51 protein-coding genes and 1 pseudogene (2 of these 52 running past the window's edge) are annotated in these 56,285 nt (G+C 66.0%); 15 read left to right on the top strand and 37 right to left on the bottom strand.

Features of this window, described 5'->3' with window-relative positions; all coding sequences use genetic code 11:
* The 3 genes in view from AC1DOQ_RS06645 to AC1DOQ_RS06635 are tightly spaced (at most 16 nt apart) and all read right to left on the bottom strand, a layout consistent with a single transcriptional unit that may run on beyond the window.
* Positions 1-1,111 carry the 5' portion of a 3-oxoadipyl-CoA thiolase gene (locus AC1DOQ_RS06645; protein ID WP_477361435.1) on the bottom strand. It extends 92 nt beyond the left edge of the window, so the window shows 1,111 of its 1,203 coding nt (coding positions 1-1,111); its start codon is at positions 1,109-1,111; its stop codon lies off the left edge, out of view.
* A gap of 16 nt (positions 1,112-1,127) precedes the next feature.
* Positions 1,128-2,648: a 3-hydroxyacyl-CoA dehydrogenase gene (locus AC1DOQ_RS06640; RefSeq protein ID WP_477361433.1), complete on the bottom strand. Its 1,521-nt coding sequence runs from the start codon at positions 2,646-2,648 to the stop codon at positions 1,128-1,130.
* A 2-nt stretch (positions 2,649-2,650) separates the two neighbouring features.
* Positions 2,651-3,421 carry an enoyl-CoA hydratase gene (locus tag AC1DOQ_RS06635; RefSeq protein WP_477361431.1) on the bottom strand — a complete coding sequence of 257 codons (771 nt, stop codon included), beginning with the start codon at positions 3,419-3,421 and terminating at the stop codon, positions 2,651-2,653.
* A gap of 255 nt (positions 3,422-3,676) precedes the next feature.
* Here AC1DOQ_RS06635 and AC1DOQ_RS06630 point away from each other — a divergent pair, with 255 nt between their 5' ends.
* The 4 genes from AC1DOQ_RS06630 to AC1DOQ_RS06615 are packed head-to-tail and all read left to right on the top strand — an operon-like array spanning position 3,677 to position 7,645.
* Positions 3,677-4,498 (top strand): IclR family transcriptional regulator, encoded by an 822-nt coding sequence (locus AC1DOQ_RS06630; protein WP_477361429.1) that lies wholly within the window; start codon positions 3,677-3,679, stop codon positions 4,496-4,498.
* A gap of 20 nt (positions 4,499-4,518) precedes the next feature.
* On the top strand, positions 4,519-5,673 hold the full coding sequence (locus AC1DOQ_RS06625) for an acyl-CoA dehydrogenase family protein (protein ID WP_477361427.1): 1,155 nt from the start codon (positions 4,519-4,521) through the stop codon (positions 5,671-5,673).
* 32 nt (positions 5,674-5,705) lie between these two features.
* Positions 5,706-6,971, top strand: coding sequence for an MFS transporter (locus tag AC1DOQ_RS06620; RefSeq protein WP_477361425.1), 1,266 nt, complete (start codon positions 5,706-5,708; stop codon positions 6,969-6,971).
* A gap of 20 nt (positions 6,972-6,991) precedes the next feature.
* Positions 6,992-7,645 (top strand): flavin reductase family protein, encoded by a 654-nt coding sequence (locus AC1DOQ_RS06615; RefSeq protein WP_477361423.1) that lies wholly within the window; start codon positions 6,992-6,994, stop codon positions 7,643-7,645.
* A gap of 7 nt (positions 7,646-7,652) precedes the next feature.
* Here the strand turns inward: AC1DOQ_RS06615 and AC1DOQ_RS06610 are convergent, their stop codons facing one another.
* Both AC1DOQ_RS06610 and trxC read right to left on the bottom strand, forming a co-directional pair.
* Positions 7,653-8,015 carry a DUF4870 family protein gene (locus AC1DOQ_RS06610; RefSeq protein ID WP_477361421.1) on the bottom strand — a complete coding sequence of 121 codons (363 nt, stop codon included), beginning with the start codon at positions 8,013-8,015 and terminating at the stop codon, positions 7,653-7,655.
* Positions 8,016-8,073: 58 nt separating this feature from the next.
* Complete coding sequence (gene trxC / locus AC1DOQ_RS06605; protein WP_477361420.1) at positions 8,074-8,517, bottom strand: thioredoxin TrxC; 444 nt, start codon at positions 8,515-8,517, stop codon at positions 8,074-8,076.
* Between the two features lie 91 nt (positions 8,518-8,608).
* Between trxC and AC1DOQ_RS06600 the strand changes: the two genes are divergently transcribed.
* From AC1DOQ_RS06600 to AC1DOQ_RS06590, 3 genes are read left to right on the top strand one after another with little or no spacing between them, the layout of a single operon-like run.
* Positions 8,609-9,376, top strand: coding sequence for a DUF72 domain-containing protein (locus tag AC1DOQ_RS06600; RefSeq protein ID WP_477361418.1), 768 nt, complete (start codon positions 8,609-8,611; stop codon positions 9,374-9,376).
* A gap of 20 nt (positions 9,377-9,396) precedes the next feature.
* Positions 9,397-10,134, top strand: a complete 738-nt coding sequence (locus AC1DOQ_RS06595; RefSeq protein WP_477361416.1) for a Mut7-C RNAse domain-containing protein — start codon at positions 9,397-9,399, stop codon at positions 10,132-10,134.
* Between the two features lie 55 nt (positions 10,135-10,189).
* Positions 10,190-10,594 (top strand): hypothetical protein, encoded by a 405-nt coding sequence (locus AC1DOQ_RS06590; RefSeq protein WP_477361414.1) that lies wholly within the window; start codon positions 10,190-10,192, stop codon positions 10,592-10,594.
* Here the strand turns inward: AC1DOQ_RS06590 and AC1DOQ_RS06585 are convergent.
* Positions 10,571-11,116, bottom strand: a pseudogene (locus AC1DOQ_RS06585) (ATP-binding cassette domain-containing protein); the annotation flags it as partial. The gene AC1DOQ_RS06590 and the pseudogene AC1DOQ_RS06585 overlap by 24 nt on opposite strands.
* Positions 11,117-11,216: 100 nt before the next feature.
* Positions 11,217-12,368, bottom strand: coding sequence for a hypothetical protein (locus AC1DOQ_RS06580; protein WP_477361412.1), 1,152 nt, complete (start codon positions 12,366-12,368; stop codon positions 11,217-11,219).
* 135 nt (positions 12,369-12,503) lie between these two features.
* Here AC1DOQ_RS06580 and AC1DOQ_RS06575 point away from each other — a divergent pair, with 135 nt between their 5' ends.
* On the top strand, positions 12,504-13,703 hold the full coding sequence (locus AC1DOQ_RS06575) for a glycerate kinase (protein WP_477361410.1): 1,200 nt from the start codon (positions 12,504-12,506) through the stop codon (positions 13,701-13,703).
* Here the strand turns inward: AC1DOQ_RS06575 and AC1DOQ_RS06570 are convergent.
* The 9 genes from AC1DOQ_RS06570 to AC1DOQ_RS06530 all read right to left on the bottom strand — a co-directional run bounded on the left by AC1DOQ_RS06570 (position 13,625) and on the right by AC1DOQ_RS06530 (position 22,640).
* Complete coding sequence (locus tag AC1DOQ_RS06570) at positions 13,625-14,581, bottom strand: D-alanine--D-alanine ligase (RefSeq protein WP_477361408.1); 957 nt, start codon at positions 14,579-14,581, stop codon at positions 13,625-13,627. The two genes, AC1DOQ_RS06575 and AC1DOQ_RS06570, sit on opposite strands and share 79 nt — an antisense overlap.
* Positions 14,578-15,162 carry a rhombosortase gene (gene rrtA, locus AC1DOQ_RS06565; protein WP_477361406.1) on the bottom strand — a complete coding sequence of 195 codons (585 nt, stop codon included), beginning with the start codon at positions 15,160-15,162 and terminating at the stop codon, positions 14,578-14,580. The genes AC1DOQ_RS06570 and rrtA overlap by 4 nt, the downstream gene beginning before the upstream one ends.
* Positions 15,155-15,985: a rhombotarget lipoprotein gene (gene rhlP / locus AC1DOQ_RS06560; protein ID WP_477361404.1), complete on the bottom strand. Its 831-nt coding sequence runs from the start codon at positions 15,983-15,985 to the stop codon at positions 15,155-15,157. Before rhlP ends, rrtA begins: the two co-directional genes overlap by 8 nt.
* A 127-nt stretch (positions 15,986-16,112) precedes the next feature.
* Positions 16,113-16,841, bottom strand: coding sequence for an ABC transporter ATP-binding protein (locus AC1DOQ_RS06555; protein WP_477361402.1), 729 nt, complete (start codon positions 16,839-16,841; stop codon positions 16,113-16,115).
* 14 nt (positions 16,842-16,855) lie between these two features.
* Positions 16,856-18,820, bottom strand: coding sequence for a branched-chain amino acid ABC transporter ATP-binding protein/permease (locus tag AC1DOQ_RS06550; protein WP_477361400.1), 1,965 nt, complete (start codon positions 18,818-18,820; stop codon positions 16,856-16,858).
* Positions 18,821-18,823: 3 nt separating this feature from the next.
* Positions 18,824-19,714: a branched-chain amino acid ABC transporter permease gene (locus AC1DOQ_RS06545; protein WP_477361398.1), complete on the bottom strand. Its 891-nt coding sequence runs from the start codon at positions 19,712-19,714 to the stop codon at positions 18,824-18,826.
* An 81-nt stretch (positions 19,715-19,795) separates the two neighbouring features.
* Positions 19,796-20,950 (bottom strand): ABC transporter substrate-binding protein, encoded by a 1,155-nt coding sequence (locus AC1DOQ_RS06540; RefSeq protein ID WP_477361396.1) that lies wholly within the window; start codon positions 20,948-20,950, stop codon positions 19,796-19,798.
* Positions 20,951-21,192: 242 nt separating this feature from the next.
* Positions 21,193-21,600, bottom strand: a complete 408-nt coding sequence (locus tag AC1DOQ_RS06535) for a hypothetical protein (RefSeq protein WP_477361394.1) — start codon at positions 21,598-21,600, stop codon at positions 21,193-21,195.
* Between the two features lie 101 nt (positions 21,601-21,701).
* A complete protein-coding gene (locus AC1DOQ_RS06530; protein WP_477361392.1) occupies positions 21,702-22,640 on the bottom strand; it encodes a DMT family transporter in 939 nt (312 codons plus the stop codon).
* Positions 22,641-22,802: 162 nt separating this feature from the next.
* Between AC1DOQ_RS06530 and AC1DOQ_RS06525 the strand changes: the two genes are divergently transcribed.
* Entirely contained in the window at positions 22,803-23,282 is a 480-nt protein-coding gene (locus AC1DOQ_RS06525; protein WP_477361390.1) for an Lrp/AsnC family transcriptional regulator, read from the top strand.
* Here AC1DOQ_RS06525 and AC1DOQ_RS06520 read toward each other — a convergent pair.
* From AC1DOQ_RS06520 to AC1DOQ_RS06485, 8 genes are all read right to left on the bottom strand, one after another.
* Positions 23,272-24,594, bottom strand: a complete 1,323-nt coding sequence (locus AC1DOQ_RS06520) for an SGNH/GDSL hydrolase family protein (protein ID WP_477361388.1) — start codon at positions 24,592-24,594, stop codon at positions 23,272-23,274. The two genes, AC1DOQ_RS06525 and AC1DOQ_RS06520, sit on opposite strands and share 11 nt — an antisense overlap.
* Before the next feature lie 102 nt (positions 24,595-24,696).
* The gene (gene serB, locus AC1DOQ_RS06515) at positions 24,697-25,545 is read right to left on the bottom strand and encodes a phosphoserine phosphatase SerB (protein ID WP_477361386.1); all 849 of its coding nucleotides are present in this window, start codon (positions 25,543-25,545) and stop codon (positions 24,697-24,699) included.
* Positions 25,546-25,558: 13 nt separating this feature from the next.
* Complete coding sequence (mfd, locus tag AC1DOQ_RS06510) at positions 25,559-29,005, bottom strand: transcription-repair coupling factor (RefSeq protein WP_477361384.1); 3,447 nt, start codon at positions 29,003-29,005, stop codon at positions 25,559-25,561.
* A 7-nt stretch (positions 29,006-29,012) separates the two neighbouring features.
* Positions 29,013-30,008, bottom strand: coding sequence for an HDOD domain-containing protein (locus tag AC1DOQ_RS06505; protein ID WP_477361382.1), 996 nt, complete (start codon positions 30,006-30,008; stop codon positions 29,013-29,015).
* A gap of 74 nt (positions 30,009-30,082) precedes the next feature.
* Positions 30,083-30,343: a hypothetical protein gene (locus tag AC1DOQ_RS06500; RefSeq protein WP_477361380.1), complete on the bottom strand. Its 261-nt coding sequence runs from the start codon at positions 30,341-30,343 to the stop codon at positions 30,083-30,085.
* A gap of 59 nt (positions 30,344-30,402) precedes the next feature.
* A complete protein-coding gene (locus AC1DOQ_RS06495; RefSeq protein WP_477361378.1) occupies positions 30,403-30,696 on the bottom strand; it encodes a hypothetical protein in 294 nt (97 codons plus the stop codon).
* A gap of 8 nt (positions 30,697-30,704) precedes the next feature.
* The gene (locus AC1DOQ_RS06490; protein WP_477361376.1) at positions 30,705-31,070 is read right to left on the bottom strand and encodes a hypothetical protein; all 366 of its coding nucleotides are present in this window, start codon (positions 31,068-31,070) and stop codon (positions 30,705-30,707) included.
* A gap of 204 nt (positions 31,071-31,274) precedes the next feature.
* Positions 31,275-33,653, bottom strand: coding sequence for a penicillin-binding protein 1A (locus tag AC1DOQ_RS06485; RefSeq protein WP_477361374.1), 2,379 nt, complete (start codon positions 33,651-33,653; stop codon positions 31,275-31,277).
* Positions 33,654-33,833: 180 nt separating this feature from the next.
* Between AC1DOQ_RS06485 and AC1DOQ_RS06480 the strand changes: the two genes are divergently transcribed.
* Entirely contained in the window at positions 33,834-36,107 is a 2,274-nt protein-coding gene (locus AC1DOQ_RS06480) for an OPT family oligopeptide transporter (RefSeq protein WP_477361372.1), read from the top strand.
* A gap of 60 nt (positions 36,108-36,167) precedes the next feature.
* On the opposite strand, the gene AC1DOQ_RS06475 is transcribed toward AC1DOQ_RS06480, so the two are convergent.
* Positions 36,168-37,094 carry an NAD-dependent epimerase/dehydratase family protein gene (locus tag AC1DOQ_RS06475; RefSeq protein ID WP_477361371.1) on the bottom strand — a complete coding sequence of 309 codons (927 nt, stop codon included), beginning with the start codon at positions 37,092-37,094 and terminating at the stop codon, positions 36,168-36,170.
* A 137-nt stretch (positions 37,095-37,231) separates the two neighbouring features.
* Here AC1DOQ_RS06475 and AC1DOQ_RS06470 point away from each other — a divergent pair, with 137 nt between their 5' ends.
* Complete coding sequence (locus tag AC1DOQ_RS06470; protein WP_477361369.1) at positions 37,232-38,161, top strand: LysR substrate-binding domain-containing protein; 930 nt, start codon at positions 37,232-37,234, stop codon at positions 38,159-38,161.
* A 191-nt stretch (positions 38,162-38,352) separates the two neighbouring features.
* Here AC1DOQ_RS06470 and AC1DOQ_RS06465 read toward each other — a convergent pair whose 3' ends face one another.
* Positions 38,353-38,559 (bottom strand): hypothetical protein, encoded by a 207-nt coding sequence (locus AC1DOQ_RS06465; RefSeq protein ID WP_477361367.1) that lies wholly within the window; start codon positions 38,557-38,559, stop codon positions 38,353-38,355.
* Between the two features lie 82 nt (positions 38,560-38,641).
* Here AC1DOQ_RS06465 and AC1DOQ_RS06460 point away from each other — a divergent pair, with 82 nt between their 5' ends.
* Complete coding sequence (locus AC1DOQ_RS06460; protein ID WP_477361365.1) at positions 38,642-41,122, top strand: TonB-dependent receptor domain-containing protein; 2,481 nt, start codon at positions 38,642-38,644, stop codon at positions 41,120-41,122.
* A 53-nt stretch (positions 41,123-41,175) separates the two neighbouring features.
* Here the strand turns inward: AC1DOQ_RS06460 and AC1DOQ_RS06455 are convergent, their stop codons facing one another.
* From AC1DOQ_RS06455 to AC1DOQ_RS06425, 7 genes are all read right to left on the bottom strand, one after another.
* Positions 41,176-41,898, bottom strand: coding sequence for a hypothetical protein (locus tag AC1DOQ_RS06455; protein ID WP_477361363.1), 723 nt, complete (start codon positions 41,896-41,898; stop codon positions 41,176-41,178).
* A 75-nt stretch (positions 41,899-41,973) separates the two neighbouring features.
* Positions 41,974-43,230 carry a glycoside hydrolase family 1 protein gene (locus AC1DOQ_RS06450; protein WP_477361361.1) on the bottom strand — a complete coding sequence of 419 codons (1,257 nt, stop codon included), beginning with the start codon at positions 43,228-43,230 and terminating at the stop codon, positions 41,974-41,976.
* Positions 43,231-43,329: 99 nt separating this feature from the next.
* Positions 43,330-43,836, bottom strand: coding sequence for a hypothetical protein (locus AC1DOQ_RS06445; protein ID WP_477361359.1), 507 nt, complete (start codon positions 43,834-43,836; stop codon positions 43,330-43,332).
* A 25-nt stretch (positions 43,837-43,861) separates the two neighbouring features.
* On the bottom strand, positions 43,862-44,212 hold the full coding sequence (locus tag AC1DOQ_RS06440) for a translation initiation factor Sui1 (protein WP_477361357.1): 351 nt from the start codon (positions 44,210-44,212) through the stop codon (positions 43,862-43,864).
* A gap of 286 nt (positions 44,213-44,498) precedes the next feature.
* Complete coding sequence (locus tag AC1DOQ_RS06435; RefSeq protein ID WP_477361355.1) at positions 44,499-44,729, bottom strand: hypothetical protein; 231 nt, start codon at positions 44,727-44,729, stop codon at positions 44,499-44,501.
* 112 nt (positions 44,730-44,841) lie between these two features.
* Positions 44,842-45,411: a hypothetical protein gene (locus AC1DOQ_RS06430; RefSeq protein WP_477361353.1), complete on the bottom strand. Its 570-nt coding sequence runs from the start codon at positions 45,409-45,411 to the stop codon at positions 44,842-44,844.
* A gap of 398 nt (positions 45,412-45,809) precedes the next feature.
* A complete protein-coding gene (locus tag AC1DOQ_RS06425) occupies positions 45,810-47,312 on the bottom strand; it encodes a peptide MFS transporter (RefSeq protein ID WP_477361351.1) in 1,503 nt (500 codons plus the stop codon).
* 242 nt (positions 47,313-47,554) lie between these two features.
* Between AC1DOQ_RS06425 and ppnN the strand changes: the two genes are divergently transcribed.
* Complete coding sequence (ppnN, locus tag AC1DOQ_RS06420) at positions 47,555-48,925, top strand: nucleotide 5'-monophosphate nucleosidase PpnN (RefSeq protein ID WP_477361349.1); 1,371 nt, start codon at positions 47,555-47,557, stop codon at positions 48,923-48,925.
* 146 nt (positions 48,926-49,071) lie between these two features.
* Here the strand turns inward: ppnN and lysS are convergent, their stop codons facing one another.
* The 3 genes from lysS to prfB form a co-directional block, all read right to left on the bottom strand.
* Complete coding sequence (gene lysS / locus AC1DOQ_RS06415) at positions 49,072-50,625, bottom strand: lysine--tRNA ligase (protein WP_477361347.1); 1,554 nt, start codon at positions 50,623-50,625, stop codon at positions 49,072-49,074.
* Positions 50,626-50,660: 35 nt separating this feature from the next.
* Positions 50,661-51,323 (bottom strand): HAD family hydrolase, encoded by a 663-nt coding sequence (locus AC1DOQ_RS06410; RefSeq protein WP_477361345.1) that lies wholly within the window; start codon positions 51,321-51,323, stop codon positions 50,661-50,663.
* Positions 51,323-52,427 (bottom strand): peptide chain release factor 2 gene (gene prfB / locus AC1DOQ_RS06405; protein WP_442122016.1). Its coding sequence is split into 2 segments (ribosomal slippage): positions 51,323-52,345 and positions 52,347-52,427, totalling 1,104 coding nucleotides; the frame shifts between segments, so codons are not numbered across the junction. The genes AC1DOQ_RS06410 and prfB overlap by 1 nt, the downstream gene beginning before the upstream one ends.
* 121 nt (positions 52,428-52,548) lie before the next feature.
* Between prfB and AC1DOQ_RS06400 the strand changes: the two genes are divergently transcribed.
* Positions 52,549-54,564 carry a bifunctional 2',3'-cyclic-nucleotide 2'-phosphodiesterase/3'-nucleotidase gene (locus tag AC1DOQ_RS06400; protein WP_477361343.1) on the top strand — a complete coding sequence of 672 codons (2,016 nt, stop codon included), beginning with the start codon at positions 52,549-52,551 and terminating at the stop codon, positions 54,562-54,564.
* Between the two features lie 168 nt (positions 54,565-54,732).
* On the opposite strand, the gene AC1DOQ_RS06395 is transcribed toward AC1DOQ_RS06400, so the two are convergent.
* On the bottom strand, positions 54,733-55,476 hold the full coding sequence (locus tag AC1DOQ_RS06395) for a GAF domain-containing protein (RefSeq protein WP_477361341.1): 744 nt from the start codon (positions 55,474-55,476) through the stop codon (positions 54,733-54,735).
* Between the two features lie 198 nt (positions 55,477-55,674).
* On the opposite strand from AC1DOQ_RS06395, the gene AC1DOQ_RS06390 reads away from it, so the two are divergent.
* On the top strand, positions 55,675-56,285 hold the beginning of the coding sequence (locus tag AC1DOQ_RS06390) for a methyl-accepting chemotaxis protein (protein ID WP_477361340.1). 1,009 nt of this gene lie beyond the right edge of the window; the window shows 611 of its 1,620 coding nt (coding positions 1-611); it begins with the start codon at positions 55,675-55,677; its stop codon lies beyond the right edge, outside the window.

Here is a 56,285-nt window from a genome sequence, read left to right as displayed (position 1 = left end):
GGGCCGCGCTCAGGACCAGGCGGGCACCGGAGGCGCCGAGCGGGTGGCCGATGGCGATCGCGCCGCCGTTCGGATTCACGCGCGGGTCGTCGAAGGATACATCAAGCATCTTCAGGCAGCCGAGCACCTGGGCGGCGAAGGCTTCGTTGATCTCGATGACGTCCATGTCGGCCAGGGTCAGGCCGGCGCGCTCCAGTGCCTTCGGGATGGCGTAGGCCGGGCCCAGGCCCATCACGCGCGGCTCGACGCCGGCGGCGGCGCCGGCCAGGATGCGTGCCACCGGCTTGACGCCGGCCTTGTCGCCGGCCGTGCGGTTGCCGATGAGGAGGGCGGCGGCGCCGTCGTTCAGGCTGGAGGCATTGCCGGCGGTGACCACGCCGCCTTCCTGCAGCACTTTCAGCTTCGCCAGGGACTCCATGGTCGATTCCGGACGCGGCTGCTCGTCGTCGGCGACGATGCGCGGCGGCGTCTTCTTCCCGGTCGGGACCTCCACCGGCATGATCTCGCCGGCGAAGAAGCCGTCCGCCAGCGCGGCGGCATAGCGGGACTGGGAGAGGGCGGCGAAGCGGTCGCTGTCCTCGCGGCTCAGGCCGAGGTCTTCGGCCACGTTGTCCGCGGTTTCCGGCATGGTGTCGCCGCCGAATTCCCTGGTGATGCGCGGGTTCGGGAAGCGCGCGCCGAGGGCCGAGTCAAAGACCTTGAATTCGCGTCCGAAGGCGGACTCGCTCTTGGCCACCACGAAGGGCGCGCGGCTCATGCTTTCGACGCCGCCGGCCACATACAGCTCGCCTTCGCCGCTGGTGATGGCGCGCGCGGCGTCGAGCACGGCCGCCAGGCCGCTGGAGCACAGGCGGTTGACGGTCTGGCCGGGCACCGTGTGCGGCAGGCCGGACAGCAGCACCGCATGGCGCGCAATGTTGCGGCTGTCCTCGCCGGCCTGGCCGGCGCAGCCGAGGATCACGTCCTCGATGCTGGCCGGGTCGAAGGGCGACTCGTCGACCAGTTTGCGGATGACGGAAGCGACCAGGTCGTCGGGACGGACCGGGGCCAGGGCGCCGGCGAGGCGGCCGAACGGGGTGCGCAGGCCGGAGTAGATGTAAGCGTCGAGCATGATAGTCCTTGATTGATCAGTTTTCCGGGGTCAGCAGCGAAACGCCCAGCAGGGCGCGGCGTTTCAGCCACGGACTCGGGCGATAGCGGGGATCGCGGTAGAAGTCGAACAGGCCGTCCAGGATGCGCAGCACGGTGGCGGCGCCGAGCGCATCGCCGAGCGCCAGCGGTCCTTTCGGGTAGCCGAGGCCCAGGGTCACCGCCTTGTCGATGTCTTCCGGACTGGCGATGCCTTGCTGGGCGATGTCGGCGCCGATGTTGACGATGGTGGCGAGCACGCGCTGGCATACCATGCCGGCGCTGTCGCGGATTCTTGATACCGGCGTGCCGTCGGCGGCGAACAGCGCGTGGGCGGCGTCGCCGAAGGCGGCATCGGTCAGCGGCGTGGTCATCAGGGTGCGGCGGCCATCGATGAACAGCGGGTCGAGCGCCACGGTGCGGGCCGGATCCAGGCGCGCGGCCACGGCCAGGCTGGTCGCGTCCTGGCCCACCGGCAGTACGAGGCACAGCGAATCCCCGGTCGGCCGCTCGCCGCGGTCGCGCGTCGCGCCCAGCGCGTCCAGCAGGCGGTCGACCGCCGGCCAGGCGTCCGCATCGGCGGCACCCAGCCACACCGGGACATCGCTGCGCGGCGGCACCGCAACGGCCGAAGCGTCCTGCTTCAGGCCGTCCTGGTAGACATAGAAGCCGCGGCCGCTCTTGCGGCCCAGCAGGCCGGCTGCCAGGCGCTGGCGCGCGATCGGCGAGGGACGGAAGCGCGGCTCCTGGTAGTACTGGCCGTAGATCGATTCCATCACCGGCTGCGAGACGTCCAGGCCGGTCAGGTCCAGCAGCTCGAAGGGCCCCATGCGGAAGCCCGCGGCCTCGCGCAGGATGCGGTCCAGTTCCGGATGCGGGGCGATGTTCTCGCCGAGGATACGCAGCGATTCGGTAAGGTAGCCGCGGCCCGCATGGTTGACGATGAAGCCGGGCGTGTCGCTGGCGCGCACCGGCGTATGGCCCATGCGGCGGGCGATGGCGGTCAGGCGCTCGGGCACGCCGGCATCGGTCAGCGGACCGGCGATCACCTCGACGATCTTCATCAGCGGCACGGGGCTGAAGAAGTGGAATCCGGCGACGCGGCCCGGCGCCTTGCACACGGCGGCGATGGACGTCACCGACAGCGAGGAGGTATTGGTGGCGAGGATGCAGCCGGCGGAGACCACGGCTTCGAGCTGGCGGAACAGCTCCTGCTTGGCGTCCAGCTTTTCGACGATGGCTTCGACCACGGCGGTGCAGGATGCCAGGCCGTCGAGCGATGCGGCCACCGACAGGCGGGCGCCGGCGTCCAGCGCGTCCTGGGCGGAGATCTTGCCCTTGTCGGCCAGCTTCCGCAGGGTGGCCGCGATGGCGTCGCGCGCTTCCTCGGCCGCACCCGGGCGGGTGTCGTGCAGGATGACGGGCATCCCGCCCTGGGCGGAAATCTGGGCGATGCCGCGGCCCATCAGGCCGCAGCCGACGATGCCGATCGCCTCGGGGCTGTGTTCAATCGTGCTCATTCTTATTGTCCGGTATAGGAGGGTTTGCGTTTCTCGAAGAAGGCGCGCATGCCTTCCTTCTGGTCCTGGCTGGCGAACAGCAGGTGGAAGGCCTTCCGCTCCAGCATCAGCGCGGCCTCCAGCGAGGCGTCCTGGCCGGCCAGCAGCACTTCCTTGATCTGGCTGGCGGCCAGCGGCGGCATCGCGGCAATGGTGCGCGCCAGTTCCAGCGCGCGTTCCTGCACCTTCGCATCCTCGACCACCTCGCTGGCCAGGCCCGCCGCCAAGGCTTCGCGGCCCGACATCGCTGCGCCGGTCAGCAGCATCTTCATCGCCTGGAACTTGCCGATGGCGCGGGTCAGGCGCTGGGTGCCGCCGGCACCCGGCATGATGCCGACCCTGATTTCCGGCTGGGCGAAGGAAGCGTTCTCGCCCGCCACGATGATGTCGGCATGCATGGCCAGCTCGCAGCCGCCACCCCAGGCATAGCCGTTGACGGCGGCGATCACCGGCTTCGGGCAGCCGGCGATGGCCTGCCACAGGCGCTGCACCTGGCGCAGGTGCATGTCGATCGCCGTGGCCTCGGCGATGTCGCGCAGGTCGGCGCCCGCCGCGAACACCTGGTCGCCGCCCGTCAGGACGATGCAGCGGATGGCCGGGTCCTGGCCGAGGGCGCCGAAGTGTTCGGCCAGCTGCTTGCGCACGCTCTGGTTGAGCGCGTTGCGGACGTCGGGACGGTGGATGCGCAGGCAGGCGATGCCCGGTTCGGGGTGGGAAAGGATGAGGTCGTTCATCGTGGTCTCGCTGGTTACCGCCGGTTCGCACAGCGGACCAGCGGTTCGAAAAATGAAGATGCGGCCCAGAATATGAAAAAATTCCCGGCTTGTAAAGCCTGAATCCACGCCTCGTATCAGAAAAATTGATCGCGGCTATACACGGTTCGCATAGCGGACCAACGGTTTGAAAATGCTTGACATCACGAGAATTGATATGACAGGATGAATTAAGACCCGGCAGCAGAAGCCGGCAAAACGAGAGGGAGACGGGGCATGAACATGGTGGATGACGGCAACGACATCGAGCAGTTCGACGACAAGGAAGAGGGCAAGGACCGGCAGTTCGTCACGGCCCTGGCCCGCGGCCTGGAACTGCTGCGCTGCTTCGGCGCCAAGGAGCGCGAGCTGGGCCTGACCGAGCTGGCGCGCCGCACGGCGATCCCGAAACCCACCGTGGCGCGCCTGGCCGGCACCCTCGCCAAGCTCGGCTACCTGGAACACATGGAAGCCGAGGGCCGCTACCGCCTCGGCGCCGGCGTGCTGGCGCTCGGCTACGGCATGCTGGCGCGGCTCGACGTGCGCGACGTCGCCCGCCCCATGATGCGCGAACTGGCCGAACGATCGCAGGCGTCGGTATCGATCGGCGTGCGCGACCGCCTGTCGATGGTGTACGTCGAGTCGATCCGCAGCAGCGCCTCGATCACCCTGCAGCGCGGCGTCGGCACCCGGCTGGCGCTGGCCACCACCGCCCTCGGGCGCGGCTACCTGGTCGGCCTGCCGGAGGCGGAGCGCGCCGCGCTGCTGGAACAGGTGCGTGCGAGCGTCGGCGACGACTGGGCGCGCCAGCAGGCCGGCGTCGAACAGGCGCTGCGCGACTATGCGGAGTACGGCTTCTGCATGTCGCTGGGCGAGTGGGACAAGGATGTCTACGGCGTCGGCGTGCCGTTCCGGGCCCCGGACGGCACCATGATGGCCTTCAACTGCGGCAAGCCCGCTTTCAAGTGCAGCCGCGAATACCTGCAGCACGAGCTCGGACCATCCCTGGTCGAACTGGTGCGCAAGGTCGGCGGCTCGATGGGACGAACCACGAACTGATTTGGAAAGTTGGAAAGAAGATGATACGCGACCAGGAAACCATGACTGTGCTGCTCGACACCCTATCCCGCTTCGTGCGGGAGCGGCTGGTGCCGGCGGAAAATGAAGTAGCGGAGACCGACCAGATCCCGCCCGACGTCGTCGACGACATGCGCGAGCTGGGCCTGTTCGGCCTTTGCATTCCCGAGGAATACGGCGGCCTTGGCCTGACGATGGAAGAGGAGGTGCTGGCCGCCTTCGAGATCGCGAAGACCTCGCCGGCCTTCCGCTCGCTGGTCGGCACCAACAACGGCATCGGCTCCCAGGGCCTGATCGTCGACGGCACCGAACAGCAGAAGCGCGACTACCTGCCGCGCCTGGCCTCGGGCGAACTGATCGCCTCGTTCGCGCTGACCGAACCGGGTTCCGGCTCGGACGCCGCCTCGCTGCGCACGACGGCGGTCCGCGACGGCGATTCCTACGTCATCAACGGCACCAAGCGCTTCATCACGAACGCGCCGGAAGCCGGCATCTTCACGGTGATGGCGCGCACCAACCCGGAGGTCAAGGGCGCGGGCGGCATCTCGGCCTTCATCGTCGAGAAGGGCACGCCGGGCGTCTTCATCGGCAAGACGGACAAGAAGATGGGCCAGAAGGGCGCGCACACCGCCGACGTCATCTTCGAGAACTGCCGCGTCCCGGCCGCCAACCTGATCGGCGGTAAAGAAGGCGTGGGCTTCAAGACCGCCATGAAGGTGCTCGACAAAGGCCGCCTGCACATCGCCGCGATCTGCGTCGGCGTGGCCGAGCGCATGCTGGACGATGCCCTGCGCTATGCGGTCGAACGCCAGCAGTTCGGCAAGGCGATCGCCGACTTCCAGCTGATCCAGGCCATGCTGGCCGACAGCAAGGCCGAGATCTACGCGGCCCGTTCGATGGTGCTGGATGCCGCGCGCCGCCGCGACAACAAGGAAGACATTTCGACCGAAGCCGCCTGCTGCAAGATGTTCGCGTCCGAGATGTGCGGCCGCGTCGCCGACCGCGCGGTGCAGATCCACGGCGGTGCCGGCTACGTGTCGGAATACGCGATCGAGCGCTTCTACCGCGACGTACGCCTGTTCCGCATCTACGAGGGCACGACCCAGATCCAGCAACTGGTCATCGCGCGCAACATGATCCGCGCCGTGCAGGCATAAGCAAGCAAGACAGCAAGACAATTGGAGGAGACATGGAAGTAGCAGCAAACCGCGCGGTCATTGCCGCGGCAAACAAAAACACATGGAAGATCGTCTTTGTCTTCGCCTTCCTGGCGCTGATGATCGACGGCGCCGACCTGATGTTCCTGTCCTATAGCCTGGGCAGCCTGACCAAGGAGTTCGGCCTGACCAAGGTGCAGGCGGGCACGCTCGGCACGGTCACGCTGGTGGGCATGGCCCTCGGCGGCATCTTCGGCGGCTGGGCCGCCGACCGCTTCGGCCGGGTGCGCACGGTCGTCTGGACGATCATGCTGTTTTCGGTGGGTACCGCGGTGCTCGGCGCCACCCACAACTTCGAACAGTTCGCCCTGTTCCGCTTCATCGCCTCGGTCGGGCTGGGCGCGGTCTACGTGGTGTCGAACACCCTGATGGCCGAGTACGTGCCCACCGAACGCCGTACCACGGTGCTGGGCAGCCTGCAGGCCGGCTGGTCGGTCGGTTACGTGGTGGCGACCCTGCTGGCCAGCTGGATCCTGCCGACCTATGGCTGGCGCTGGCTGTTCTACATCGCCATCATCCCGGTGGTGCTGGCCGTGCTGATGCAGCGCGTGGTGCCGGAACCGGCCGCCTGGATCGCCTCGCGCCAGAAGCTGGCCGCGGACAAGGCAGCCGGCACGCGCACCGGCGGCAAGCCGGCCGGCGCGATGAAGCTGATCTTCTCGAATCCGGCCCACCGCCGCATGTTCATCCTGTGGTCGCTGGCCGCCGGCTTCCTGCAGTTCGGCTACTACGGCGTCAACAACTGGATGCCGACCTACCTGGAAAAAGAACTGCACATGAACTTCAAGGCGATGACCGGCTATATGGTCGGCACCTACGTCGCCATGATCCTCGGGAAGATCGTCGCCGGCTGGCTGGCCGACCGCTTCGGCCGCCGCGCCATCTTCGCCTTCGGCGCCCTCGGCACCGCGGTGTTCCTGCCGCTGATCGTGCTCTACAACACGCCGGACAATATCGTCTACCTGCTGACCATCTTCGGCTTCCTGTACGGGATTCCGTATGGCGTGAACGCGACCTACATGACCGAGAGCTTCGAGACCACGATCCGCGGTTCGGCCGTCGGCGGCGCCTACAACGTCGGCCGCGTCGGCGCGGCGATCGCACCGGCCTGCATCGGCTACCTGGCCACCAACGGCTCGATCGGCCTCGGCTTCCTGGTGATGGGCGCGGCCTACTTCCTGTGCGGGATCGTGCCGGCGCTGTTCATCAAGGAAAAGCTGTACGACCCGCAGCAGTAATCAATCATCGACAGGCCATCATGACCATTTCGCTTTCCGCCGCCGACTTCCAGCCGACCGAGATGTACTTCCTGCTGCGCGACTCCGTCGTGCCGCGCCCGATCGCCTGGGTGTCGACGGTGTCGGCCGAGGGCGTGCCGAACATCGCGCCCTTCAGCTTCTTCAACGTGGTGTCGCCGTCGCCGCCGATGCTGGGCTTCAGCTGCGGACCGCGCGGCGACAACCACGCCGGCGAATGGGTGCCGAAGGACACCTACGCCAACATCGTGGCCACCCGCGAGTTCGTGGTCAACATCGTGCCGGAACAGCTGATGGACGAGATGGTCAAGACGGCCGCCGACCTGGCGCCCGGCGACAGCGAATTCCGCTACGCCGGCCTGGCCGAGGCGCCCAGCAGCATCGTGAAGGCGCCGCGCGTGGCCGGCGCCCCGGTCGCCTACGAATGCAAGCTGCACGATATCCTCGACATGGGCGCCAACAAGTGGATCATGGGGAGCGTGCAGCATGTGCATATCGACGAGGCGGTGTACACCGGCCGCAAGGGCGAACAGGATCACCGCATCGACCTGCTGGAGCAGACCGGCACGCGGCCGGTGGGACGCCTTGGCCGCGCCTACTACGTGCGGCTGCGGGAACTGGAGGCCCGCCTGCGCAGGGACGGGCCGAACAACTGAACCGGGATTACATCGGCATCGGCCGGTTGTTGTTCAGGTCGAGGAAGCCGCGGATGATGCGGTAGGCCATCCAGAGCCAGGCACCGGCGCCGACCAGCCAGGCCAGCGGAATCCCGATGATGGTGATCGCCAGCACGAAGGCCGCGATCATCGCCGCCACGTACCACCAGAACGAGCGGATCATCCAGGTGTGGTGGGAATAGACGATGGTGCCGGCGGTGTCCGGACGCCTGACGTAGTTGACGATCAGGACGATGATGTTCAGCAGCCCGAGCGAAAAGAAGAAGGTCGCGGCATGGGCGAGATACAGGATGCGGGCGAACTGTTTCGCATCCTCGACACCGCGTTCGTAGACGAGTTCCTGGGACATGGCGTCCTCCTTTGATGAGTTGGTGACGTCGTGAAGCCGACGATAGCGGATCGCGCGCTCAGGCGGCGCGCGCCCGGGATTGTACCCAAGAAATAATACTGCCGGCATCCATCGCCCCGGCCTGGCGCGCGATCTCCTGGCCGCCCTGGAACAGCGCAATGGTAGGAATGCTGCGGATGCCATAGCGGCCCGCCAGGTCCTGCGAGGCCTCGGTATCCACCTTCAGCAGGCGTACCCGCGGCTCCAGGCGGCCGGCGGCCTGGGCATAGGCAGGCGCCATCATGCGGCAGGGTCCGCACCAGGCGGCCCAGAAATCGACCAGCACCGGAATGTCGTTGCGGCCGATGTGGCGGGTGAAGCGTTCGCTGCTCACGTCCAGCGGTTTGCCTTCGAACAGCGCTTTCGTGCATTTCCCGCAGACGGGTTGGTCGGCGAGGCGCTCGCTGGCGACGCGGTTGATGGCGTCGCAATGCGGACAGACGATATGCAAGGGATCGGTCATGGGGTTTCTCCTGCGAAGTCGATGGGCGATTGTTCATATTGTAATGCCGGCCGTGCGACGCGTGCCCGCACTCCCGGCATAGAATCTGCCCATGAGCGAAACCCCAGCACCCACTAGCGCCGGCGGCGCGCGCCTGATCGGCTGCGCCGGCTGGAGCCTGCACAAGGACGTGGCGCCCGACTTTCCCGAAGAAGGCAGCCACCTCGAGCGTTACGCGGCCGTCTTCCCCGCGGTCGAGATCAACTCCTCCTTCTACCGGCCGCACCAGCCGCAAACCTACGCCCGCTGGGCCGACAGCGTGCCGCCCGGTTTCCGCTTCGCCGTCAAGCTGCCGAAGTCGATCAGCCATGAAGCCCGCCTGCGCGACGCCGACGAGCTGCTCGACCGCTTTGCCGGCGAGGTCAATCACCTGGGCGCGAAGCTCGGCTGCATCCTGGTCCAGTTGCCGCCGAAGGGCGTGTTCGACGAAGAGGCGGCGCGCGACTTCCTGCCGCGCCTGCGCGCAAGGGTCGGCTGCATGCTGGCGCTGGAGGCGCGCCATCCGACCTGGTTTTCCGACGCCGCCACCGCCGTCCTGCGCGAACACGGCGTGACCCGCGTGATGGCCGATCCGCCGGCCGGCCAGCCCGGACCGCACGTGCCGACCACGGAGGCCAGCTATATCCGCCTGCACGGTACGCCAAGGGTCTACTACTCCAGCTATCCGCCGGAATTCCTGGGCGAAGTCGAGCGTCGCATCGCGCTGCTGACGGCCGGCGGCGCCGACTGCTGGTGCATATTCGATAACACGGCGGCTTTCGCGGCGGTGCCGAACGCCCTCGAGGTGCTGCGCGCGCTGCAGCCGGCCATGAGCGAGTGAACGAGTGAGCAGGTGAACCGATGGTCTGCGCCACCTTCCGCTTCTACGGCGAGTTGAACGACTTCCTGCCGCGCGAGCGCAAGGGGCGCGACATCACGGCCCCATGCGCGCGCATGGCCACCACCAAGCACATGATCGAAGCCCTCGGCGTGCCGCACACCGAGGTCGAGCTGGTGCTGGTGAACGGCGAGAACGCCGGCCTCGACCTGCTGCTGGAAGAGGGCGACCGGGTCGCCGTCTACCCGCACTTCACGCGCTTCGACGTCAGCGACCTGAGGCCGGCGCCATTGCTGCCGCCGGGACGGATCCGCTTCGTGGCCGACGCCCACCTCGGCGGCCTCGCCCGCCTCTTGCGAATGGCCGGGTTCGACACCATCTACGACAACGGCTTGGGCGGCGACCAGGTCGAGGCGCTGGCGGCGGACCAGGAACGCGTGGTGCTGACGCGCGATCGCGAACTGCTCAAGCGCCGCGGCATCGACCATGGCTGCTATGTGCGCGCCCAGCGGCCCGAAGCCCAGCTGCGCGACCTGTTCGAGCACCTCGGGCTGGCCGAGCGCGCGCGTCCGTTCACGCGCTGCCTGCATGACAACGCGCCGCTGCGCAGCGTCGCCAAGGCCGAGGTGCTGGACCGCCTGCCGCCCCAGGTCGCGGCGACCCAGGACGAATTCAATACCTGCGACCTGTGCGGGCGGGTCTACTGGAAAGGCTCGCACTGGCAGCGCATGCGCGCCGTACTGGCGCGCGCCRCACAATGAATGAGCCCGACCCTGAGGTACACTATGACGATCCTTTGCCAGCCAGCGTGAGAGCATGTTGCAACAGGTAAGCTTCCCACTCCGTACTGAATGTCCGCCAGGCGCCTGCGTCTGCGAGCGCGAGCGCCTGCTCGTCGAGCCCGGCGCCGACTTGCGCCCCCTGCGCCTGACGCGCATGGAAGAGCAGAAGCTGATCGACCGGATCGAGAACATCTCGAGCTACGATGAGCTCCAGCGCCTGCGGGAGAAGATTCGTGCCAACCTCGGCGTCGAGCTCAAGATCGTGCCCGGCCCGAACGAGGTGCGCACCCTGCGCGGCATCGTCATCCTGCTGGAAGACCGGCCGGGCCTGTGCAAGAAGGTCAGGCAGTCGATCCCGGCGGCGATCCGCAAGGTGCTCGACCGCCATCCCGAAATCACCTGGGCCATCCTCGACTCACACGACCTGTTCGGCATGTAGGGCCAGCGCCTCGAATTCGACGAGCTTCGCGCCCAGCGCGCGGGCGAAGTCCTGGTCGTGGGTCGAGACCAGCACCACCGCATCCCGGCCCTTTGCCGCCAGCAGCTCGATCAGCAGGGCGCGCGCACTCGCATCCAGTCCGTTCGACGGCTCGTCGAACAGCAGCACCGCCGGCTCGCCGATCCAGGCGGCGGCGATCATCAGCTTCTTCTGCGTGCCGAGCGACATGTCGCCGCAGCGCGTGTCCAGGTGGCGCGCCAGGCCGAAGCGCTCGACGATGTCCAGCACCGCCGCCGATACCTCGCAAGCCTTGGCCCAGGCGACGAAGGCCAGCAGTTCGCGGCCCGTCATGAAGGGATAGACGGGGCACTCGTCCGGCGCATAGGCGAGGCGGGCCTTGGCGGCGGCCGGGTCGGCCTGCAGGTCGATGCCGGCGATCCAGACCGTGCCGCCGTCCGGCTCTTCGATCCCGGCCAGCACCCGCAGCAAGGTCGACTTGCCGATGCCGTTCGGCCCGCGCAGCGCATGCACGCCGGGGGAAAAGCTGTGGCGCAGGCCCCGCAGGACCTGCCGGGCGCCGTAGGACTTGCTGATCCCTTCGAAACGCAGCATGTTTTCTCTCCTAGGTCAGGCAGGCGATCGTCGCTGCGCACCAGCAACCGGTGAGCAGGGTGGCAAGGACCACGGCATGGCGCTCGCTGAACACGGCCGGCGCGCGCAGGGCGCACAGCAGCAGGGCGTACGAGGCCGCACCCGCCAGTGCGCGCAGGGCCGGTACGCCGGCGGCGATCGCCAGCGCCGCCAGGGCGCCCAGGAAAGGCAGGGCGCAGGCCAGGACGGCGGCAAGATCGAAGCGCCGGTGCCAGTGCCGCGCCAGCGGCAATGCGCCGGTAAAGCCGATGCCGGCGCGGTGGCCCATCTGCAGGCCGCGGAACAGGCCGCCGAAGGTCAGCGCGACCAGGGCCTGGGCGATCAGGACCGTGGCGAAGCTGCGGCCGTCGCCGTCGAACAGCAGCACCAGGCCGAGCGCGGCGCCGGCAATCGCGGCCGCGACCAGCGCCTTGGTCAGGGTCTCGTCGCGGCGTTCGCGAACCAGGATCGTGAGCGGGACTTGCAGTGCCGGCGCATGGCGACCGGCCAGCATGCGCAGCAGCGAGGCCGGCCAGGCCAGCATGGGAATGTGGATCCGGGCGGGCCGGCGGCGCGGCCGGCGCCATGGTCCGAAAACGAGGGCGGAGGCGGTCACGGCGCCGACCAGTAGCGCGGCCAGGGGCAGCAGCGGCCTGCCCTGGCTGGCGGCCAGCACCAGCGCGCCCGCAGTCACGCCGGCCCATGCGCCAAGCCGTCGTTCGAGCACGGCCAGTTGCGCCGCCAGCGCCAGCAGGACCACGTCGATGAGCAGGAGCTGGCGCCCCGCCGCGGCCCCATGGGCCGCCACGACGATGAGGGCGGCGCCGGCGATCACCAGCAGCGGCGTATCGGCCAGCACCAGCACGGCGAGGTCGACCCGGCGCCGCTGGCGCGGAGAGAAGGGCAGGGAAGCCGCGTAGGCCATGAAGGCGCCGCCCACGATCCGCCTGCGCTGCATGCCCGCCCAGGCCGCGCAGGCCAGCAGCAGGACCATCAGGTAGGCGAAGCGCCAGGGGATGCCATGTCCCGGCGCGAGCAGGCCGAGCAGGGGACGCGCGAACATCGCCAGATTGTCCATCGGCGTGGTGCCGGCCGCCGAGGCCACGCCGACGATCAGCGCCAGGGCCTGCCAGCGCCGCAGCAACAGGCGTGCCGTACTGATGGCGTACCAGCGCAGGCGTAGACGGAGCAGGCGAGCGGCAATGATGGCGGTGTCCCAAAAGTTTGTCGATCGATTATGGCCTATACTCGAAGGAAACGCCATCAGCCAGGAGACCCCGTGAAGATCGTCATTGCCCCGGATTCGTTCAAGGAAAGCCTGTCCGCGCTGCAGGTGGCCGAGGCCATCGAGGCCGGCCTGCGCGAGGTCTTCGCGGACGCCGACATCGTCAAGCTGCCGGTGGCCGACGGCGGTGAGGGCACGGTACAGGCGATGATCGACGCCACCGGCGGCCGCCGGGTCGAGCTCAAGGCCACCGGGCCGCTGGGCGAGCAGGTCGATGCCTTCTATGGCCTGGCTTCCTCGGCGGACGGCGGCGCGCCGCTGGCCGTGATCGAGATGGCCGCCGCCAGCGGGCTCGAACTGGTGCCGCCGGAACGCCGCGATGCCCTGCGCGCCACCAGCCGCGGCACCGGGGAACTGATCCTGCACGCGCTGGATGCCGGCGTGCGCCGCTTCGTGCTCGGCGTCGGCGGCAGTGCGACCAACGACGGCGGGGCCGGCATGCTGCAGGCGCTCGGCGTGCGCCTGTTGGACGCCGGCGGCGCGGAGGTCGGTCCGGGCGGCGCCGGGCTGGCGCGGCTGGCCCGCATCGACGCTTCAAGGCTGGACCCGCGCGTGAAGGACGGCGAATTCCAGATCGCCTGCGACGTCAGCAATCCGCTGACCGGGCCGAACGGCGCTTCCGCCATCTTCGGGCCGCAGAAGGGCGCGACGCCGGAGATGGTTGCGCAACTCGATGCCAGCCTGGCGAACTACGGCCGCCTCATCGTGCGCGACCTCGGCCAGGACGTGGCCGGCATGCCGGGCGCCGGCGCCGGCGGCGGCATCGGCGCGGCGATGGTGGTGTTCCTGGGCGGCCGCCTGCGCCCCGGCATCGAGATCATCGCCGAGGCGGTCGGGCTGGAGCAGGCGGTGCGCGATGCCGATCTCGTGATCACGGGGGAAGGGCGGATCGACGGCCAGAGCGTCAGCGGCAAGACGCCGGTCGGGGTGGCGCGGGTGGCGAAGCGCTTCGGCAAGCCGGTGATCGCGATCGGCGGCGGGCTGGCGCGGGATGCCTCGGCCGTGTATGTGCACGGTATCGACGCGGTGTTCGCGGCGGTGTGCCGGCCGTGCACCGTGCAGGAGGCGCTGGCCGAGGCGCGCGAGAACCTGCGTTCGGCCGCGCGCAATGTGGCTCAGGCGCTGCGGCTGGGGGCCGGACTTCCGCCCTTGAGCCTTGCGGTCCCCAGGATGGCGACGCACATATCCGCATAATCCATCCCGGCTGCGCGGCCGGCCATCGGCACCAGCGAATGACCGGTCATGCCGGGCGCGGTGTTCGCCTCGATCAGGAAGGGGCGCATGTCTTCCGTGCGCAGCATCAGGTCGATGCGCGCCCAGCCTTCGCAGCCGATGGCGTGGTAGGCGTCGAGCGCGATGCGCTGGATGTCCGCGGCCAGGGCGGCGTCGAGCGGCGCCGGGCAATGGTAGCGGGCGGCGTCGGTGAAGTACTTGTCCTGGTAGTTGTAGCAGCCGCCCGGCGCCACGATTTCGAGGATGGGCAGCGCACGCGCTTCCTTGCCGCGGCCAAGGATCGCCACGGTGAGTTCGCGCCCGTCGACGAACTGCTCGACCAGTACCTCGTCGTCGTAGCGCGCCGCGGCGTCGACGGCCGCACGCAGCTCGGCGACGGTTTGCGCTTTGCCGATGCCGATGGTCGAGCCTTCGTGCGGCGGCTTGGCGATCAGCGGCAGGCCGAGTTCCGCCACCAGGGTGTCGAGGTCGCCGCCGGGGGTGACGCTGGCGTATCCCGGTGTCGGCAGGCCGTGCTGGAGCCAGATCTTCTTGGTCGTGATCTTGTCCATCGCGATACTGCTGGCCATGACGCCGCTGCCCGTATAGGGAATGCCCAGCAGCTCCAGCGCGCCCTGGATGACGCCGTCCTCGCCATGGCGGCCGTGCAGGGCGATGAACACGCGGTCGTAGCCTTGTGCCTCCAGTTCGGCCAGGCCCCGGGTGGCGGGATCGAAGGGATGGGCGTCGACGCCGCGGCCGCGCAAGGCTTCCAGGATGCCGGTACCGGACAGGATCGATATCTTGCGTTCGGCCGAGCTTCCGCCCATCAGTACGCCGACTTTGCCGAATGAATTCATGATGTCACCTCTCGGTTTGTGTTTTGTTGGTATAAAGCGGCCGCGCATCCGCCCAGCAGCGCGCCCAGCACGTGGGCCTGCCAGGCCACGGCCACGCCCGCAGGCAGGTCGGTGAATGCAGCCATGTTCGCGGAGGCTTCCCACAGCGTCTTGCTGGCCAGCGCGAGCGCGGCGCAGACGAGCACCGGTCGGCCGCCCGGATAGCGGTCCCAGGCCAGCACCCCGCCCAGCACCGCGCTGAGCACGCCCAGGCCGGAAGCGCCGCGGTACTCGTGCATCGCCGGCGCCAGCACCAATAGGCCGAGCGACAGCAGCAAGGCGCCGCCGCCCAGCACCAGCGCAAAGCGCCGCGCGCCGATCAGCGGCTCGGCCAGCATGCCCAATGCAAGCAGGGCCAGCACATCGGCGCCCGCATGCGAGGCCGAGAAATGCACGAGGTGGCCGCTCCACAGGCGCCACAGCTCGCCGTGCAGGATGGCGGCGCGCTCCCAGGCGAGCCAGGACGCCGCCGGCTCGCCCGCGCAGGCCAGCAGCAGGCAGACGGCGGCAAGCGCCAGCGAGACGGGTGCGGTCCTAAGCACGGCGGCGCACGACCTGGAAAGCCGCGCCGGCGAGCAGCAGGGCCGCCGTCCAGCCGAATCCGCCGGCGCCGCGTCCGCCGCGGTATCCTTCTCCGCGCTCGACCTGGATGCCCGGATCCGATTTCGCCCGTTCCTTGAAGCTCGCCAGCTGCATCTGCAGCGCCGGAATCATCCGGTCGACCGCCTGCACATAACCGTCCGATTGCGCGCCGCGCACCTCCCTGCTGTAGCCGGCGAGGGTGGACGATCCCTTCACCTGGCTCATGCCCGGCGCGCGGAACAGCAGCTTGCGGCTGCGGACATCGAACACGGCGGCATCGACCATGGTCTGCACGTCGTACTGGTCGCCCTTGATCAGGTAGGCGCCGACCACGGTCCAGTACAGCACCGCCATCCGGTTGGTGTCGTTGAAGCGGATCTGGTCATACGACACCAGCGCGATCACATCGACGTTGAACATGCGCGCCACCTGGTCGAGGTTGTCGAAGCCGCCGCGCGGGCGCAGGTAGGCGCCCGGGATGACCTCGATGCTGCCGATGTAGTCGTATTCCGAGAACGCGGCCTTGACCTTCTCGAGCAGCTGCATCTGCTCGGCGTCCTGCGGCGCGCCGCGTCCGCCGCCCGGCACGAAAGCGATGCCGACGCGCACCGGCAGGCGCAGTCTGGTGACGGTCGGCTCCATCTTCGGCGGCTCTTTCGCGTTCGGATAGAGGTAGTCGACGATGCTGCCGGCCTGGCGCTCGCCGGTGTGCTGGAACATCGATGCGCAGCCGCCCAGCGCGAGCAGGGCGACGACGCAGAGGAGGGTCTTCAAGCGGTTCATGCATGCCTTTCAGTGGAGGCCGGGCGGCCGACCGAGGCATCATGACAGTGCTTGAAGTTCAATCAAATCGAAAAACGCTGAGCGCCGGAAGGCGCGACCGCCGGTATCGTGGCGCGCTACCGTGGCCTCAATGCGCCTGCCCACCCCCCAGATAAGCGGCCACCACCTTCGGATCGCTCTTCAAATCCGCCGCCGGCCCGTGCACGGCAATACTGCCATTCTCCAGCACATAACCGTAGTCGGCCACGTTCAAGGCAGCCTGCGCAAACTGCTCCACCAGCAGCATGGTCACGCCCTCGGATTTCAGCCGCGCGATGATGCGGAAGACCTCGTCGACCAGGATCGGCGCCAGGCCCATCGACGGTTCGTCGAGCAGCACGACGTCCGGATTCAGCATGACGGCGCGCGCCATCGCCAGCATCTGCTGCTCGCCGCCGGACAGGGTGCCGGCCAGCTGGGTGCGGCGCTCCTTCAGGCGCGGGAAGAGTTCGAGCGCGCGTTCGAGATCGTGCTGGATGTCGCCTTTCGGGCGCGCCCGCGTGAAGCGCGGGAAGGCGCCCAGCAGCAGGTTGTCGGTCACGCTCATGGTGGCGAACACGCGCCGGCCCTCGGGCGAGTGGGCCAGGCCGGCACGCGCGATGCGGTGCGAGTCGAGGCCGGTGATGTCGCGGCCGTCGAGCTGCACGCTGCCGCTCTTCGGCTTGATCATGCCGGAGATGGCGCGCATGGTGGTGGTCTTGCCGGCGCCGTTGCTGCCGATGAGGGTCACCAGCTTGCCCTTCGGGACCTCGAGCGAAATGCCGTGCAGGACTTCGACCTTGCCGTAGGCGGCGTGCAGGTTCTGGATCGATAGCATCTTGGCTTGTCCTCTCAATGTGCGGCGGCTTGCGGCGGCGCCTCTGCTGCGCCGCCCAGGTAGGCCTCGATGACCTTCGGATCGGACTGCACCGTGGCCGGCGTGCCTTCGGCGATCTTCTGGCCGAAGTCGAGCACCGTCACGGTGTCCGAGATCGACATCACGACATCCATGTGGTGCTCGATCAGCACGATCGTGATGCCGTGGTCGCGGATCTTGCGGATGATCGCCATCAGCTCGCGGATGTCGGGCGCAGTCAGGCCGGCCGCCGGTTCGTCCAGCAGCAGCAGGCGCGGATCCAGCGCCAGCGCGCGGCCGATCTCCAGCAGGCGCTGCTTGCCGTAGGGAAGATTGCGCGCTTCTTCCATCGCCAGGTCGGACAGGCCGATGAATTCGAGGATGGCCGCCGCGCGCACGCGGGCCGCCGCTTCCTCCCGCTTGTAGCGCGGGGTGCTCAGCATGGCGTCGCCCACCGTCGAACGGAAACTGTGGTGCAGGCCGACCAGCACGTTCTCGGTGGCGGTCATCTCGCCGAACAGCTGCACGTTCTGGAAGGTGCGGGCGATGCCGCCCAGCGCGATCTGCGAGGGCGTGCGGCCGGTGATGGCGTGGCCGGCGAACACGACGCCGCCGGCGGTCGGTTTGTAGATGCCGGTCAGGACGTTCATCATCGTGCTCTTGCCCGAGCCGTTCGGGCCGATCAGGCCGTGCACCGAGCCGCGCGTCACGTTCAGGTCGACCTGGTTCAGCGCCTTCAGGCCGCCGAACTGCATCAGCACGTGCTCCACGCGCAGCAGTTCGCCGCCTGCGGCGCCGGCTTCCGCACCCGCCCCGGATGCCCGTACGCCGGCGAACGGATCGGCCTCGCCCGCGCCCTGGACCGCGGCGACGTGGACGCGGCCGCGTCCGAACAGGCTCTTGAAGAAGCCGACGATCCCGTCCTGCAGATAGTAGACGACGAACAGGGTCATCAGGCCGAAGATGGTCAGGCGCCAGTCAACCATGCTGTCCAGCTTGTAGGCGACGACGGCCATTGCAACGGTCGCCACCACCGGCACCGCGGCGCGCGATATGGTGGTGCGGCGCCTGGCCAGCATCAGCGCGGCGATGATGACGGCGGCGACGGCGGCCGTGATCGCGATCTTGCGGAACACCTCGATGTCGGACAGGAGGCTGGGCAGCATGACCACGATGGTGGCGCCGATCAGCGAGCCGAGGCGGCTCTTGCGGCCGCCCATGATCACCGCCAGCAGGAACAGGATGGTCAGCTCGAAGTTGTAGCTGTTCGGCGAGATATACTGCTCCGAATAGGCGTACAGGCCGCCGGCCAGGCCCGCGAAGCCGGCGCTGATCACGAAGGCGTAGACTTTATAGCGGTACACCGACACGCCCATGCAGTCCGAGGCGATCGGGCTGTCGCGCAGGGCTTCGAAGGCGCGGCCGACGTGGGAGCGCAGCAGCCGGTGCACCAGCAGCAGGGACAGGAACATGAAGCCGGCCACCGCATAGTAGTACTGGACCTCGGTCAGCTCGGTGCCCATCACGGTGGGCTTCTGCAGCTGGATGCCGAGCGGGCCTTCGGTCAGGAAGGTCATCTCGTTGATCAGGATCTGCACGATGGTGCCGAAGGCCAGCGTCACCATCGCCAGGTAGGGACCGGTCACGCGCAGGGCCGGCAGGGCGAGGATCACGCCGAACAGGGCGCAGCCGATCACGCTGGCGGGAAGGGTCACGTACCAGGGCATGGCCAGCTTCAGCACCAGCACGCCGGTGATGTAGGAGCCGATCCCGAACAGGCCGGCGTGGCCCAGCGAGACCTGGCCGGTATAGCCGACCACGATGTCCAGGCCGTACAGCAGGATGGCGTAGATCAGGATGGTTTCGGCCAGGTGGACGTAGTAGGGATTCGTGAACAGCAGCGGGTAGGCGGCGACCAGGACGATGCCCAGCGCGACGGCGGTGGCGAGTTTTTTGTTCATGCTTTATACCTTCTTGATCGCGGCCTTGCCGAACAGGCCGGACGGCTTCACGGCCAGCACCAGCAGCAGGAGCACCAGACCCGGCACTTCCTTGTAGCCGGTCGACAGGTAGAAGCCGGTGGCGGTTTCGGCGATGCCGAGGATGATGCCGCCGACGATCGCGCCCATGCCGGAGGTGAGGCCGCCGATGATCGCCACCGCGAAGGCCTTCAGGCCCAGCGAGGCGCCCATCGTGGCGCTCGTCAGCGTGAGCGGCGCGATCAGGGCGCCGGCGAAGGCCGCCGTGGCCGAGGACAGCGCATACGAGAAGGTGATCACCATGCGCGTGTTGATGCCCATGAGGCCGGCCGCGTCGCGGTCGTTGGCGGTGGCGACCACCGCCTTGCCGTAGATCGACTTGCGGTTGAAGATCTCGACCGCCAGCATGATGGCGACGGCGCCGACGATGACCGCCACCTGCATCGGCTGCACGTTCGCGCCCAGCACCGTGAAGGGCTCGGACGACAGCGGCGAGGGGAAGGGCAGCACGTCCTTGCCCCAGATATTCTCGGCCACGTTCTTGAAGATGATGGCCAGTGCGATGGTCGACATGATCCAGCCGAATTCGGACTTGATGCGGATTGCCGGGCGCACGCCGATCCATTCGACGAACATGCCCTGCAGGGCGCCGAACACCATCACCAGCGGGACCATCAGCCAGTAGCTGATGTACGGGCCGCCATGGATGGTCCCGACCAGGGACAGGCCGACCAGCGCCCCCAGCATCAGCGCCTCGCCCTGGCCGAAGTTCAGGGTGCCGGAAGTGGCGAAAGTGAGTTGATAGCCGAAGGCGATGACGGCATAGATCATGCCGAGCGCGATCCCGGAAAAGACCAGCTGGAGGAGGATGTCCATGTTTTACCCTAGTGACCGATACGTCTGCACGTCGTCCCCGCGCAGGCGGGGGCGACGGATAAGTGCGCTGGGTGCGCAGGCTTACTTCACCGGCACGACCCGGCCGTTCTGCACTTCGCCGAACTTGGTGTTCTCGAAGTTGATGGCCTCGTGGTCGGCGTGGCTATAGGGCTTGTTGTAGGTGGTGACCACGCCTTCGATCGGCGTCTTCAGGTTTTCCAGGGCGGCGGCGATCTTTGGTCCTTCGGTACTGCCGGCCTGCTGGATCGCGGCGGCCAGCAGGTAGATCGAGTCGTAGCCCTGGGCTGCCGACACCGCCGACGGCATGCGGCCGTTCGGCGGGTTGTAGGCTTTCACGTAGGCGTCGATGAAGGCCTTGCGCTTGGGCGTATCCGGGTTCTGGATGAAGGTCTGCGGCATGCGGGTGCCGTTGCCGTTGGCGCCGGCGTTGTCGATGAAGTTGGCCATGGCCAGGGTCCAGCTGCCGACGATCGGCACCTTCCAGCCCAGCTTCTGCATGCCATTGGCGATCTGCGCCAGTTCGGGGCCGATGCCGTAGGTGAGCACGACGTCGGCGCCGGCCTGCTTGGCGCGCAGCAGCTGGGCGGTCATGTCGACGTCGCCGATGTTGTACTTCTCGACCGAGACCGGCTTCACGTTCTTGGTTGCCAGGACCTTCTCGAGGTCTTCGCGGCCGAGCTGGCCGTAGTTGGTCGAATCGGCCAGGATCGCCGGCTTCTTGAAGCCGCGGCGGATCGCTTCCTCGGCGATCATGGTCGACTGGATGGTATCGTTGGCGGAGTTGCGGAAGACGTAGTTCTCGGGCTGGTTGGCGAACTGCTTGGTGACGATCGAGCCGGTGGCGACATTGTTCATCACCGGGATCCTGGCCTGCTGGTAGAAGCGCTGCGAAGCCAGGGCCACGCCGGTGTTGATGTAGCCGACGGTGGCGACCACCTTTTCCTTGTTGATCAGTTCCTGGGCGATCTGCACGCCGCGTTCCGGCTTGGCTTCGTCGTCGCGTTCGACCATCTGGAGCTGGCGGCCCAGCACGCCGCCCTTGGCATTGATTTCATTGACCGCCAGGCGGACGCCGTCGCGCATCGACACGCCCATCGGCGCCGAGCCGCCCGTAAAGGGGCCGGACACGCCGATCTTGATCGGCTCCGCCGCCATGCCCGACATCGAAAAACCCAGTGCTACACCTGCAACCAATGCTTTCAGTTTGAAATCCATTGCTGTCTCCGTAGTTGATTTTTATGCCGCACGCTGGCGCGCGCCGGGGCTGGCGCGGACCCACCGTCGAGCCATTCTAGGATAGCAATTGAGCAACAGCAAACGATTCATGTGACGCGATGCACCATGCGTCATTCATGCAAATGCGTAAGAAAAACGTAAGGAAGAGGGTGTATGGCGGGGCGAAAAAAAAGAGGCCGCACCGTAGTGCGACCTCCCCATTTTAGTGCAAATTGTCCGGCTTAGCGATGGCCGCGCCAGCGGCCGCCACCGTGGTAGCCGCGGTGGCCGCCCCAGTTGCTCCAGCTGAAGCCGAGGCCGATCGAGATCGGCGGATACCAGAACGGATCGTAGACCGGAGCCGGTGCATAGATCGGGGCCGGCACGTACACCGGCTGGGTCACGTAGGTCGGGCCGCTCGGCGCCGGGCTGTAAGTGACGACGTCCGAGGTGGTGACGCGGCCGGCATTGCCCGAGGCGGCGGCCTGGGCCGCGGTGCCGTTCGGGACCGGGGTCACCGAGACGACCTGCCAGCCGTTCGCGTCCGGCGCTTGCGCGTAGGCGCGCGTACCGTAGTTGGCGGGACCCGGATACTGGGTCGCGCAGCCGCTCAGTGCGGCAACTGCAAGAATGATGGCGAGTTTTTTCATGGCGGTTCTCCTCACCTGCATACTACATAGGATCCGGCGGCGCCCGCTTTTTGATTTACAGGCTGTTACACCTGTTCACGTTCCTGAAACGTGAACCAGGCTCAGGACCGGCGGCGCCGGCTGGACAGGGCCACCGCGGCCAGGATCATGCCGAAGCCCGCCACGTGATACAGGTGGGGCGCTTCGCCCAGCAGCGGCCAGGCCGCCAGGGTCGCGAACAGCGGGATCAGGTAGACCGACATGCTGGCGCGCGCCGGACCCGCCACCGCCACCAGGCGGTCGAAGCAGAAGTAGGCGCCCAGGCTGGGGACGATGGCCAGGAAGCCGAGCGCCACGTAGAGGCGGCCGTCGCCAAAGTTGGGCAGGTCGCCGCTGACGGCTTCGAGGGCCGCGAACGGTGCCAGCACCAGCGCGCCGCCGCCGATCAGGGCGGCCAGCTTGACGGTGCCCGGCAGGGGCGGCAAGGGCAGGCGCTTGTTGAAGACCGTGTACAGCGACCAGCCGATGGCGGCCAGCACCACCCACAGGTCGCCGCGGCCGAACTCGAGCTGGCCGAGCGCGCCCAGGTCGCCCTTCGACAGCACCACCAGCACGCCAGCGATCGCCACCATCAGGCCGAGGCCCTGGCGGCGGCCCAGTGGGGCCTTCCATACCAGGCGTTCGACCAGGGTCACCAGGGCCGGACAGGCGGCCAGGATGATGGCGACGTTGGCGGCGCCGGTGTGGCGCGCGCCGATGTATTGCGGGGCCACCGCCATGCCCATGCCCAGCGTGGACAGCAGCAGGATGCGCGGCCAGTTGGCCTGCAGGGTGCCGCGCAGCGCCCACATGCGCGGGCCGACGCTCGGCATCAGGATCAGGAAGGCCAGCGCCCAGCGGCCGAAGGCGAGGAACACGGGAGGAATCGCCGCACCCTGGGCCCAGCGCGCCACCACCAGATTGGCGGCGAACAGCGCAGGCGTGATGAGCATGAGGGGCAATTCGGCATTGAAGGCGGCGCCCTGGACACCGAGTCCGCCGCGGGATACTGCTTCCGACACAAAAACCTCCTTACATAAGACGGCGGAATCATACTGCAGCGCACAAAAAATGTGCTTCTGTTCCCGCTGCCTGAGTGCCGGAATATGGATGATTCTTTTGCGATAGGAGTAAAATGAGAAAGAATTATCTTCAACCGTGCCTGTATAGACAAGGAAGACCCCATGAAAGACGGCCAACTCGACGACATCGACCGCCAGATCCTGCGTACCCTGGGCCGCGACGGACGCATCAGCAACCAGAAACTGGCGGACACGGTGAACCTCTCGCCGACTCCGTGCTGGCACCGCGTCAAGGCGCTCGAGGACGGCGGTTACATCACCGGCTATGCGGCCCTGCTCGACCAGCGCCGCATGGGGGTGCCGGATACCGTGATCATCGAAGTCACGGTGGACCGCCACGACGACGAGATCTTCAAGGCCTTTTCGGATGCCCTGGCCGAGCTGCCGGAAGTGATGGAAGCCTATCTGCTGTCGGGCGAATACGATTACCTCATCAAGGTGGCGGTGGCCGGCACCGAGGGTTACGAGCGCTTCCTGCGCCAGAAGCTGTACAAGCTGCCCGGCGTGCGCCACACGCGTTCGACCTTCACGCTGCGCTGCCTGAAGCGCTCGCCCTCGGTGACGCCGTCCTTCACTGCGTGAAGATGGTCAGCGGCACCGCCTGCGCCATTGCCTGGTAGCCGGCGCTGTTCGGATGCAGGTGGTCGCCGCTGTCGTAGGCGGGGCGCAGGCGCGTGGTGCGGGCCGGGTCGCACAGCGCCAGCTCGAAGTCGGCCACCGCATCGTAGCTGCCGCTGCTGCGCATCCAGGCATTCAAGCTCTTGCGCACATTCTCCCGCGCCGCCGTGTAGTAGACGTGGCCTTCGAAAGGCGTCAAGGTGGCGCCGACCGCGCGCAGGCCGCGTGCGCGGGCCTTCGCCACCAGCTGCTGGTGGCCGGCGATCAGGCTGCTGACCGGAATCGGATTCGACCCCGAACTGTAGACGATGTCGTTGATCCCGATGAGCACGACCATCCAGCGCACGCCGGAGGTGGCCGCGATGTCGCGGTCGAAGCGCTCGATTGCCTTCTGGCCGGTCAGCATCGCTTCCGGATAATCCTTCAACAGGGAGTTGGCGGCGATGCCGCGGTTGGCCACGCCGATATTTCCGGCCACGCCCAGCGCCAGCTGCAGGCGCCGCGCCAGCATGTCCGGCCAGCGCTGGTTGGCATTCGCGCTGCTGCCCTGGCCGTCGGTGATCGAGTCGCCGAGGGTGGCGACAGCCGCCGTGGCGGCCAGGCCGGAATAGCCGCCGCCGACGTCGACCTCGGTCAGGAAAGGCCAGGTGGCGATGCTGCGCGCGACCGGCAGGTTCGATGCCGCGCTGTAGTTGCCGGCGCTCGACACATAGCCGGTCTGCAGCGCCAGGTTGTGCAGGGTCGTGACGCGGGTCGAGCCCGGCAGGTAAAGGCTGACGGCGAGCTCGGCAAAGGGCGGCACGTCGAAGCTGACCGGATCCGACAGCACGGCGCTACCGGCGGCGATCGTGACCGAGGCCCGGCCGCCGAACAGCAGCTGGCGGTCGGTCCCGGCCACCAGCGCGGCGCCGCCGGCGCGCAGGGCGATGCGCGCCGCGCCGAGGGACAATGGCGCGCTGCCCATGTCGTTCGAGATGCGGATACGCGCCCGGCTGCCGCCGACGCTGGCATGCGCGATCAGGCGCAGGGTCTGGTTGGCAAGCACCATCGTCGAGGCCGCGGGCGGCGGACCGGCCGGCGCCGTTCCCCAGGTGGCGACCCAGGGTTCGACAGCCAGCGCCTGCTGCTCCTGCGCCGCGGCAGGCAAGACCAGCGCGGCGGCGATGGCGGGGCCGGCACGGAGGAAGTCGCGCCGTCGCGGGCTCCGGGGAACTTGATTCGGGGGAGCGGCATCATTCTCGACGCCATCGTTTTCGGGAAACTGGGTCGGTTTCATGGTCGGGCTCCTGGGGGTGGACGAGCGTTAGACTGCTGATCCGGGAGCCGAAACGGGAAAATCGTTTGCGCCACCTCACACGTCGTGCGACTGGCGCGGTGTTTATTGCAGGACGGCCAGTATGCCGTCGAGTCCGGAGAAATTCAGGGCAACATCGGCCTGGGCGCGCACCACCGGCTTGGCGCGGAAGGCCAGCGACAGGCCGGCAATCCCCATCATCTTGAGGTCGTTGGCGCCGTCGCCCATCACGATCGCCTGTGCCGGATCGATGCCGAGTTCGGCGCACACGCGCTGCACGGTGCGCATCTTCTCTTCGGCGTCGACGATGCCGCCCACCACCCGCCCGGTCAGCACGCCGCCTTCGGCTTCCAGCACGTTGGCGTGCACGTAGTCCAGGCCCAGGCGGGTCTTCAGGCGCTCGGTGAAGAAGGTGAAACCGCCCGACACCAGCAGGGTCTTCAGGCCGGCCGCCTGCACCGCCTGCAGCATCGCTTCGCCGCCGGGGGAAATGCGCAGGCGTTCTTCGTAGACGCGCTCCAGCGCTTCCACCGGCAGGCCTTCCAGCAGGGCCACGCGGCGCTTCAGGCTCTCCGAAAAATCGAGTTCGCCGCGCATGGCGGCTTCGGTGATGGCCGACACCTGCGGCTTCAGGCCCTGCATGTCGGCGATCTCGTCGATGCATTCGATGGTGATCAGGGTCGAGTCCATGTCCATCGCGACCAGCCTGAAGTCGGCCAGGCCGAGGCCCGCATCGACGAAGCTGGCGTCGACGCCGGCGGCGTGGGCGGCGGACTCGATCGTCGCTTTCAGCGCGGGCGTGAAGTCGAAGCCTTCACAGCGCAATGCGTGCGCGTGGATGGGCGTGCTGCTGCGCGGGCAGGCCGGCGCGGCGACCTTTGCGAGCACGGCCTGGTCGGCCGCGGGGCCCTGGAGAATCAGTTTCTTGGACATGGCGTACTTAAACTTAAGCTAGTAATTGTTTGATGGTCTGCTTGACCTGGTTGACGCGCGCCTGCAGGTCCGGCATGGCGGCCGTGATGCGCAGCTTGTCCTGGCCGGCCAGCTTGACCTGGCGGTTCTTCTGGATCAGCGTGATGATCTTGATGGGATCGATCGGCGGCTTTTCCATGAACTGCAGGTTGGCGGCTTCCGCGTGGGCGTCGATCTTCACGATGCCGACCTGTCTGGCGGAGATGCGCAGGCGGTGGGTCTCGATCAGGGCCTTCACCGCATCCGGGAGTTTGCCGAAGCGGTCGATCAGCTCTTCCTGCATGTCGTCGATGCGGTCCTGGGTCTCGCAGTTGGCCAGGCGCTTGTAGATCGACAGGCGCTCGTGGACGTCGCCGCAGAAGTCGGACGGCAGCAGGGCCGGCACGTGCAGGTTGATCTCGGTGGTCGAGGACAGCGGTGCGCTCATGTCCGGCTCGCGGCCGGCCTTCAGCGCCTTCACCGCCTCGTTCAGCATATCGGAGTAGAGCTGGAAGCCCACCTCCAGCATTTCGCCGGACTGGTTCTCGCCCAGTACTTCGCCGGCGCCGCGGATTTCCAGGTCGTGCATCGCCAGGTAGAAGCCGCTGCCCAGTTCCTCCATCGCCTGGATCGCGTCCAGGCGGCGCTGCGCCTGCTTGGTCATGTTCAGGGCGTCGTTCACCAGCAGGTAGGCATAGGCCTGGTGGTGCGAACGGCCGACGCGGCCGCGCAGCTGGTGCAGCTGGGCCAGGCCGAACTTGTCGGCGCGGTGCATGATGATGGTGTTCGCGGTCGGTACGTCGATGCCGGTCTCGATGATGGTCGTGCACAGCAGGATGTTGAAGCGCTGGGCCACGAAGTCGCGCATCACCTTTTCCAGGTCGCGCTCGTGCATCTGGCCGTGGGCCACGCCGATGCGCGCCTCCGGCAGCAGCTCGCGCAGCATGGCCAGGCGGTTCTCGATGGTCTCGACTTCGTTGTGCAGGAAATAAACCTGGCCGCCGCGCTTCAGCTCGCGCAGGCAGGCTTCGCGGATCACGGAACCGTCTTCGCTGCGCACGAAGGTCTTGATGGCCAGGCGCTTCTGCGGCGCGGTGGCGATCACCGAGAAGTCGCGCAGGCCTTCCAGCGCCATGCCCAGGGTACGCGGGATCGGCGTCGCGGTCAGGGTCAGCACGTCGACCTCGGCGCGCAGGGCCTTCAGCGCCTCCTTCTGGCGCACCCCGAAGCGGTGTTCCTCGTCGATGATGACCAGCCCGAGGCGGGTGAACTTCACGTCCGGCGACAGCAGCTTATGGGTGCCGATCACGATGTCGACGGTGCCGTCGGCCATGCCCTTGATCGCGTTGTTGATCTCCTTGCCGGTGCGGAAGCGCGACAGCTCGGCGATCTTGACCGGCCAGTCGGCGAAGCGGTCGCTGAAGGTTTGCGCATGCTGCTCGGCCAGCAGCGTGGTCGGGGCCAGGATCGCCACCTGCTTGCCGCCCATGACGGCGATGAAGGCGGCGCGCAGCGCGACTTCGGTCTTGCCGAAGCCGACGTCGCCGCAGACCAGGCGGTCCATCGGCCGGCCCGAGGTCATGTCTTGGATCACGTTCTGGATCGCGGCGCGCTGGTCGGGCGTCTCGTCGAAGCCGAAGCTCTGGGCGAAGTTCTCGTAGTCGACCGACGAGTATTCGAAGCTGTGTCCCTTGCGCGCGGCGCGGCGGGCGTACAGGTTCAGCAGCTCGGCGGCGGTGTCGCGCACCTGTTCGGCGGCTTTTTTCTTGGCCTTGTCCCACTGGCCGGAGCCGAGGGTGTGCAGCGGCGCGTCTTCCGGCGAAGCGCCCGAATAGCGCGAGATCACGTGCAGCTGGGACACCGGCACGTACAGCTTGGTCTCCTTGGCGTATTCCAGGTGCAGGAACTCGGTATCGCCTTCGCCGAGGTCCATGCTGATCAGGCCCATGTAGCGGCCGATGCCGTGGTTGATGTGCACGACAGGGTCGCCGATCTTCAGCTCCGACAGGTCGCGCACCATCGACTCGACCTGAGAGCTGGCTTCCTGCTTCTTCTTGCCGGCGCGGCGGCCAGCCCCGGCATACAGCTCGGTCTCGGTGATGAAGACCAGGCGGCCGGCCGACTCCTCGGACAGCTCGAAACCGGCCTGCAGCGGCGCCACGCCGAGGGCCACTTTGGCATCGCTGGCGCGCAGGCCCTCGAAGCCTTCGATCAGGGCCAGGTCCAGCTTGTACTCGTTGAAGTACTGCTGCAGGGTCTCGCGGCGGCCGGCCGATTCGGCGCAGATCATCACCCGGGTGTCCACGCGCATCAGGTAGGAGCGCAGATTCGACAGCGGATCGTCGAGGCGCCGGTTGACGGCGATGTCCGGGATCGGCGCCGACAGTTCCGACGCGGCGGCCGCGGGATCGCGCGCGATCGCCCAGCGGCCGTGCGGCTTGGCGCCGACGAAGAAATCCTCGGCGCCGAGGAAGATCTCCTTCGGTTCCAGGATCGGGCGTTCGCGGTCGGCCTTCAGGAATTTGTAGCGCGAATCCGTATCCGCCCAGAAGCGCTGGATCGCGGCTTCGATGTCGCCGACCAGGGCCAGCGGGGATGCCTCGGGAAGGTAGTCGAACAGGGTCGCCGTCTCGTCGAAGAACAGCGGCAAGTAGTATTCGATGCCGGCCGAGGCGATGCCGCTGCCGATGTCCTTGTAGACCGGCGAGCGGGTCGGATCGCCCTCGAATCGTTCCCTCCAGCGCCCTCGGAAGGCGGTGCGCGCCTGTTCGTCCATCGGGAATTCGCGGCCCGGCAGCAGGCGCACTTCCTTGACCGGGTACAGCGAGCGCTGGGTATCGGCGTCGAAGGTGCGGATGGTTTCGATCTCGTCGCCGAACAGGTCGAGGCGGTAGGGCAGGCTAGAACCCATCGGGAACAGGTCGATCAGGCCGCCGCGCACCGAGTATTCGCCGGGCGACATCACCTGGGTCACGTGGCTGTAGCCGGCCAGGGTCAGCTGCGCCTTCAGCTTCGCTTCGTTCAGCTTCTCGCCCTGGCGGAAGAAGAAGGTGTAGGCCGCCAGGAAGGATGGCGGCGCCAGGCGCACCAGGGCCGTCGTCGCCGGCACCACCAGCACGTCGCACTGGCCGTTGCGGATCTCGTGCAGGGTCGCCAGTCGCTCCGACACCAGGTCCTGGTGCGGCGAGAACGCATCGTAGGGCAGGGTTTCCCAGTCCGGCAGCAGGTGGCAGGACAGCTTGCCGTCCGCGAACCAGGGGATTTCGTCGAGCAGGCGCTGGCCGTCGCTGGCGTTCGCCACGATCACGGTCAGCATCTGCTTGTTGGCCTTCAGCTCGAGCGCGGCGAGGGCCAGCGCATAGGCGTCCGAGGAGCCATGCAGCGTCGGCAGGGCAAAGCGTTGACCGGGTTTGGGGAGGTGTTTTTTCAGGTCGAAAGGCATGCTGGAATTATAGTCGAACGAGGCCGTCGAGCACTCGTGCCTGCACGGCGTCGAGGCCGGCCACGGCCGGGTCGTCCGGCGCCAGCATGCCGTCGTCCAGCAGCAGGCGCAGCAGGGCCAGGTATTCGGCCCGGCCCAGGCTGACGGACAGCGGTTGCGCAGCCGACGGTCCGCTCCCCGCAGCGCCCAGGATCGCGGCGGCGATCGGCGGCGGCAGCTCCCACTGCAGGGCGATGCGGGCCGCCAGCGTGCGGGTGCGCGCCAGCAGGGTGGCGACGAAGGCCGGGTCCTGGGGCAGGGCGTCGGTGTCGAGCATGCCGTCGAACAGGCGCAGCGCCACGATCAGGCCGAGGTCGTCCATCAGGCCGGACAGGTAGGCTTCGAAAGGATCCGCGCCCAGGCCGGGCGCGAGCAGGCTGGCGGCCAGCGCGCATTTCTCGGTATGGCGCCAGATGCGCGGCGCCGCCTGGCGGCTGTGGCGGCCGTTCTGGATCCCGATCAGCGGGCGGAAGGCGGCGCGGGCCAGCAGCATGCGCAAGCCGTTCCGGCCCAGCACCAGCAGGGCGGCGTCGATGGTGCGCACCTGGGTCGAAGAGCGGTAGTAGGGGCTGTTGGCTTCGCGGATGAGTTCCGCGACCAGCGACGGATCGCGGGCCACCTGGCGCGCCAGCTCGGCGCTCGAGGCGGCTTCGTCGCGCAGGCTGCGCAGCAGCTGGGGAATGACTTCGGGAACGCGCGGCACCAGGTCGGCGGCATGGTCCGGGGCATCGAGCAGGCGGTCGAGTTCGACCAGCACCAGCTGGCTGTGGCGCTGCGCCTGTGCGGTCGGCGCGACGGCCGCCGCGCCGGCGGTCAGCCAGCGCCACCAGGCCTGGCCGTGGTCCAGGGAGGCTTGCTCGGGCGCCTGCACCGGCGCCTGGGCAGCGGGTGCGGCGGCCGGCACAGGCGTGTGGGACGCGTCGGCTTCCTCGCCGCCGAACAGCCGCGCAATCCAGTTTTTCATCCCGACGCCCCTCGAATATGCCAGCGGCCATTCTACCCGAGGGGCGGCGGTGGACCGGATTGCGTCTGCAGGGCTCAGTGGCCGGCGGCGCCGCTGTCGCTGGAAGCGCGCACGGAAGGGTTGGTGTTGTTGGTGCCTGCGCCCGCGCCGCCGGCCGGCCTGCCGGTGCCGTTGGCGTCGGAATTGCCTTTCGCCGCCGCCGAACCGCTGGCGGTGGCCGTGCCGGTGGTGGCGCCGCCGGTCGCGCTGTCGTTCGAATTCGAGTTGGTGGAGCTGCAGGCTGCCAGGCTGAGGGCCAGCATGGCGCCGATGAATGCGCCCTGGTAGGTCTTCATGGTGTTCTCCTTATGGACGCGATGGATGAGCGCGGCGGCAGGCGGCCGGCGCGCGTTCCTTAGTACGGCGGGCTGCCGCCGCGGTCGCCGTTCCCGCCGGCCCCGCTGGAGCCGCCGGTACCGGCCGTGCCGCCTGAGCTGCCGGAGCCGGTGGTGGCGCCGGAACCGGTCGCGCCGCTGGAACCGCTGGAGCCGGTCGCGCCGCTCGAGCCGCTGCTGCCCGCGCTGCCGCTGCCGGCCGACGTGCCCGATGCGGCGCTGCCGCCATGGGCGCTATTGTCCTTGTTCGGGCTGCAGGCGGCCAGCGACGCCGCCAGCAGGGCGCCGATCAGAATGCGATCGGTGTGCGTCATGATTCCCCTCATCGGCGTACATCCGTGCCCGAATTGCCGGAGGTGCTCGGGGTGCCCGAATTGGTGGTGCCGGAAGTGCCGGAACCCGAGGTGCCGCTGCCGGTGCCCCAGTCGCCACGGCCCGAGGTGCCGGTATTGCCGCTGGTGCCCGAGCTGGAAGTGCCTGAGGCGCCGTTGCCGGAGGTGCCCATGGTGCCGGAGTTGGAGGTGCCGGTCGAGCTGCCGCCGCTCGAGCTGCCGTCCATCGAACCGCTCGAGGTGGCGCTCGGCGAGGAATCGCCGTAGCTGCTGTCGGCGTTTTTGCCGGTCGAGCTGCAGGCTGCCAGGCCCATGGCCATCAGGGCAGCAACCAGAACACCTTGATATTGTTTCATGATCTACTCCTTCGGTGGTGAATGACGCCATCATGGGGTTGGGGGTGGGGTTCCAAAATAGGATGGGTCCGTCCAGCCGTGTAGGATAAAGATGACGCTCTGACTACAAATTTCCCTACAAGAATTGCATTTGGCGTGAAGTGTTCGCGCCAAGAAAAAGGCCCCACGGGTAGCGGGGCCTCGAGAGCAGGAAGCGGAGCGCGCTCAGAACAGGCTGTTCTGGAGCTGCTGCTGTTGCGGCTGTGGCTGCGCCGCCTGCTGCTGTGGCGGTGGTGGCGGCGCGTTCGGATCGGCGTTCGGGTCCACGGCCGGCTGCTGGTCCATATCGATGCCGCTGAAGGTCGGGCTTTCGGCAAACTCGGCGTAGACCCAGTCGTCGTTCTCGCGCACCAGGCCCTCCGGCTGCGCACGCTCTTCCTGCGGGCGCTTGGCCAGCGCCACCTTCATGTAGTCGATCCAGATCGGCAGCGCCAGGGTGGCGCCGAATTCGCGGCCGCCCAGCGATTTCGGGTCGTCGTAGCCCATCCAGGCCACCGCCACCACGTTGCCGCCGTAGCCCGAGAACCAGCCGTCGACGGCATCGCTGGTGGTGCCGGTCTTGCCGGCGATGTCGGTGCGGCCGAGTGCCTTGGTGGCGGCGGCGCCGGTGCCGTAGCGGGTCACGTCGCGCAGCATGCTGTCGGTGATGAAGGCGTTGCGCGCATCCAGCACGCGCTGCTCTTCCTGGTGCGCCGCGGGCGGTTTGGTCTCCTGGATCACCTTGCCGTCGGCGTCGACGATCTTCGCGATCAGGTAGGGCTGGACCTGGTAGCCGCCGTTCGCGAACACGGCGTAGGCGCCGGCCATCTGCAGCGGGGTGACGGCGCCGGTGCCCAGCGCCATCGTGTAGTTGGCCGGCTGGCGCGCGACGTCGAAGCCGAACTTGCCGATGAACTCATGGGCGTAGGGCACCGAGATCGCGCGCAGCAGGCGCACCGACACCACGTTCTTCGATTCCGCCAGCGCGCGGCGCATGGTGATCGGGCCGTCCCATTTGAAATCGTCGTTCTGCGGCGACCAGGTCTTGCCGGCGTCCTCGCCCGGCATGTCGAGCGGGGCGTCGAGGATGCGGGTGGCCGGCGAATAGCCCTTGTCCAGCGAGGCCGAGTAAATGAAGGGCTTGAAGCCGGAGCCCGGCTGGCGCCAGGCCTGGGTCACGTGATTGAATTTCTGGAAGTTGTAGTCGAAGCCGCCCACCAGCGCATGGTAGGCGCCGGTGTCGGCGTCGATCGCGACGAAGGCCGCGGCCACCTGCGGCACCTGGGTGATCGACCAGGCGCCCTTGGCATCCTTGGCCACGCGGATGATGGAACCGGTGCCGATGCGGCGCTCTTCCTTGGCGTTCGAGGCCAGCGAGGCCGCCGCGAACTTCAGGCCGGCGCCGCTGATGGTGACGTCGTCGCCGTCGATGGTCTCGACCCGCACCGCCTTCGGCGACGCCGACAGCACCACCGCCGGAATCAGGCCGTCGCTGGTGGGGCGCTTGTTGAGGGCATCGGTGATCGTATCCTCGCGGTCCTGCGGATCCTCGGGCAGCTCGATGCGGCCTTCCGGACCGCGGTAGCCGTGGCGCTGGTCATAGGCCAGCACGTTGCGGCGTACCGAAGCGTAGGCCGCTTCCTGCTCGGCCTTCAGGATGGTCGTGTACACCTTGATGCCCTTGGTATAGGCCTCGTCCTTGAACTGGTTGTAGACCGCCTGGCGCGCCAGCTCGGCCACGTACTCGGCGTGGGTGTCGAATTCCTGGCCGCGGGTGTTCACGCGCAGCGGCTCGGCCAGCGCCTGCTGGTACTGGGACTCGCTGATGTAATTCAGCTCGCGCATGCGCTTGAGCACCGCATGCTGGCGCTCGCGCGCACGCTTCGGATTCGCCACCGGGTTATGGCGCGACGGGTTCTGCGGCAGGCCGGCCAGCATCGCCATCTCGGCCACGCTGAGCTGGTCGAGGTTCTTGTTGAAATAGGTGCGCGCGGCGCTCGAGAAGCCGTAGGCGCGCTGGCCCAGGTAGATCTGGTTCATGTACAGCTCGAGGATCTCGTCCTTGCTGAGCGCAGCCTCGATCTTGTAGGCCAGGGCGATCTCGTTGACCTTGCGGCCGATGTGCTTTTCGCGCGACAGGAAGAAGTTACGCGCCACCTGCATCGTGATGGTCGAGCCGCCGCCGGCGCCGAAACCGTGGCGCAGGTTCGAATAGACGGCGCCGATGCCGCGCTGGAAGTCGATCGCGCCGTGCTCGTAGAAGCGCGCGTCTTCGATTGCCAGCAGCGACTTCTTCATCAGGTCGGGGATCTTCTGGATCGGGACGAAGTCGCGGTGCTCCTCGCCAAACTCGCCGATCAGGACCTTATCGGCCGTGTAGACGCGCAGCGGGATCTTGGGCCGGTAGTCGGTGACGGCGTCCAGCGCGGGCACATTCGGCAGCACGCGGATCAGGACGTAGCTGACGACGCCGGCGACGCACAGGAGGATGACGGCCAGGGCCAGTAATATGAAACCACGCAGGCGGTTGGGGTGGCGCGGGGCCGGAGTACTCGTAGTTGCCAAACTTGTCTCTCTGATGACGGTCAGATGACCGGAAGATCGCCGTGCCGACAGGGCGTAAACACGGTCTACGCCAAAATTATAATCCGCTTTTCTTCCATTACGGCATGTGCCATAGTGCGAGTTTAAGGCACTGCTAAGCAGTCCCTGCAGTTCAGAAACATGATACGTCCCAAGGAAAAGATGCCGTACGATCCCCATCCGCCCGCCGTCAAGCCGTATATCCCGGCGACCGCCCATCTGCCGGAATTCACCCTGCGCGCCCTGATCATGGGCACGGTGCTGGGCATGATCTTCGGCGCGTCCTCGCTTTACCTGGTGCTGAAGGTCGGCCTGACGGTCAGCGCCTCGATCCCGGTGGCGGTGATCGCGATCACCCTGTTCGGCATGGCCAGGAAGGCCGGCGGCCGCGAATCGACCATCCTCGAGAACTCGATCACCCAGACCGCCGGGTCGGCCGGCGAATCGCTGGCCTTCGGCCTGGGCGTGACCATGCCGGCGATTATGATCCTCGGCTTCGACCTCGAGATCTCGCGCGTCATGCTGGTCGGCGTGCTGGGCGGCCTGCTGGGCATCCTGATGATGATCCCGATGCGCCGCACCATGATCGTCGACCAGCACCGTGAACTCAAATACCCGGAAGGCACGGCCTGCGCCGAGGTGCTGAAGGCCGCGGCCACGCCCTCGTCGCGCGAAGCCGCGGGCGAGGTGCGCGTCGAAGGGTCCGATGAAGAGAAGGCCGCGCGCCAGCGCGCCTTCCTCATCTTCGGCGGCTTCGGCATCGGCCTGCTGTACAAGGTATTGAGCATCTCGCTCAAGCTGTGGAAGGACACCGTCAACTTCGTGTTCGGCGCGCCGCTGAAAGCCGGTTCGGCCGGCGCCGAGATCTCGCCCGAGCTGCTGGGCGTCGGCTACATCATCGGTCCGCGCATCGCCATGACGATGGCGGCTGGCGGCGTGCTCTCCTATCTGCTCTTGATCCCGATGATCAAATTCTTCGGTGACCTGCTGAGCGTGCCGCTGGCGCCGGGAACCATGCTCATCAAGGACATGGGCCCGGACGACATCCGCAGCGCCTACGTGCTCTACATCGGCGCGGGTGCGGTTGCCGCCGGCGGCTTGATCAGCCTGGCGCGTTCGCTGCCGACGATCTGGAATGGCCTGAAGGGCGGCCTGGCAGGCTTCAAGAGCGGCGGGAATGGCGACGCGAACGGGGATGCCGCACCGCTCCGCACCGACCAGGACATCCCGCTGAAGTGGGTCGTGATCGGCTGCCTGGGCATCATCGCCGTGATCACCTTCGCCACCCCGCTGCACATGAACCTGCTCGGCGCGCTGCTGATCCTGGTATTCGGCTTCCTGTTCTCGACCGTGTCGTCGCGCCTGACCGGCGAGGTCGGCTCATCCTCGAACCCGATTTCCGGCATGGCCGTGGCGACCCTGCTGTTCACCTGCCTGATCTTCCTGGTGATGGGCTGGACCGGCGGCCGCTACTACGTGACCGCGCTGTCGGTCGGCGCCATCGTCTGCATCGCCGCCAGCAATGCCGGCACCACCTCGCAGGACCTGAAGACCGGCTTCCTGGTCGGCTCTACACCGCGCCTGCAGCAGTACGCGATCCTGGCCGGCGCACTGGCGTCGGCCCTGATCCTCGGCCCGATCCTGCTGAAACTGAACGATGCCGGCACCGTCTACGTGCCGGCCGCCCAGGTGGCGCCGCACGTCACCACCGATGCGTCGAAGCTGAGCCAGACCGCCCGGCTGCAGGGTCCGCAGGCTGCGTCCGACCGCGCCACTTATAAGGTCTGGCAGAAGACGGACACCAACGGCGGCCCGGCCGGCAAATACCTGGTGCGCGACGACGGCTCGCTGGCCTACCTGGTCGATCCGGGCATCAACGGCCAGTTCCACACCCGTCCGGACGGTTCCGAAGTCAAGAAATACGATGCGCCCAAGGCCGTGCTGATGTCCTACATCATCAAGGGTATCCTCGATCAGCAGCTGCCCTGGACCCTGGTGCTGTTCGGCGTGATGATCGCGGTGGTGCTGGAAATGGCCGGCGTGCAGGCGCTGGCGTTCTCGGTGGGCGTGTACCTGCCGCTGGTGTCGACCCTGCCGATCGCGATCGGTGGCCTGATCCGCTGGATGGTCGACCGCCGCAACAACAAGCTGCCGCAGTACGCGGGCCTGAACGAAGAAGAACTGCAGGCCGCGGGCGATCGCAGCTCGGGCACGCTGCTGGCCTCCGGCTACATCGCCGGCGGCGCCCTGGCCGGCATCATCATCGCCATCACGGCGGGCGTGCTGACCGATTTCGACAATGCGCTGAACAAGTGGGCGGAGGCTGCGAATCCCTTCTTTGCGGGGGCGAATTCGGATGCGCTGTCGATCCTGCCGTATGCGGCCTTGATCGTGTTGTTGTATTGGGTCGGGCGGGAGAAGGCGGTCAAGAAGTAAATTGACCCACGTCGTCCCCGCCTTCGCGGGGCCGACGGTTTTGGCCGACGGTTTTATTTGTCAAACAAACGCCAGATCATGCTGCCGGATCGTATGATCCAGCCACTCATCGGTATGCCCGAACCTGTACCCCAGCGCCTTCGCGCGCGACGTATCCAGCACCATCCGCCCCGGCAAATCGAAGGGTGACAGCCGCCCGGCCTCCGCCGCTGCCGCCGCGCGGCGCATCCTGACCGGCGTATCCAGCACCTCGCCGACCCGCTGGTACAGCTGCGAAGCCGACAGCGCGCCGTCGCAGGCCGCGTTCACCGGACCGCTGAAGTCCTGCATCCCGCTCCAGAACAGGAAGTCCGCCGCCGCGTGCGCGGTCATGAAGGACACGGCCGCTTCGTCGTTCGAATACGCCAGCGTGGCGCCGGCGCGCGCCAGCTCGACGTAGTGGGCGAGGCGGCCGGTGAAGTCTTCGGGACCGCCCAGCACGTGGGCCAGGCGCGGCGTGACCAGCGGCAGCGAGCCGTCGCGCACCAGGTAGGCCTCGGCCTGCACCTTGCCGGTCACATAGCATTCGGTGGCGCGGCGCGGGTCGTGCCAGGGATATTGGGTGTCGATGGGCTGGGCCTCGACCGCGAGATCGGCTTCCGTCAGCAGCCCGGCCGCATCGAAGCCCAGCACGCGGTAGGCGTCGATGGTCGAGGTCATCACATAGCGGCCGACCTGGCCGGCAAAGGTGCGCACGGCGATCGCCGCGTCCAGCGGGCTGTAGCACATCTGGTCGTAGACGATATCGAAGGGGCCGGCCTTGGCCACGGCGCGCATCGCCAGCTCGTTGCGGCGGTCGGCGCGGATGCGCTGGATGCGCTCGCCGAAGGGATCGGGCGCGTAGCCGCGCGTGGCGATGGTGACGCGGTGGCCGGCGTGCAGGAGCCGCTGGACCAGCAGCCTGCCGATGAAACGGGTACCGCCGATCACCAGAATGTTCTTGGACATGGTTTTCCTTACGCTGAATACGCTGAAAAGCTGGCGGGTTCGTGGTGAATCCGCTATATTTTGTATGCAGTGCAGCAATTGTTCAAACAAGAAAAAAACATTGCAATGAATAAGAAAAACTTATGCATGGTGGGGGCTTGAAGCCCCTGCGCAGCCTGTCCGGGCTGATCGATTTCGAATGTGCCGCGCGTTGGGGCAGCTTCAAGCTGGCGGCACAGGAGCTGCACAAGACCCCGGCGGCCGTCAGCCTGCAGGTCAAGCACCTGGAGGATGCGGTCGGCTTTCCGCTGTTCGTGCGCCATCCGCGCCATATCGCGCTGACCGCCAAGGGCCAGGAACTGGCGATCGCGGTCGGGCGCTCGCTCGGCGACCTGCGCGCCAAGGTCGCCGCACTGCAGCGCGGCGACGAGGAAGCCATCCTGCGCATCTCGACCACGCACTCCTTCGCCATCAAGTGGCTGGTGCCGCGGATGCCGCGCTTTACCAAGCTGCATCCGGAGCTCGACATCCGCATCGATTCGAACGACACCCCGGTCGACCTCGAGGACGACGGCGTCGACGTGGCGATCCGCTTCGGCCCGGTGAAGGACGGCGATCCCGCCCTGCTGTTCCGCGAGCGCCTGGTGCCGGTCTACAGCCCGGAGCTGCTGGCCGAGGGCCAGCAGGAACTGACGCTTGCCGACCTGTCCCGCTTTCCGCTGCTGTGCGAGCGCACGCCGGAAGCCTGGCTGCAACTCCTGAACGAGAACCGGGCGCTGAAGGGCAAATACGATTTCTCGCGCACCTTCAGCCACTGGGGCGTGCTGGCCCAGGCCGCGGTGGCGGGGCAGGGGATCGCCCTGGTGCCTTACGGGATCGCCTTCGAGGACATCGCCTCCGGCAGCCTGCGGGTACTGCAATGCCGCAGCGCGCCCTATGGCAACGGCTACCGCTTCCTGGTCAATCCGCACAAGGAGGCGATGGCCAAGGTGCAGCAGTTCCGGGCCTGGGTCGATGCGGAGATGGAGGCGATGCGGCGCACGCTCGATGCCGGCAATGGCCGCGCTGCCGAACCTCCGGCGAAGTAAGGGACCCTTATTTACAGGGGCGCTTGCTGCCGTCGGCGGACATGTCCTGTTCGAACAGGGTCAGACTATGCCCGTCCGGCAGGAAGCCGACGTCGAAGCGCTCGAGATCGCCCGGGCAGACCCGCTCGAAACGATCGCGCCGAGCCGCGAGCTGGCCGCCGTCGCCGCTTCGCGAGCGCCGCGCCTGGCATTCATATTCCTTGACTCCCGAACCGCGTGCACAGCCCGGCCAGGCCGAGAGCCGGCAGCGCCATCGGCATGCCGGTCACAAGGGCGCCCAGCAGCCGGGCATGCATCCAGATGACGGCGCCGAACAGATAGACGGCGGCGGCCAGCAGCACGAGCAGCTTGATGGCGTGTCCGGCGAGCCAAAGCAGGATGCCGATCGTTCTTTTCATGTTTCCTCTCTAGCATGTACGTACGAAAGATGATATTTTCCTACGGTTAATCTTTTTACTTTTCATCATCTTTCTTATACATATGTCTCGTCACTCCGCGCTCACCTTTCCCTTCGCCTGCAAGGCCATCCCGGCGGCCATCGCCCTGCTGATCCTGGGCGTCGACGCCGGCGCGCAAACGGCGCCCGCCGCCGACAAGCCGCTCGAAACGAGCGCCGCCAAGCCGGCCGCAACGGCGAAAGCGAAGGCGGCGGATGCGAAAGCCCCGGCCGCGGTGAGCGCCGAGGCGCCGCAGCCGTCCGGCCAGATCGCCACCGTGAACGTGGTAAGCGAACGCCAGACCAACCGCGTCGACCGCCAGGTGTACGACATCAAGAACGACGCCAGCACGGCCGGCGCCTCGATCGGCGACGTCCTGAACAACGTGCCCTCGGTGAACGTCGACCCGAACGGCACCGTGCGCCTGCGCGGCAGCGAGCGCGTGACGGTGCTGGTGGACGGCAAGCCGACAGCCCAGCTGCAGGGCGAGAACCGCGCCGCCGCCATCAATGCGCTGCCGGCCGAGAACTACGAATCGGTCCAGGTGATCAACAACCCGGGCGCGGAATTCGGCAACGAGGCGGGCGGCGGCCCGATCCTGAACCTGATCTCGCGTCGCTACACCAAGCCGGGCGGGAACGGCACCGTGGCCGGCAACGTCGGCCCCGGCGGCCGCGCCAACGCCTTCGCCAACGGCAGCTACAGCGCCGGCTATGCGTCGGTGAACGGCACCCTGAACGTGCGCCGCGACGGTAACGATACCGACACCGAACAGCTGCGCGAGCGCATCGATCCGACGACGGGCGCGATCAGCCGCCTGCGCCAGGACTCGCACAACCATGGCATCAATACCTTCGTCCAGGCGGGCCTGGGCGGGCGCTACAACTACAACGAGCGCGACACCATCACCGGCTCGTTCTCGGTCAACAAGCGCGGCAACGACGCCGGCTCGAACCAGCATTTCACGGACTTCCGCACGACGCAATTGCCGGTCGTCGACTACACCACGCGCCGCAAGACCGACGGCGATTCGCGCAACCACGAGATCGTGACCGGCTTCGAGCGCCGCTTCAACAGCGATGGCGAGACCCTGAAGATCGACCTGCGCCACTCGTCGAACAACAACAGCGCCGACACCTCGACCCTGTACCAGGCCCTGGCGATGCCGGCCACCGGTGCGCCCGTCTTGCGCGACTATGCGCAGAACGTCGACACGCGCGTGCGCATGACCGACCTGAGCGCCGACTATTCGGGCAAGGCCGGCCCCGGCTTCCTGAACGCCGGGGCGCGCCTGCAGCGCCTGCATCAGACGGCCGACAACCGCTACCTGTTCCTGACCGGCGGCGGCCTCGATACCCGGCGCAGCAACCTGTTCGACCTCGACCAGGACGTGGTGGCGGTCTACGGCACCTACGAGATGCCGCTGAACAAGCTGTGGTCCTTCAAGAGCGGCCTGCGGGTCGAGCGCACCGACCAGGACCTGGACCAGGTCACCTCCGGCATCCAGGCCACCAACCAGTACACCAGCTACCTGCCCAGCCTGTTCCTGACCTACAAGCTGGACCAGTACTCGAACCTGCGCCTGTCCTACGCCGACCGCATCTCGCGCCCGACCTCGGGCGACCTGAATCCCTTCGTCAACTACGCCAACGATTACTACGTCAGTTCGGGCAATCCGCACCTGCATGCGGTCAAGCTGCACTCGCTGGAGCTGGGCTACGAAACCAAGATCAAGGGCCTGATGCCGGTGAGCGTGCGCGGCTACCTGCGCAAGGAATCCGACGTGATCACCGACCGCCGCGTCTTCCTCGACCAGAACACGCTGCTGACCACGCGCGAGAACCTGGGCGACCGCCGCTCGGGCGGCATCGAGTTCTCGGTGATGGGCATGATCCCGCCGAACATGCGGATCAAGGGCATCGCGCTGCCGAACATCCGCTTCATGTTCAACGGTAACTACGGCTTCATCGAACAGGACCGCACCGATGCCATGGGCCTGGCGGGCGGCAAGCGTTCCTCGCCTTCGCTGCAGCTGCAGGGCGGCGGGCAATGGCAGATCAGCCCCGACGACGTGCTGACCCTGATGACCTTCCGCCAGGGTAAGCTGCTGTCGGGCGAGGGTTATCGCGAGCCCTTCGGCATGATGAACCTGGCCTACGAACACAAGTTCGACAAGCGCCTGTCGCTGAACATCCGCGCGAACGACGTGCTGCGCTCGACCGACCAGAAATTCCGCGTCGAGACCGACGCGCTGCGCGACCGCACCGACACCACCGTGCACCAGCGCCGCCTCTACGTGGGCTTCCGCTACACCTTCGGCGGCACGACCGGCAACGACGCGGTGCGCAATGCGATGCAGGCCGCCGGCATCAACGTCGACAGCCCGCAGGCGCGCGAAGCGATGCGCCGGGCGCAGGAGATGCAGCAGGCGCAGGCCCAGGCCCAGGCTGCGAGCGAAGCGCAGAAAGCGGCGCCGGCACCGGCCGCCACGCCTGCGCAGACGCCGCCGCCGGCGCAGAAGTAAGGAAGTCCGGGTTCAGTGGCCGGGCCGGCAGATGCCGGTTCCGGCCGTCGGGTTCAGGGGCGGGAGCTGGTGGGGAAGGGCCAGCTCGTCGGGGCAACGGCACTCGACGGTGCCGGCGCCGCGGCTTTCGCCTTTGGCTTCCCGGGCGCCGCGATCGCCTTGGGCTCCTCGTCCGGCGTGATGTCGGCCGCCTGGAGCGCGCCGAGGTCACGCAGGTCGAACAGGATGTCCTCGTTGCGGCCGTCCACGAAATCGGCGATCCGCACCCATGGGCTGTCGGCGCCGCCGATCAGGTGCTTGCCCACGTGGTTCAGGATACCGACCCGGAAATTCATGGTTTCACGCTCGACCACGGCGGCCGCGCGCGGTGTCGTCGCCATGATGCGCAGGGCCTCGATGCGCACCGCCTCGGCGATCATCCACGGGCCGAACCACTCGAGCTTGCCTTCGGCCAGGCGCAGCCGCGAGAACTCGATCTGTTCGGAGATCTTTGCAACCGCGGGACCCAGCAGGTGTTCGTTGCCGAAGTCCAGCGCCAGCTTGACCACTTTCGCCTGCGCCGACAGCATGTCGAGTTGTTGTCTTTCCAGCTGGTAGGCCACCTGTCCGGCGAAGTCGGACGCCAGCGAGTCGATCTTCTTCGAGACGTCCTCGATCAGGTCCGAGAGTTCGGCGGTATCGCCGGCGCTGTCGTTGGCCTTGGCGGCACGGACCGTGACGAAGACCTTGACGGAGAGTTCGATCGCTTTCGCGATGAGGCTGAGGGAAATGCCCATGTGTCGTTTCTGTAAGTGGATTTGCTGAACAGTCTACAATATTGCCGTCCCGCAAGATACTGCAAATGCGCTCGCCTAACACCAATCCTTGTCCGGCTGCACCTTGAGCCGCTGGGCCGCATCGACCACATCCTGCAGTTCCACCGGATCGCTGAACGGGTCCTCGTCCAGTCTGGTGACCCGGTTCAGCTCCTTCTGCCAGCGCCGCAGTTCGTCGACGTATCCGGCGTCCGGCACGCGCTTGAGGTCGCCATTCTCGTCGACCAGGTCGCAGATGCCGTTGTGCAGCCACTCGCCGGTATGCCAGTCCGGCATGTCGACGGCGGGGAAGAGGCAGATTCCCTGCAGGTCCATGCCGCGGCGCACCGCCGCCAGCGATTCGCACATCACGTCGTGCAGCCAGCCGGCGCGGCCGTCGCGCATGCCGCTGGTTTCGCCGATGATCATCGGCCGGCGGTAGCGTTCCCAGACCGTCTGCAGCATGTCGCACAGCGGGGCGATGCGGTCGTCGCCGGGATCCAGGGGCTTGTGCGGTCCGTGCTCGCGGTATTCCATCTGTCCGAACGAGTAATTGTTGGCGCCGACGATATCCAGGATCTCGGGCGCACCGCCCAGTTCCGGATGCTCGCGGCCATAGATGACGTCCCAGGCCAGGAAGGTGTCGACCTCGGTTTCGTGGCGCGCGGCCTCGATCTGGTCGGGGCGGTCGCGCGGCGCCACCACCCGTACCAGCGGATCGATGTGGACCATGCGCGCCTTTGGCTCGACTTCGCGGATCGCCTTCACGCCGGCGATCGCGGCCCGGCACAGCGCCAGCCGCAGGCGCATCCGGTCGTCGCGGCTGCAGCGGTAGGGCGCGGCCCATGCCCATTCGCCGGCGCAGAAGGAAAAGAAGGTGATCTCGTTAATCGGCGTGAAGAAATGCGGACCGCGCACCTTCGGGATCACATATTCGGCGGCGGCCCGGCAGTAGGCCGCGAAACGGCCGGCGAAGGCGTCGTCGTAGGGATCGAGATCGTCCGGATAGCCGTAATGGAAAAGGTCCCAGACCGGGAGGATCTTCGACGCGTTCATCGCCTCGATGAAGGGATCGACCATCGAGAAATCGTATGCCCCGCCGCCGGCCCGGTCGGCCAGCGGCCAGGGAATGCCTTCGCGCGAGACGGCGATGCCGAGTTCGGCGAGGATCCGGTAATCCTCGGCGGCGTGGCGGTCGTGCTGGGTTTCCGCGATCAGGTTGCGGCGCACGCCGGGGCGCTCGCCCCAGAGGAAATTGGAGCATTCGAAACCGGACAGGAAGAAGGTTGGAAATATTCCTGGATGCTTCGCCATGCAAACTCCTTTCCCGGGCTTGGCTGGTCGAGGTCGTAGGATGCCACGAGTCGGATTTTGCTGCGCATCCAGGCGTGCGGACGGTGCTTTGGTCGGGATTCAGATCCTGGTGCTTTTCCAGAGGCCGAGCGGGAAGACAAGAAGCTCGAAGATGATGAATGCGAGAAGAAGTGCAGAACTTGCCTGGAATTCCTCGAGCGGCTCGTTCCTGCTCCAGTACATCTTCAGCGCTTCGGCGTTTCCCGGACGAGGGGCGACAAGTATTTTTTGGGTCCGCTGATTATCGAGAACGAACAGCTGCCCGTTCTCTTCTTCCGTGTAGCGAAAACGTCCATGCGGCCCATCATGGGTTCGATACTTGTGTGTGACGCCCCCGAGCGTTCCAAGCAGTTCCATCCGGTAGCAGGTATGCCGCGAATGGCCTCCGCACACTTCCTTGTCAACAGAAACGACCGTCGCATCGATCGGGACCAAGGACTCGCCCAACAACTTCGCATGACGGTATCCGCTGACATAAACGCTCACTGTAATGATGAGGAGGATGAGCAGCGGAAAAAGGAAGATCATCCAGGCCCACGCCGGGGTGCGGGATTCTGCGCTTGTCATCGCCAAGGATCCGCCCGGTGACGGATCAGGCCCGCTTGGCCTGGTACCCATGCTTCGCCAGCGTCGCGACGACCAGATCGCAATGGTCGCCCTGGATTTCGATCACGCCATCCTTGACGGTGCCGCCGGAACCACAGGCGGTGCGCAACTGCTTGCCCAGCGCTGCCAGCGCAATCGCGTCCAGCGGCAGGCCCTTGACGATGGTGACGCATTTGCCGCCGCGGCCCTTGGTCTGGCGCGAGACGCGGATGACGCCGTCGCCGAGGATCGCGCTTTTGGCCTTGCAAATGCATTCCGCGACCGGCTGCCGGCAAGCGGGGCACATGCGGCCGCTTTCGGTGGAGTAGACGAGACCGCTGTTCGAACTTTTTTTCATACCGCGCGAAAATTATTTTGGGGTGTATACCAGGAGAGTCTAGCAGTTCGGCCTACCAAGACACACGTGAGACAAACCTAGCACATACAAAAGCTGGGTAGTTCTACATTGGTTCCAAGGGCGAAGATCTTTCGACTCTCTTGTACTTAATCTCAGCGCCGGCCTATGCACTTTGGATAGAAGCTCAGGATGGTTTGCCCCTGATTATTAATCCGGACAGATGGCGTATTAATATCATGGGGCATCTATCTTATTGGGAAATGTGGCATGAGGCGGCCACTTGCGACTAATCTTTCTTGAAATTGCCTAGGCCGTTGATGAACGTTATCGAGTTGCCGTACTTTCGAGCCAAATCAATTAAGACATCGCTTCGGAAAGAAGTAGAAACAGAGAGTTTGGCTCCTGATATCTCAGCGAGTTCCATAAGTTCGTATAAAATATCTGTACTGATTCCACTGGTCAAAACGAGGTTGCCGCCGTTTTTGACGAGTTCCTTCAAAGTTTCGGAGCTTGCCATTAATTTAACCCTCTACATAATCATATGTTTGAATAGATGTTGACTTGAACATTACGACAGTTATAGCGACAAATGTTATATACCGGAATTTAAACATCCAAGCATCAGGCGGTTATGCCGGTGTGGAGCCCTTTCTGCTGTAGCCTTCAGGAAGATGCTCCTTAAATTTCTCAAGCTTCTCGATTGCCACTTTAGCGTGGGTAGATAGGTTGAGAGAGTTCTCGTGAAGAACACGCCAAAAATCGAGCATTACTGATTGATCTTCAAGCGGCGGGAGAGATTTTGCGACCTCCCGAGCGAAAATTTCATCGCTTAAATCCTGGAGGCGCGATAAGCGTAGCCAATGATGTGAAAGCATTTGAAGCAATTCAGGGTTTGAAGAGCTGCTGCAAAGTATTGGTCCGACGGTTTCCCACGCTGTAATACGCAAGTCCGGGCTGTGCATGACTCGGCCGTCCAAGGCTTCTGAGCAAATCATATCAAGTACTCCGATATTATATTTGCAAGCGTTTACGAGAACTTCAATAGCATCTTTGACCTGCGCCCCCATATCATTAATCTCGAGTCTGCGTTGATTGCGCAGCATATGTTGGTTGAGTGTGAGAGCAATCGGAACGCCCAGTACGATACCCACCAGCGTCGAGGCTAAATTCGGCCAAAATGCGTCAAAGAATGCTGACATTCTAAGTCACCAGAGTTAGTAGGTTTTATGGTTCTAAAGTTGCCGCTTGAACGATGATCCACATGGCTTTCGCTGTCGGAATTGCGCGAAGATAGGAACCGTGGGATGAAACCGCTGGAGGCATCTTGCGGCGCTTACAATAGTTTCTAGAGCTTTTCAGGAACAAACTCTATCATAAGAAAAATAAAATTTACAGAGGTGCAATATGGCGTGATTGCGTTCGACCGCTTCGCGACTGTTTTCGTCTTGCTAATTTTGGGTTGCGTTTGGGAGAGCTAAGAGTTTCCGCTGCTACGCGGGTTTGGAATTTACGAGGTTCCAAATAAAACGGCAGCCCGCAGGCCGCCGTCTCGATTAAAGCCGAAGTGGGGCGGCGTGATCGACGCCCCCGGCATCGATTATTTCACGCCATGCATCAGCTTCTGGATCAGCGGTGCGATCAGGAACAGCAGGATGCCGGAACCGATCAGCGCATAGAAGCCGAAGGTGTAGCCGCCCAGCGCCGATTCCACGCTCATGCCTTTTTCGCCCGAGATGTGGCTGGCGAAGATGCCCGACAGGTTGTTGCCGATACCGGTCGACAGGAACCAGCCGCCCATGCCCAGGCCGACCAGGCGCACCGGCGCCAGCTTGGTGACCATCGACAGGCCGATCGGAGACAGGCACAGCTCGCCGATGGACTGGATCACGTAGACCATGAACAGGGTCCAGAACGGGATCTTGCTGTCGGCGCCGACCAGGTGCTGCAGCGCGAACATCAGCAGCAGGAAGGCCAGGCCGTTGAAGATCAGGCCCAGGCCGAACTTGCGCGGGATCGACGGATTGGCGCGGCCGAGCCAGACCCAGACCGCGGCCACGATCGGCGCGCAGACGATGATCGCGATCGAGTTCACCGACTGGAACCAGCCGACCGGGAAGACCCAGCCGCCGAAGTCGCGGCGCACGATATTGTCGGCCAGGAAGGTGAAGGAGCTGCCCGCCTGTTCGAAGAAGCACCAGAACATGATGTTGAAGAAGAAGATCAGCAGCATGGCGATGGCCTTGTCGCGTGCGACCTTGCCGTTGCGGATGCCTTCGACCAGCAGCATCAGCGCCAGGACGATGAACAGGACCGAGAGGATGCCCTGGATGGTGTCGGCGCCGAGCTTGAGCAGGAAGTAGACGCCCGGGATCACAATCAGCGAGCCGATGATCACGCCGATCAGGCGGGTCGGGCTGGCCAGTGCGCCGACCGGCGCGCCGATGCCTTTCAGGCCCTTGCGGCCGATCTGGAACCAGACCAGCGACAGCAGCATGCCGATGCCGGCGGCAAAGAACACCACCTTGTAGGCCGGCACGCCGGTGCTGCCGGACATGGCGCCGGCCAGCCAGCCGGTCAGGATCGGCGCGATGAAGGCGCCGCTGTTGATGCCCATGTAGAAGATGGTGAAGCCGGAGTCGCGGCGCTCGTCGCCGATGCCGTACAGCTGGCCGACCATGGTCGAAATGTTCGGCTTGAACATGCCGTTGCCGACGATGATGGTGGCCAGGCCGAGCTTGAACACGTTCGGATCGGGCACGGTAATGGCGAACAGGCCGACGGCCATGAAGGCTGCGCCGACCAGGATCGAACGCTGGTAGCCGATCACGCGGTCGGCGATGTAGCCGCCGAACACGGCGCCGGCGTAGACCAGCGCCAGGTAGGAACCGTAGGTCAGGTTGGCGTCGGCCTGGCCGACGCCGCTGCCGCCGTAGAACTGGGCGACGATGTAGAGCACCAGGGCCCAACGGATGCCGTAGAAAGCGAAGCGCTCCCAGAATTCGGTCATGAACAGCATCCACAGCGGTGCTGGGTGGCCCATGATCTGTTTGAATTCCGGGATCGCTTTCTGTTCGGCGGTAGAAGTAGCTGCACCGCTCATGCGGTTCCTCCCCAAATACGTTTTATAAGAATAGGAATGATTGGGCCGCATGCCCGCATTGTGTACGGGCGCAAATCCAATAGCGTCGCATTTTAGTGGAAATTCTGCTCGTTAAGGCAACTTTTTCCGGGTCAACAGTATTGACGTAAAAAGCCTGCACAAGTGTGGGGGCAAACTCCCGGTAGATGTCGTATATTGGCGAAAAGGCTGTAGGGAAACACTGAACAGAAAGGTAGAGAAATATGACGAACGACGTTGTCGACACATTGATATCCCCGGAGGGACGCCTGGAAGTGCTGTCGAAGGCGGAAGTGGCAAAGCTGCTCGACACCAGCCAGGGTGGCCTGTACCAGGTCTTTCGCAAATGCGCGCTGGCGGTACTGAACTCCGGCAGTTCGATCGACGACGGCAAGGAACTGCTCGAACGCTACAAGGATTTCGACATCAAGATCATCCAGCGCGAGCGCGGCATCAAGCTCGACATCCGCAGCGCGCCGGCCCACGCCTTCGTGGACGGCAAGATGATCAAGGGTATCCACGAGCACCTGTTCGCGGTGCTGCGCGATATCGTCTATGTGAGCTTCGAGGTGACGGACAATCCGCGCTTCGACCTGCAACGGCCGGAAGGCATCACCGATGCGGTGTTCCACATCCTGCGCAATGCCAACGTGATCCAGCCGCAGCGCAATCCGAACCTGGTGGTGTGCTGGGGCGGCCACTCGATCAACCGCGTCGAGTACAACTACTCGAAGCACGTCGGCTACCAGCTCGGCCTGCGCGAACTGGATATCTGCACCGGCTGCGGCCCGGGTGCGATGAAAGGCCCGATGAAGGGCGCCACCATCGGCCACGCCAAGCAGCGCCTGCAGGGCGGCCGCTACCTCGGCATCTCGGAACCGGGCATCATCGCGGCCGAGTCGCCGAACCCGATCGTGAACGACCTGGTCATCATGCCGGACATCGAGAAGCGCCTCGAAGCTTTCGTGCGCACCGGCCACGGCATCGTGGTGTTCCCGGGCGGCGCCGGCACCGCCGAGGAGATCCTCTACATCCTCGGCATCCTGCTGCACCCGGAGAATGCGGACATGCCGTTCCCGCTGGTGTTCACCGGCCCGGCGACGGCCAGGGAATACTTCGAGCAGATCGACCAGTTCATCGGCCTGACCCTGGGCGAAGAGGCGCAGCGCCGCTACAAGATCATCGTCGACGATCCGGAAGCGGTGGCGCAGGAGATGCATACCGGGATCCGCCAGGTGCGCGAATTCCGCAAGTCGCGCAGCGACGCCTACTACTTCAACTGGGGCCTGAAGATCGACCCCGAATTCCAGCATCCCTTCCGCCCGAGCCACGAGAACATGCGCAGCCTGTCGCTGCACAAGAACCAGCCGACCCACCTGCTGGCGGCCAATTTGCGCCGTGCGTTCTCGGGCGTGGTGGCGGGTAATGTGAAGGAGGAGGGGATCCGCGCGATCGAGAAGTACGGCAAATTCGAGATCCACGGCGAGGATGCGATCATGGCGCCGATGGACAAGTTGCTGCAGTCGTTCGTGGAGCAGAGCCGGATGAAGTTGCCGGGTAAGGAATATATTCCCTGCTATCGGGTGGTTCGGTAATACGGCGGTGGACGTGGGCACCGGGTGCCCACCCTACCGGCCATCGTAGGGTGGGCTCCCCGAGCCCACGTTCAGCGCTCAATAAAAAGGCGCGAACGGTCTCCCGTATCGCGCCTTTTTTGTGACGCATCACGCGTCACTCAAGCTCAGTCTTCCTTGCGCAGGTGCGGGAACAGCAGCACATCGCGAATGTTCGGCGAATCCGTCAGGATCATGATCAGGCGGTCGATGCCGATGCCGCAGCCGCCGGTCGGGGGCAGGCCGTATTCCAGGGCGCGGATGTAGTCGGCGTCGTAGAACATCGCTTCTTCATCGCCGGCGTCCTTGGCGGCCACCTGGGCCTGGAAGCGGGCTGCCTGGTCTTCCGGATCGTTCAGCTCCGAGAAGCCATTGGCGATCTCGCGGCCCACCATGAACAGCTCGAAGCGCTCGGTGATGCCCGGGCGGCTGTCGGAGGCGCGCGCCAGCGGCGAGACTTCGACCGGGTAGTCGATGATGAAGGTCGGCTCCCACAGCTGGGCTTCGGCGGTCTCTTCGAACAGGGCCAGCTGCAGCGCGCCCAGGCCCGAGATGATGTGCGGCTTCACGCCGAATTTCTCCAGCAGTTCCTTCTTCAGGAACTCGGCGTCGTTCAGCTGTTCGCTGGTGTACTCCGGCGCGAACTTGTTGATCGCTTCGACGATGGTGAGCCTGTGGAAGGGCTTGCCCAGGTCCAGCGGACGGCCGCCATAGGTGACTTCGGCGGTGCCGTGGGCGTCGATCGCGGCCTGGCGGATCACGGCCTCGGTGTAGTCCATCAGCCACTTGTAGTCGGTGTAGGCGGCGTAGAACTCCATCATCGTGAATTCCGGATTGTGGCGGATCGAAACGCCCTCGTTGCGGAAGTTACGGTTGATTTCGAACACGCGATCGAAGCCGCCGACCACCAGGCGCTTCAGGTACAGCTCGGGCGCGATACGCAGGAACATCTGCATGTCCAGCGCGTTGTGGTGGGTGATGAAAGGCTTGGCCGCGGCGCCGCCCGGGATCGGGTGCAGCATCGGGGTCTCGACTTCCATGAACTGGTTGTCCTGCATGAAGCGGCGGATCGACGCGATCGCGGCGGTACGCGCCTTGAAGGTGCGGCGCGTCTCTTCGTTCATGATCAGGTCGACGTAGCGCTGGCGGTACTTGGTCTCCTGGTCGGCCAGGCCGTGGAACTTGTCCGGCAGCGGACGCAGGGACTTCGACAGCAGGCGCAGCTTGGTCACCTTGACGGTCAGCTCGTCGACCTTGGTCTTGAACAGCGTGCCTTCCACGCCCAGGATGTCGCCCAGGTCGTAGTGGCGGAAGGCTTCCATCGCTTCGTCACCGGTGTTGTCCAGGGTGACGTAGATCTGGATGCGGCCGTCGGCGCGCGGGCCCGAGGCGTCCTGCAGGGTGGCGAAGGCGGCCTTCTTGCCGGCTTCGCGCTTGAGCATCATGCGGCCGGCCAGCACCACCTGCTGCGGTTCGGCTTCGAGCTGCTCGCGGGTCCAGGCGCCATAGGTCTCGACCAGGCCGGCAGCCTTGTGCCGGGGGACGAAGTCGTTCGGGAAGGCCACGCCTTTTTCGCGGATCGCGGCCAGCTTGGCGCGGCGCTCGGCGATGATCTTGTTGTCCTCAAGCTGCAGCGAAGTCGCTTGCTGTTCCTGGCCTTGTTCTTGGTTTTCGGTGCTCATATCAGGTAGTTATCTATGTTTGGTTCACGTGCAGGTCAGAGGGTGCCCAGCAGGTCCTCAACGGACAGCTCGTCGTAGTCGTTGACGATCTTGAGCACGTTGTCGAACTCCGCGAACGCGTCGGCGGGCAGGGTGGTCGTGATGACCACGGCGCGCATGCCGGCGCGGCGCGCGGCTTCCACGCCCATCGGCGCATCTTCGAAGACGATGCAGTCGGCGGGATTCGCGCCCAGCTTCTCGGCGGCCTTCAGGAACACGTCCGGATGCGGCTTGCCCTGCTTGACGTCGGCCGCGCCGACCACGGCCGCGAAGTGGCGGCGAAGGTCGAGTTCGTCCAGGGTGAACACGATGTTCTTCGGCGGCGCGGAGGTCGCCACGGCCAGCGCCACGCCACGCTCGTCGGCGTCGGTCACGAAGTCGTCGAAACCCTTGATGGCGGCGCGGTGCGGACCGTACATCTCGCGGTAAAGCGCATCCTTCTCCGCGGCCAGGGTGGCGATTTCCTCGTCGGTGACGTCGTCGCCCAGACGGGCGCGCAGGATCTCGCGGCCCTGGGCACCGGCGGTCTCGCGGAAGAAGGCCTCGGCCTCGTACTCCTTGCCGCGGCGCGCGAAGAACTCGAGCCAGGACCTGGTGTGGAAGGCCATGTTGTCGACGATGGTGCCGTCCATGTCGAAGATGAAGGCTGGCTTGCTCATTACACGCCCTGCTTCAGCGAAGCCGAGATGAAGTCGTCGAGGTCGCCGTCCAGCACGTTCTTGGTGTTGCCGGTCTCGAAGCCGGTGCGCAGGTCCTTGATGCGCGACTGGTCCAGCACGTAGGAACGGATCTGGTGGCCCCAGCCGACGTCGGTCTTCGAGTCTTCCAGCTTCTGCTGCTCGGCCATGCGCTTGCGCAGCTCGAGTTCGAACAGCTTGGCGCGCAGCATGTCGAAGGCTTCGGCCTTGTTGCGGTGCTGCGAGCGGTCGTTCTGGCACTGCACCACGATGCCCGACGGGGCGTGCGTCAGGCGCACCGCGGAGTCGGTCTTGTTGATGTGCTGGCCGCCGGCGCCGGATGCGCGGTAGGTGTCGATGCGCACGTCAGCCGGGTTGATCTCGATCTCGAAGGACTCGTCGACCTCCGGGTACACGAACAGCGAGGTGAACGAGGTGTGGCGGCCGTTGGCCGAGTCGAACGGCGACTTGCGGACCAGGCGGTGCACGCCGGTCTCGGTGCGCAGGTGGCCGTAGGCGTACTCGCCCTCGACCTTGATGGTGGCGGTCTTGATGCCCGCGACCTCGCCCTCGGAGATTTCCATCACCTCGGCCTTGAAGCCCTTGCGCTCGCAATAGCGCAGGTACTGGCGCAGCAGCATCGAGGCCCAGTCCTGGGCTTCGGTGCCGCCGGCGCCGGCCTGGATGTCGATGAAGCAGTTCGCATGGTCCATCGGGTTGCTGAACATGCGGCGGAATTCCATCTGCTCGATGACCTTCGCGATCTCGGCGGCGTCGCCTTCGACCGATTCGATGGTGTCGTCATCGCCTTCTTCGCGTCCCATCTCGAACAGGTCGCGCGAATCGTCGATGTCGGCGCGGGCTTTTTCCAGCGTCAGGACGACGCCTTCCAGCGCCTTCTTTTCCTTGCCCAGGTCGAGGGCGCGCTTCTGGTCGTTCCAGACGGTCGGGTCTTCCAGTTCCTGGTTGACCTGTTCTAGTTTCTCCGACTTCTTATCGAAGTCAAAGATACCTCCGAAGTTCGGCTTCACGGCTGCTCAGGTCGTTCAGCAGGGCGGAAAGGGCGTTGATGCGTTCAGCTTCCATGGTCGGTGACGTATTTTTAGTAGGTTGAATCGAACCGGAGATTATACCGCAGGCGGGGCGCCGGCCGCGCGTCCCGTCGCCTTTCTTGCCCCGCGCCAGGCCGCTGCCTTATCATGAAGGCATGAAACTCGTCCTTTTCGCATCCTCACTCATCCTGTCCGTGCCGGTCCTGGCGGCCGCGCCGCAAGCCGGCAGCAGCGCCGAACTGGCGATCCTGGAAACCACCGACCTGCACTCGGCGGTGGTCGGCTACGACTACTTCAAGCTGGCCGCCGACCCTTCGCTGGGCCTGGACCGCACCGCCTCGCTGATCGCCCAGGCGCGCCGCGACTTCCCGAACACGCTGCTGTTCGATAACGGCGACACCATCCAGGGCAATGCGCTGGGCGACTACCAGGCCACCGTCGATCCGCTGCGCTGCGGCCAGCTGCTGGGCATCTACAAGGCGATGAAGAAGATCGGCTACGACGGCATCGGCATCGGCAACCACGATTTCAATTTCGGCCTGGCCTACCTGGGCCAGGTGACCGGCCAGCGCCTGCAGGTCGCGGGGGTGCCGCGAGGTGCGTCCAACCGGCAGTGCGCCGGTCCGGGCTTCCCGGTGGTGCTGGCCAACGTCTACAGCATGCAGACGAAGAAGCCGCTGTTCGAGCCCTACCGCATCCTCAGCAAGCGCATCAAGGCGGTCGACGCCAAGGGCAAACCCTTCGAAGCCACGGTCAAGGTCGGCATCATCGGCTTCACGCCGCCCGCCATCGTCAACTGGGACCGCCGCTGGCTGGAGGGGAAGATCTATACCGAAGGCCTGGTCGAGACCGCGAGGCGCTACCTGCCGGAGATGCGCGCCAGGGGCGCCGACCTGGTGGTGGCGATCTCGCACGGCGGCCTGGACGCCAGCCCGTATTTGCCGACGATGGAGAACGGGAATTACTACCTGGCCCAGGTGGGCGGCGCATTGGGTGGCATCGACGCGCTGCTGCTCGGCCACTCGCACCAAGCCTTCCCGAATCCGTCCAGCACCGTCGCCCAGTTCAACCTGCCGCACGTCGACAAGGTGAAGGGCAGGGTATTCGGGGTGCCCACCGTGATGGCCAACCTGTGGGGCAAGAACCTTGGCGTGGTGCGCCTGCAGCTGCGCTACGACGGCAAGCGCTGGCACGCCGACCAGGGCGCCGCCATCGTCGAGAATCGCACCACCCAGCAGCCGGACAAGAGCTATGTGCCGGCCGATCCGGCGGTGATGGCGCTCGTGAAGGATGAGCACGAAGCCACGATCCGCTATGTGAAGACGCCGATCGGCAGCGCGGACTTCCGCATGTCGACCTATTTCGCCGACGTCGGCGACGTCTCTGCGATCCAGATCGTCAACCAGGCGCAGGCCGGCTACGTGCGCCATTACGTGGCCGCGAACCTGCCGCAGTATGCGAAGCTGCCGGTGCTGTCGGTATCGGCGCCCTTCAAGACCGGTTCGGCCGGCGTGCTTGACTACACCGACGTCGCCGCCGGCGACCTGGCGCTCAATAACGCGGCCGACCTTTATCTGTATCCGAATGCGCTGGCGGTGGTGAAGGTCGACGGCGCCGGACTGAAAGCCTGGCTGGAAAAGGCCGCGGGCCGCTTCAACACCATCGACCCCAACAGGAGCGAGCCGCAGGAACTGGTCAACACCGGCTTCCCCGGCTATAACTTCGACACCGTGACCTCGCCGGAACTCAGCTACGAGATCGACGTGACCCAGCCGCCGGGCCAGCGCATACGCAATCTGCAGCTGCACGGCGCGCCGCTGCCGGCGGGCCAGGAATTCCTGGTCGCGACGAACAACTACCGCGCCAGCGGCGGCGGCAACTTCCCGGGCCTGCAGGGCGGTGCGAAGACCGTGTTCACGGCGCCAGACGCCAGCCGCGATGTGCTGATCGCGTATATCAAGGAAGCGAAGCAGCTGGGCCGCGCCGCCAACGGTTCGCAGCGCAGCTGGCGCTTTGCGAAGGTGGCGGTGAAGGGGCCGGTGGTATTCCATTCGGCGCCGGGCAAGCTGGAGCTGGCGCGGGCGGCCGGCTTGGCGAATGTGTCGCAGCTGGCCGCGGATGATGGCTTGGGGAAGGGGTTTGCCTTGTATGCGGTGGATCTGAGCGAGTAAGGTCGTCCCACCGCACACCGTCGTCCCCGCGTAGGCGGAATAGTGCCCCCGGCACTATTCCGCAAGTTCGTCGCATCCGGTTAACGCTTGACGCAAGTGGCCTGCGTAAAACCTGGGTTCCCGCCTGTGCGGAAAGCCGGGCCGGGCAATGCCCGGCGCGACGATAGATCAGAACCGATTCGGCCGGCTGGCCTGGATCTCAGACGAAGCAATCGCCGCCAGGTCCAGCAAGCCCTGCAGCTCGGAGGCGCGCAGGCGGCGCGGTTCGCGGTCGATCACGCACAGGGTGCCGAGCGCGTGGCCGGAGCGGTCGCGCAGCGGCACGCCGGCGTAGAAGCGGATTTGCGGATCGCCCTGGACCAGGGGATTGTCGCGGAAGCGTTCGTCGTCGAGGGCGTCTTCGACCACGAACATCTCGTCCTGCATCACGGCGTGCGAACAGAAGGCCCAGTCGCGCGGGGTTTCGCGCGGCTCGAGGCCGACCCTGGCCTTGAACCACTGGCGGGTCGAGGTCAGCAGGGAGACCAGGGCGATCGGCGAACCGGTCACCATGGTGGCGAGGCGGACGATGCGGTCGAAGCGGTTTTCCTCGTCGGTGTCGACCAGGCCGCTCGCGCCGACGGCCGCGAGGCGTGCGCGTTCGTCGGCCGGGACCGGATAGTTCGGATCGGCCGCCGGCAGGAATTCCCTGTCGTTGCTGGCCGCCGGACGCAGATGGGCGTTGTCGTCCCTTCCATGCAGGAGGCCCTGGACCAGGCTCAAGCGCGTACGGCGATGCCCTCCCGGCGTTTTCCAGGACTCGATCGCGCCACTTTCCATCCAGATTTGCACGGTGCTGGTAGCAACGCCCAGCAGGCGCGCTACTTCGCTCGTGGTCATCACGGGATCGTCGGGTTTCGTGTTGCTTTGCATAAACTTTCCTCTTATCCCGTGAGTATAGCGGATAACTTTGTTCAAATCTTCTTTCTTGTCGATGCCACGATCTTATGACGGCCGGGGAAGAAAATCACGCTTAAATAGCAATATAAAATCTCGCGAAAACTATCAAAAGAGTTGCCCATCTGTAATTTCTAGGGCAAAATCGGCAATTTCCTCAAATTGGGCAGCAAGATGAACGACAAGCATGGCACAAACGAACGCAAGGTGTCGACCAGAATACCAATTTCGGCAAAGCTGTACAGTGCCTTCGCTCTCATGGTGCTGGTGACCCTGGTGCTGGCGGGGTTTGCCATCTCGCGCGTGAATGGGATCGGAGACGCCCTGGCGAATGCCGACGGCCTGCGCAGTACGCGCCTGGAACCGCTGTATTCACTGCGCGAGGCGCTCGACCAGACCGGTATCGCGGCGCGCAACGCCTACATCTTCAGCGACGCCGGCGACGCCCTGCGTGAACTCGACCTGGTCGACAGGCAGGTGGCCGAGGCGGAGGCGGCCCTCGTCCAGCTGGATCGTTCCTTGCAGGGCAATGCGCAGTACGCGAAGGTGCGCGAGGGAATGGGGGCGATGATCCGGGAGCTGCGACGTCCGCGCAAATACCGCCAGGCGAACGAGATGGACGCCTTCGGTGCTTTCCTGGTGAAGGAATGTTCGCCGCTGCGCCGCCGGATCGTCGCCGATATCGACGTCCTGCTCAAGCAGTTGCAGGCGGAGAGCGTGGAGGCTGGCATCGCTGCCGGCGCAAGCGCGGCGTCGGCACGCTGGACGATTGCCGGCTTGAGTGT

This window comes from Massilia sp. 01N417, assembly GCF_056399645.1.
This window is presented reverse-complemented; position numbering and strand designations above follow the sequence as displayed.

Coding starts and splice junctions, on each gene's coding strand:
- AC1DOQ_RS06640 (WP_477361433.1), bottom strand. CDS start 2,648: ATGAGCACGATTGAACACAGCCCCGAGGCGATCGGCATCGTCGGCTGC.
- AC1DOQ_RS06635 (WP_477361431.1), bottom strand. CDS start 3,421: ATGAACGACCTCATCCTTTCCCACCCCGAACCGGGCATCGCCTGCCTG.
- AC1DOQ_RS06630 (WP_477361429.1), top strand. CDS start 3,677: ATGAACATGGTGGATGACGGCAACGACATCGAGCAGTTCGACGACAAG.
- AC1DOQ_RS06625 (WP_477361427.1), top strand. CDS start 4,519: ATGATACGCGACCAGGAAACCATGACTGTGCTGCTCGACACCCTATCC.
- AC1DOQ_RS06620 (WP_477361425.1), top strand. CDS start 5,706: ATGGAAGTAGCAGCAAACCGCGCGGTCATTGCCGCGGCAAACAAAAAC.
- AC1DOQ_RS06615 (WP_477361423.1), top strand. CDS start 6,992: ATGACCATTTCGCTTTCCGCCGCCGACTTCCAGCCGACCGAGATGTAC.
- AC1DOQ_RS06610 (WP_477361421.1), bottom strand. CDS start 8,015: ATGTCCCAGGAACTCGTCTACGAACGCGGTGTCGAGGATGCGAAACAG.
- trxC (WP_477361420.1), bottom strand. CDS start 8,517: ATGACCGATCCCTTGCATATCGTCTGTCCGCATTGCGACGCCATCAAC.
- AC1DOQ_RS06600 (WP_477361418.1), top strand. CDS start 8,609: ATGAGCGAAACCCCAGCACCCACTAGCGCCGGCGGCGCGCGCCTGATC.
- AC1DOQ_RS06590 (WP_477361414.1), top strand. CDS start 10,190: ATGTTGCAACAGGTAAGCTTCCCACTCCGTACTGAATGTCCGCCAGGC.
- AC1DOQ_RS06570 (WP_477361408.1), bottom strand. CDS start 14,581: ATGAATTCATTCGGCAAAGTCGGCGTACTGATGGGCGGAAGCTCGGCC.
- rhlP (WP_477361404.1), bottom strand. CDS start 15,985: ATGAACCGCTTGAAGACCCTCCTCTGCGTCGTCGCCCTGCTCGCGCTG.
- AC1DOQ_RS06555 (WP_477361402.1), bottom strand. CDS start 16,841: ATGCTATCGATCCAGAACCTGCACGCCGCCTACGGCAAGGTCGAAGTC.
- AC1DOQ_RS06550 (WP_477361400.1), bottom strand. CDS start 18,820: ATGAACAAAAAACTCGCCACCGCCGTCGCGCTGGGCATCGTCCTGGTC.
- AC1DOQ_RS06545 (WP_477361398.1), bottom strand. CDS start 19,714: ATGGACATCCTCCTCCAGCTGGTCTTTTCCGGGATCGCGCTCGGCATG.
- AC1DOQ_RS06540 (WP_477361396.1), bottom strand. CDS start 20,950: ATGGATTTCAAACTGAAAGCATTGGTTGCAGGTGTAGCACTGGGTTTT.
- AC1DOQ_RS06535 (WP_477361394.1), bottom strand. CDS start 21,600: ATGAAAAAACTCGCCATCATTCTTGCAGTTGCCGCACTGAGCGGCTGC.
- AC1DOQ_RS06525 (WP_477361390.1), top strand. CDS start 22,803: ATGAAAGACGGCCAACTCGACGACATCGACCGCCAGATCCTGCGTACC.
- AC1DOQ_RS06520 (WP_477361388.1), bottom strand. CDS start 24,594: ATGAAACCGACCCAGTTTCCCGAAAACGATGGCGTCGAGAATGATGCC.
- serB (WP_477361386.1), bottom strand. CDS start 25,545: ATGTCCAAGAAACTGATTCTCCAGGGCCCCGCGGCCGACCAGGCCGTG.
- mfd (WP_477361384.1), bottom strand. CDS start 29,005: ATGCCTTTCGACCTGAAAAAACACCTCCCCAAACCCGGTCAACGCTTT.
- AC1DOQ_RS06505 (WP_477361382.1), bottom strand. CDS start 30,008: ATGAAAAACTGGATTGCGCGGCTGTTCGGCGGCGAGGAAGCCGACGCG.
- AC1DOQ_RS06500 (WP_477361380.1), bottom strand. CDS start 30,343: ATGAAGACCTACCAGGGCGCATTCATCGGCGCCATGCTGGCCCTCAGC.
- AC1DOQ_RS06495 (WP_477361378.1), bottom strand. CDS start 30,696: ATGACGCACACCGATCGCATTCTGATCGGCGCCCTGCTGGCGGCGTCG.
- AC1DOQ_RS06490 (WP_477361376.1), bottom strand. CDS start 31,070: ATGAAACAATATCAAGGTGTTCTGGTTGCTGCCCTGATGGCCATGGGC.
- AC1DOQ_RS06480 (WP_477361372.1), top strand. CDS start 33,834: ATGCCGTACGATCCCCATCCGCCCGCCGTCAAGCCGTATATCCCGGCG.
- AC1DOQ_RS06475 (WP_477361371.1), bottom strand. CDS start 37,094: ATGTCCAAGAACATTCTGGTGATCGGCGGTACCCGTTTCATCGGCAGG.
- AC1DOQ_RS06465 (WP_477361367.1), bottom strand. CDS start 38,559: ATGAAAAGAACGATCGGCATCCTGCTTTGGCTCGCCGGACACGCCATC.
- AC1DOQ_RS06460 (WP_477361365.1), top strand. CDS start 38,642: ATGTCTCGTCACTCCGCGCTCACCTTTCCCTTCGCCTGCAAGGCCATC.
- AC1DOQ_RS06455 (WP_477361363.1), bottom strand. CDS start 41,898: ATGGGCATTTCCCTCAGCCTCATCGCGAAAGCGATCGAACTCTCCGTC.
- AC1DOQ_RS06450 (WP_477361361.1), bottom strand. CDS start 43,230: ATGGCGAAGCATCCAGGAATATTTCCAACCTTCTTCCTGTCCGGTTTC.
- AC1DOQ_RS06445 (WP_477361359.1), bottom strand. CDS start 43,836: ATGACAAGCGCAGAATCCCGCACCCCGGCGTGGGCCTGGATGATCTTC.
- AC1DOQ_RS06440 (WP_477361357.1), bottom strand. CDS start 44,212: ATGAAAAAAAGTTCGAACAGCGGTCTCGTCTACTCCACCGAAAGCGGC.
- AC1DOQ_RS06435 (WP_477361355.1), bottom strand. CDS start 44,729: ATGGCAAGCTCCGAAACTTTGAAGGAACTCGTCAAAAACGGCGGCAAC.
- AC1DOQ_RS06430 (WP_477361353.1), bottom strand. CDS start 45,411: ATGTCAGCATTCTTTGACGCATTTTGGCCGAATTTAGCCTCGACGCTG.
- AC1DOQ_RS06425 (WP_477361351.1), bottom strand. CDS start 47,312: ATGAGCGGTGCAGCTACTTCTACCGCCGAACAGAAAGCGATCCCGGAA.
- ppnN (WP_477361349.1), top strand. CDS start 47,555: ATGACGAACGACGTTGTCGACACATTGATATCCCCGGAGGGACGCCTG.
- lysS (WP_477361347.1), bottom strand. CDS start 50,625: ATGAGCACCGAAAACCAAGAACAAGGCCAGGAACAGCAAGCGACTTCG.
- AC1DOQ_RS06410 (WP_477361345.1), bottom strand. CDS start 51,323: ATGAGCAAGCCAGCCTTCATCTTCGACATGGACGGCACCATCGTCGAC.
- AC1DOQ_RS06400 (WP_477361343.1), top strand. CDS start 52,549: ATGAAACTCGTCCTTTTCGCATCCTCACTCATCCTGTCCGTGCCGGTC.
- AC1DOQ_RS06395 (WP_477361341.1), bottom strand. CDS start 55,476: ATGCAAAGCAACACGAAACCCGACGATCCCGTGATGACCACGAGCGAA.